The sequence below is a fragment of the Salinispora mooreana genome, from assembly GCF_000379065.1.
GTDB lineage: Bacteria > Actinomycetota > Actinomycetes > Mycobacteriales > Micromonosporaceae > Micromonospora > Micromonospora mooreana.
The window spans coordinates 2,824,492-2,879,803 of record NZ_KB900614.1; the positions used below are offsets into that span (position 1 = coordinate 2,824,492).

A 55,312-nucleotide genomic window follows, 5' to 3' on the forward strand; every position below is an offset into this window, starting at 1 on the left:
CCACTGGTCGCCCGCGCGGCACACGCCGCCACCGCCGCCTACCAGCGCGCAATGACCAGCAAGCGCGAACGCCTCTACCAGCAGGAAAACCGACGCCTCCGGCAGGAGAACGCGTGGCTCCGGAACGAAGTCCGGCACTGCTGAGACGCCATCGACGTGATGGGCCACGACCTGGAGTCGCGGCGCCGGGAGTTCGTCCTGGGTGAACTTTCCCGGACGGACGCCCGCAGGCGGACGGTGGTAGTCGATCGGCGCCTGCTGGAGGTCCACCTTCGCGAACAGCTCGCCGCCGAGGCCGAGGAAACCGTCCGGGCCACCTACGCGGAGGGCTACGCCGACGGGATCATGCGCCGCAGGACCGACGGCCGAGGTTGAGTTCCCCTATATTTCCCCTACAACGACTCAGGCCCCCTCCGTGGAGGGGGCCTGAGCTGCGGTGGAGTAGCTCCACCTTCCGGGTGACTGATGGGAATTGAACCCACGACAACCGGGACCACAACCCGGTGCTCTGCCAACTGAGCTACAGCCACCATCCGCCGCACCAGGGATCATCCTGACGGCGCGACCAATAATAGCCGCAACCCGCACCACCGCGTCCAGCGGGTTCGACCCTGCGGCTACAGCTTTGCGGCGATCGCCTTGGCGCTCTCCACGTCCGGCCCCGGCAGCGGCACGAAGAGTGTCCGTCGGTAGTACTCGAGCTCCCGGATGCTCTCGCGCACATCGGCCAACGCCCGGTGCGCCAGGCCCTTCTGCGGCTGACTGAAGTACACCCGGGGGTACCAGCGCCGGCAGAGCTCCTTGATCGAGGAGACGTCGATCATGCGGTAGTGCAGGTGATTGTCCAGCCGGGGCATGTCCCGGGCGATGAAACCCCGGTCGGTGGCGATCGAGTTGCCGCAGAGCGGGGCGGTACGGGGGTCCTTCACGTGGCTGGTGATGTAGTCGAGGACCATCTCCTCCGCCTCGGCGAGCCCGACCGTGGAGCGGCGGACCTCCTCGGTGAGCCCGGACTTGGCGTGCATCGTCGCCACGATCTCGGGCATCTTCCCCAGCGCCGCCTCGTCAGCGTGGATCACCACGTCGACGCCCTCACCGAGCACGTTGAGATCGGGGTCGGTGACGAGCGCAGCGACTTCGATCAGCTTGTCGCCGCCGAGGTCCAGGCCGGTCATTTCACAGTCGATCCAGACGAGTAGATCTGCCACCGGCACAGCCTACGCGCAGCCCAGCGACCCGCGCGCCGCGCATCTGGCGGCACCGCGACCGTTAGGGTTCTCTAGTGCCAGCCGAACCCGTCTCCCCTCCCGTCGTCGTCGAGGACGACACCAGCGGGCGGACGGCGCGTCGGATCATCACGGTTCTGGCTATCGCCGCCGTGCTGCCCGCACTCTACCTAAATGGGCGTAAGCACGACTTCTTCGACCTGAAGATCTACATGTCGGCGATGAACTGGTGGGCCACGGGCGAACCGCTCTACGACTACGTCCAGCCGGATCCGGTGCAGGGCGAGCTGTACTTCACCTACCCACCGCTCGGCGCGCTGCTGCTGTCGCCCTTCGCGCTGCTCCGGTTGGGCACCACCGTGACGATCTTCACGGTGCTGACCGTGCTGGCGGTGATGGTGACCACCCGGTGGCTGGTTGACCCGGTGATCGCCCGGCACCACCTGCCGCGCCTCTTCACCCTCACCGTGGCGGTGCTGCTCGTACTCGCTGTGGAGAGCACCCGGGAGACCATCACCTTCGGGCAGATCAACATGCTGTTGGTGGTGTTGATCCTGGCGGACCTGCTGTTCGCCGTGCCGCGGAACGGACGTTGGGCCGGGGTGGGGGTGGGGCTGGCGACGGCACTCAAGCTGTACCCGGGCATCTTCATCGTCTATCTGCTGGCCGCCCGGCAGTGGCGGGCGGCAGCGGTGGCGAGCGCGACGGCGGCGGGAGCGACGCTGCTCGCCGCGGCTGTCCTGCCGCTGGAGTCGTGGCGCTACTGGACGCACGAGCTGTGGGCAACCGACCGGGTCGGCCGCACCGACTACACCGGCAACCAGTCGCTGCTCGGTCTGATCCACCGCCTCACCGTGCCCCAGGAGCCGGACCGACTCCTGTGGCTCGCGCTGGTCGCGGTGGTCGCCGGGTACGGGCTGTGGCGGGCGGCCCGGGCGGCCCGCGCCGGCGACGCGCTGACCGGCCTCACTCTCACCGGCCTGGTTGGTGCGCTGATCAGCCCGATTACCTGGCCCCATCACATCTACTGGTTCGTGCCGGCCGTCGTGGTGCTGGTGGACGCGGCGCTCGGCGCGAGGCCGGGCAGTACGCGCCGCCGGCTGTGGCTGCTCGCCGTCGGCGTCACCATGATCATCGTGTACGGGGTGGTGACGTTCCAGAATTGGGATACCGCCCCGGTGCCCACCGACACGCTCGCCGACTTCGTGGATCGCAACGTGTATGTGCTGCTGGGGCTGGTGCTGCTGGCAACTCTACCGATCCGCAGCAGACCGATTCAATCGGACACTCTTCACGAGATACCCACAGCGCGCTAATCTGACGTCAGGGAACGTAAATGACGTTTCGGTAGCACCGATCCCCCGGTGCGGGACGGCCCTCCGTGTCGGCAGCACGGAGGGCCGTCCCTCGTGCTCCCCGCTACCGCGGCTCCGAGCCGCTACCGCGCCGAGTCCGATGGAGCAGACGGCCGCAGCCGCCGCGCCGGCAGCCGGCCGGAATCAGCCGGCGGGTCGGCCTCCGTCGCCACCGACGACGTCTTCGTGGTGCCGGCGGGCTCGTTGAGCGGCCAGGCCGGGCTGGCCTCCGCGACTCGTCGGCGCCCTGCCGAGCCGGCCTCCGCGACTCGTCGGCGTCCCACCGGGCCGACCGTGCGCTCCCCGGCGGGACGGGGCATCGGGCGGGTTCGCTCACCGAAGACGCCGACCGCCACGAGTTGCCGGGCCGACGCGTCGAGCCGGCTGCCGTCTCGTGCGCCGACCGACTGCTCCCCCGCTCGGGCGGTGGGTGCACCGAGCCCACTGAGCGAGGTCACCCCCAGCCGGCCGGCGAGGAGCGGCACCTGATCCGGCTCGACCACGAAGACCACCTCCCGGGGGCGAACCGGTCGCAGCAACAGCGCCAGGGCCCCCGACACCAGCAGCATCCCGCCGACCAGGAGGGCGACGGTGACCGGCGCGACCCAGCCCTCCCGCAGCTCGGCGCGGAGGTCCAGGGTCAGGTCAGCGCCGAGCGCGGCCCCACCGAGCAGCACCGGAATCCCGGTGACCAACAACAACACCCCGGCGATCACCCGCACGAAGCGCACCGACTTCACCCCTCTCCGTAGTCGAGCACCCGGACGACCTTACCGACCCGAAGCGCCCAAACAGGGGATATCCACGGCCATCGCCGGGAAAGGCGCTGCGGGTCAGGCCTTCGGCGCGGGCTCACGCCGGGAGCGGGTGAAGGCCAGCCCACCCAGCACCAGGCCGCCCAGGCCGGCGACCAGGCCGGCGACGCCGAGACCGACGGCCAGCCCGTCCCCCGCCGCCGCGTCATCCGCCGGCTCATCCGCCGCGGCCGGTGTGCTGTCCTGGGCTGCCGAATCGGCGTCCTCGGTGCCGGCCAGCTCCAGCACCGGGGCCGGTGCCGCCGGCTCCACGCCGTCGGTGGTCGGCTCGTCGATCCACCGCACGATCGCGCCGTCCGAGTAGGTCTGCAACGCCTTGAAGATCATCGTGTCGACCGTGGGTAGCGGCCCCACCGAGACCGGGAACTCCTGGAACGTGCCCGGCCCGATAGCGGCCTCGGGCTGCGCCGTCCAGGTGATCTTCGCTACCGCCTCGGTGATCTGGCTGCCGTGTACCTCCACCGGCTGGTCGAGCGTGCGCTTCTCCACCTCCGCCGTCCAGCCCGGGACCAGCATCGTCGAGACCGACCCGAGCGGAGCGTTCTCCGGCAGGAAGATCTCCACCTTGGTGGTGGACTCGGTGTCACTCTCGTTCGGCACCCGGAAGGCGAAGCGGCCGTACCCGCCCTGGGTTGCCTCCTTCGGGTCGACCGTGATGTGCGCCGCGGCGGGCCCGGCGGAGCCGAACACGGCAGCGGCGACCGCGCCGAGCGCGAGGAGGGCAGTGGTGAAGCTGCGCCGGTGACGGATCATCAAGTGGAACCCTTTCCTATTGGACGGCCACGGTGGTCGCCACCGTGGCCTGGTCGATCTCAGACGTGCGGACGGTCACCCGTAGCTGCCAATCCCCGGCCGCGGGCAGGTTGATCTCGCCGGTCGCGTGGTTGTCGGTCAGTGGCAGCAACGGCACCTCGATCGGTTCGATTCCCGCCGCCGGCAGCTCGATGGTGGCCCGCCATTCCGCCACCGGCTGGGGTCGGTTGTCCGGGGTGTAGGCGTAGAAGTGGACCGAGTTGTTGCCGCGCTTGGCCGGGTCCACCTCGACCTGCAACGAGTACAACGAACTGGTCAGGGTCGTCGAGAAGTAGCCGCTGCTGGACTGGGCGGTGTCGGCGACCGCGGTCCGTGCCGGCGTGGTCTGGACCAGCGCCGCCGCCAGCCCGAGCAGCACGGCGGTGATCGCCAGCTCGACCATGATCGCCCGCCGCACCGGCGCGGGCCGCTCGGCCGCCCTCCGCCGACGCACCAGGGTCCGGGAGTACGCGGCCACCGCGACCACCAGAGCGAAGAGCCCGATCTTGCCAAGCAGCAGCCGACCGTACAGGGTGTCGACGAGGGCCGCGAAGGAGGCGGCCTCGATCAGCGCCTGCACGACCCCGGCGACGAGCAACGCGGAGACGGAGAGCGCCGCCCAACGGGACCAGATCGGCAGGATGGCGGTCAGCTCCCCCTCGTCGGCCTGGCGCAGCAGGAAGCCGACGAGCATCACCAGACCGCCGAGCCAGACCGCCATGCCGCCCAGGTGCACCGCGTCAAGCGCGACCGATACCACCGGGGCCGGGGAGACCGCCGGATGCCCGGAGAGGGGCCAGGTCAACAGGGCCGCACCGCCGAGGACACCCAGGATCACCAGGTCGGTCCGGCCGACCGGGCCGGCCAGCACCGGTCGGAGCACGAACGCCGCCGCCGCGAGGAGGCCGAGTCGGACCAGATGCGCGGCGCCGAAGGCGCTACCCAGCACCGTGCTCAGGCCCGCACCCGTGACATCGAAGACGCCGCCACCGTTGGTGTAGGGGACCTGGAGCCAGCCCGTCGCCAGGGTGGCGAACGCCAGCAGGCCCAGGCCGGTCCACGCCAACCGGGCGGGGCCGCGACGGGACAGCCGGCGGGGCCAGAGCAGGGCGAGAACCAGCACCGGGCCGACCAGGAGCAGCAAGCCGACGTAGCCGAGATACTTGCCGACCTTGATTCCGGCGCTCACCACCGGGTCGGCGCGGCTGTCGCTGCCGGTATCGACCGGGGGTGTTGACGGGGCACCGACGGAGTAGGTGAACGCGCCGGAGACCGGATGACTGTCGGCCGAGATCACCCGAAAGCTGACCAGGTAGGTACCGCGACCGGAGTTCGGGTCGACCGGTATCGCGACGACGGTACCGTCGAAGCTGGGCTCGCCCCGATCAGCCCGCGACCCGTCCGGCGCGATGACCCGGGTCTTGCCCGGCACCTTGCGGACCGACTCACTGAAGGTGAGGACCACCTCGGTGGGCGCGTCCGGCACCACCGCCGACGAGGCCGGGCTGCTACTCACCAGCACCGCGTGGGCGCTGGCCGGGCCAGCCGGGGCGACCAGTAGGGCAACGAGGGCGATCAGGAGACCACCGGCCGCGGTGAGCCGGGCGGTCCAGCGGCGGAGGACGACACTCATACCCGTCATGCTCACCCAGAACGCTCCCTGATGCCCAACCGGACCTGGGTCGGCGGGTGACCCGCGACCGGGCCGTTCCACCCCGTACCGAGTGGGTAGTCGGTCCGCGCCCGGAAAAAGTTCCCGACGTGGCAAACCCCATCTGGGGACAAAGGTCCCTACCGTCACCGCTCGCTCCGCGTAGCCTGGACTGTCATGATCCTGGGCCCCGCGCGACACCGCATCCGCTGGTCCCGCCGTTGGCGTGGCGTGGATCGGTGGAGCCCGGGAACGGGCCGGGGGCGAGGAGCGACCACATGAGCGTGACCACATCGCACAGCCGCTTTCCCCGCTGGCGGGTCGTCCGCCCCTGGATCGGCCTCGCCGTCCGATTCGGCCTGGCCGCGGTCTGGCTCCTCGCCGGCGCCTCCAAGGTTGGGGACCTCGCCGCCTCCGGCCGAGCGGTACACGCGTACCAGATCTTCCCGTACGACGTGTCGGTCGTGGTCGGTGCCGTGCTGCCCTTCCTCGAACTGGCCCTCGGCGTACTCGTGCTGCTCGGGTTGGCGACCCGGCTGACTGCCGGAGTGTCCGTGGCGTTGCTGCTGGTCTTCATTGCCGGCATCGTCTCGGCCTGGACGCGCGGGTTGAGCATCGACTGCGGCTGTTTCGGCATCGGCGGCGAGCTGGCCGCGGGGGAGACCCCAAGCTACCTCCCGGAGATCCTCCGGGACCTGGGATTCCTGGCATTGGCCGGGTTCCTGTTGATCTGGCCCCGCACCCCGTTCTCGGTGGACGGCTGGTTGCTGGGCGAACGCGCAGTGGAGGACGAGGATGAGTAGTCGGAAGGGCCGCAAGGAGGCCGCCCGGGTGGTCCGGGAGCAGCTGGCCCAGGAGCGGCGGCGCAAGCGGACGCTGTGGGTGTCGGTGACCGCCGTCTTCGTGCTGGTGATCGCCGGCTTCGTCGGCTGGGCCGTCTACTCCGAGCAGCGCGCCGGCGAGTTCACCCCGCCACCGGGCGCCAACGACGCCGGCACCGGCATCGTGTACGGCTCCGGGCCGGTCACCATCGACCTGTACGAGGACTACCTCTGCCCGGCCTGCAAGCAGTTCCAGGAGATCAGCGGCGAGACCGTTGACCAGCTCGCGGACGAGGGCAAGGCGCAGGTGGTCTTCCACCCGGTGGCGATCCTGGACAGTCGCTCCACCACCCAGTACTCGACCCGCTCCTCCGCCGCCGCGGGCTGCGCCTCGGCCGGCGGGAAGTTCCGCGAGTTCAGCGAGGCGCTCTTTGCGCAGCAGCCGGCCGAGGACGGCGCCCAGCTCAACAACGACGAGCTGATCGACCTCGGCGTCGGGGTCGGCCTGGATCAGGACAGCTTCGGCTCCTGTGTCAAGGACGGCACCTATCTGTCCTGGACCAAGCACGTGACCGAGGAGTCCAGCCGGGCGAACGTCTCCGGTACGCCGACGGTCCTGGTCAACGGGGAGCCGGTAGCCGATTGGACGCCGGAGAGCATCCGGGCCGCGGTGGAGGCCGCCAGCTGATCCGTACCCGGATCAGTGGGGCGTCGGACGGGGCGTGAATCCGTAGGGCAGCTCGAGGCGGTGCCGGGCGAGCAGCGCCTCGTCTGCCAGGATCTCCCCGGTGGGGCCGTCGGCGACGAGCCGGCCGGCGTCCAGGATGACCGAGCGTTCGCAGAGCTCCAGCGCGTACGGCAGATCGTGGGTGACCATCAGCAGGGTCACCGGCAGGGCCCGCAGGATCTCGGCCAGTTCGCGCCGGGCGGCCGGGTCGAGGTTGGACGACGGCTCGTCCAGCACCAGGATCTCCGGGTGCATGGCGAGCACCGTCGCCACCGCGACCCGGCGACGCTGCCCGAACGACAGGTGGTGCGGGGCGCGGTCCCGGTGCTCGCTCATCCCGACCGCGGCAAGCGCCTCGTCCACCCGGGTCGTCAGCTCGGCGCCGCGCAGCCCCAGGTTGGCCGGGCCGAACGCCACGTCCTCGGCGACGGTGGGCAGGAAGAGCTGGTCGTCCGGGTCCTGAAAGACGATGCCCACCCGCCGGCGCACCTCGGCCAGGGTCGACCGGTCCGGGCGGACGGTCAGCCCGCCGACGGTCACACTCCCGGCGGTGGGGGTGAGAATGCCGTTGAGGTGCAGCACCAGGGTGGTCTTCCCAGCACCGTTCGGCCCGAGCAGCGCCACCCGGTCGCCGCGGGGCACGGTCAGCTCCACGCCGCGCAGCGCCGCATGCCCGTCCGGGTAGGCGTAGTGCACATCGCGCACGTCGAGGCTCGGGGGCGTCATCGGCTGCACGCCTCCGATCATGTCAGGACCAGTGCGGTGGCGGCGACGCCGGCCGCTACGGCGGGGACGGTCGAGGCGAGCAGCCACTGCCCGGCGGTCGCCGCCGCCGTGCCCTGCCACACCTGGGGCATCCGCCCGGTGTAGCCCCGGGACAGCATCGCCAGGTACACCCGCTCCCCCCGCTCGTAGGCGCGCAGGAACAGCGCCCCCACCCCGGTCGCGAACCCCCGCAGCTGCCACACGAAGCGCGGATCGTCTCCCCGGGACAGGCGGGCCACCCGCATCCGCCGAACCTCACCGACCAGCACCTCCAGGTAGCGCAGCATGAAGGCGGCGATCTGGGTGAGCAGCTGCGGGCAGCGCAGCCGGTCCAACCCGACGATCAGGTCCCGGGTGCTGGTGGTCGCGGCCAGCAGCAACGACGCCAGGACGCCCAGGGTGCCCTTGGCGAGGACGTTCCACGCCCCGTACAGCCCGTCCACGGAGACCGACAGGCCGAGGAGTTCGGTCCGCTCGCCCGCGCCGAGGAACGGCAGGGCGAACGCGAACAGTACGAACGGCAGCTCGATCAGCGACCGGCGCAGCAGCCAGCCGGGCCGAACCCGGGCCACCGCCGCGACCAGCGCCACCAGCACGGCGTAGCCGCCGAAGGCCCAGAGTGCCTCCCGGGGGGTGGCGACCACGGCGAGGGTGAAGGCCACCATCGCCGCGATCTTCACCTCGGGGGGCAGCCGGTGCACCGGTGAGTCGGAGCAGTGGTAGAGCAGCTGGGTGTGCCCGGCGCCCACGGCCCGCTCCTCAGCCCACTCCGGCGGCGGAGGACGGCTGCGCCGCCGCGTCGCCATCCCCGGTGGCCTGCTGCCCGGCCCGGCGACGGACCAGCCAGAACCCGCCCCCGGCCAGGGCGAAGGTCAGCAGCACGCCGACGACGCCGGAGAGCCCGGTGGCGAGGGCGTCGTCAGCGATGCCGGTGACGCCGTAGTCGGCCAGCGGGCCGCCGATCTCGTGCTCCTGTTCCCGCTGCGCCGGACAGTCACCGCCGGTGACCGTGCCCTCCGCGTCAACGGTGCAGCCCTCCCGCAGTGCGGACTCCAGCCCGTCCGGGTCGGCCGACGCGAAGCCACTCACCACGCCGGCCAGCAGGAGGGAGACCAGCAGTCCGCTGGCGATGAAGCCCCAAGTCCGTTTCCTCACCGGGCACCTCCAACAGCCGGGATGGGGGTCGGCGCGACCGGTCCGCGGGCGCGCAGCGCATACACAAGGTCGGGTCGGGCCTTCGCGACGGTCAGCACCGTCATCGCGGTGATCAGGCCCTCACCGATGCCGATCAGCAGGTGCGTGACGGCGATCGTGCCGGCCAGGCCGGCGATGTTGTCGCCGAGATCGACGGCGCCACCGAGTTGGTACTGGAGGACGAAGCCCAGCGCCGCAGCCACGACGCTGACCAGCGCCGAGACGAACGCCGTCACGGCGAGCCCGGCCGGCGTACGCGGCAGCACCCGCAGCAGCGCGACGATCAGCAGGTACGCGGCGGCGGTGCCAATGATCGCCAGGTTGGTGATGTTGAGACCGAGCATCGCCACGCCGCCGTCGCCGAAGACCAGCGCCTGCACGGTCAGCACGACGGCCACGCAGAGCGCGCCGACCCACGGCCCCACCAGCAACGCGGCGAGCGCACCACCGAGCAGGTGGCCGCTGATCCCGGCGGTGAAGATCGGGAAGTTGATCATCTGCACGGCGAAGATGAAGGCGGCGACCAGGCCGGCCATCGGTGCCAGCCGATCGTCCAGGTGTTGCCGGCCGCGCTGGACGCAGAGCGCCATCGCCGCCAGTGCGATCACCGCGAAGATCGCGGCGACGGGACCGTTGATGATCCCGTTGGAGATGTGCATCGCCAGGTTCTCCACGCGACCTCCCCATGTGTCCGGCGGGTCTGTCCACGCCACCGCATCAGGTTATTAGGCGAGCTCTGCTGTTGCCAATCCTTGGCAACAAGAGATGATGTCGGTCACGTCGCCGTCGCTACCAGCGACGAACGAGGTTGCCGACGGGAGACGAAGTTGCCGACCGGACGCGCTCCTCGCCGGAGAGCCGAGCGCCACGCCACCGGGGTCACCGAAGCGAACCAGGAGCTGGCGCGGCGGTAGGGTCGCAGCCATGACCGCGCCAGCCCGCCTCTCCCCCGGCGACACCGCCCCCGACTTCACCCTCCCCACCGACAGCGGCGACCAGCTCGCGCTGGCCGACCTCCGCGGCCGCAAGGTGCTGCTCTACGCCTACCCGGCCGCGATGACCCCCGGCTGCACCAAGCAGGCCTGCGACTTCCGCGACTCCCTCGCCTCGCTCCAGGCCGCCGGCTACGAGGTGGTCGGCATCTCCCCGGACAAGCCGGAGAAGCTGGCCACGTTCCGCGAACGGGACGCCATCACGTTCCCGCTCGTCTCCGACACCGACCGGGCGGTGCTCGCCGCGTACGGGGCGTACGGCGAGAAGCAGTCGTACGGCAGGACGGTCACCGGGGTCATCCGCTCGACGTTCGTCATCGACGCCGACGGGCGCATCGAGCGGGCGTTCTACAACGTCCGGGCGACCGGCCACGTCGCCAAGCTCCGTCGCGATCTCGGCCTGGACTGACCGGCCACGTCGCCAAGCTCCGTCGCGATCTCGGCCTGGACTGAACCGACGCCCGCCGGGCCGCGCGCCCGCGTCCCCGGATGGTTATCGTCGGCGCGCCGAGCTGACCACCCGGGCGGGGCGCAGGCCCGCCGCCGGAGGCTCTAGACTCTTCCCGGCAAGCGGGAGTGGCGTAATTGGCAGCCGCGCAGGTCTTAGGAGCCTGTGTCCGAGAGGACGTGGGGGTTCGAGTCCCCCCTCCCGCACCACTCAGAGGGTCTCCACCAGCCGGAACCGCTCCAGCACGGCCAGCGTGTCGTCGTCCACGGTGAAGCCCGGATCGCCGACCCACCCTCGATAGTCCGCTCCGTGCCAGTACTTCTCGTGCCCCGCTCGCCAGGCGGCGACCGAGTCGAACCCCTCGCCCTCGTCCCGGGCGTGGTCCAGGTCCACGTCGCCGAGCCGGCTGACCCGCACCTCGGTCAGCTCGATCACGGCCACCCGGCGACCAGCAGAATCGATCACCGCCGCCCGGGTGCCCGCGACCGGCAGCGCTTCCCCTTCGATCTCGTAGTCCTGGCGCAGGCCGGTCGTGGTGGTCTTGGTCCCCGCGAGCACCGCGGCGACCAGCTTGTCCCGCAACGGACCGGGGAAGGCGAACTCGAACGGTGGCAGCTCTGCGATCATGGGCGGACCCTAACCTGGTTGGCCCCGTCGGGCTCGTCACTTTTCGGGCGGTGGTCCTACCCGACCGGTCAGGATGAGCAGCGTGGCCCTCCGGTTCGTGCTCGACCCCGACCTGACGCCCGAGCTCCGCGCGGACATCGTCGCGCTCTGGGTTGACGTCACCAACGCCGGTGGCGCGGTGGGTTTCGTCGCGCCGGTCACCGCCGCCGAGGTGCGGACCATTGCCGACCCGACCCTCGCGGCGGTCGCCGACGGCCCGGACCGGCTACTCCTCGGCTACGCCGGCGACCAACTCGTCACGATGGCGATTTTCACCGACAACCGGTTTCACCTGAAGACCCACTACCGGGTCCTCACCCGGGTCATGGTCCACCCGGACTGTCAGGGCGAGGGCTACGGCCTGGATCTGATGCGCGCGGCGGAGCGCATCGGCCGCCGGTGGGGGCTCGCCGCGCTCCAGATCACCGTCCGGGACGGGTTGGGGCTGGACCGCTTCTACCGGCGCCTCGGCTACCGCGAGGTGGGGCGGTTGCCGGGCGCGCTGCGGGTGGCGGCGGGAGATGATCGGGACGAGCTCTACATGTGGCTCGATCTGAGCACCGACCGGCCCGAGTGATGAACGAAGCCCCGGGAATGAGCTGCGGGCCCGGGAATGAGCTGCGGCCTGGCCTGACCCGCTGCGGTCACTCGGCGGGCACGACCTCGTCGCCGACGGCGACCCGACCGGTCTCGACGGGCACCATCCGCAGCCCGAAGAGAAGCTTCTGCCGCACCTTGCGGTAGCGGCCAAGGGTGACCAGCGGCTCCTTCCCCCGGACCCCGGTCTCCTGGTCGGTGGTGGTGACCACACAACGATCAGCCGGGCCAGCGGCGCGGAAGGTGACACCGCCGATGCGCACCGGGCGGGCGACCCAGTCGTCCTCCGCCCAGGCCTGCGCTCCGGTGACCACGAGGTTCGGGCGGAAGCGGGTCATCGGCACCGGCGGCTCGCCGGCCTCGGCCAGCCATCCGTTGAGCGCGTCGAGCGAGGCGGTGCTGGCGAGCAAGATCGGGGCCTCGTCGGCGAAGGTGACCTGGTCACCTGGGTCATGCTCGCGGTCGGCGGCGGCGATGTGACGGGCCGGCCGGGCCAACCACACCAGGCGGGCCGGGCGGCCGAGGAACCGGCTGACCCAGGTCTCGGCGGCCGAACCGGCGGTGTGCGCCCGCACGTCCAGCTTGCGGCTGCGGAAGGTACGCACGGCGATCGGGACACCGTCCACCGGCTCCGCGACATCGAGGTCGGGGTGGCCGGCGGCACGCAGGGTGAGACCCCCGGCTCGGGCCACCGCGCGCAGCGCGACGAGGCTGCTGACCTGGCGTTGGGTGATGCCGATGCCCGCCGCGTCTACGAGCATCCAGCGCCGGTCGCCGGCCAGGCCCCAGGGCAGCACCGGGGCGGCATCGTGGTCCCGCCGCCGACACCCTTTGACGGGGTAGGTGTGAATAGCGCTCAGCCGCATCGACCCACCCTGCCACTCGTACCCCGCCCGAGGCCGGCCGCAGCAGCCCCGGTTGCCGATGAAAGTTAATATACATAAGGTCGAAACATGAATGAAAGATCCGTCGTGCCCCCGGGTGACCGGGTGCTGGACCTGTTCCGCGGGGTTCGGCTCACCCCGACCCAGCGACGGATCGCGCACTGCCTCGTCCAGCAGGGCCCGGCGGTGGCGTACCTGTCGGCGGCGGAGGTCGCCGAGTTGGCCGGGGTGAGTCAACCCTCGGTGACCCGCTTCGCGATGGCCCTCGGCCACGACGGCTACCCCACCCTGCGCCGCCGTCTCCGGGAGCTGACCGCGGCACCCCGCGACGAACGACCGAACCCGGACAACGAACTCCAGCAGGCGGTACGCGCCGAGATCGAGAACCTGGACCGGCTCGCCGACCAGTTCGCCGACCGGGACCGCGTCGCCGCCGCCGGCCGGCTCCTCGCCGCCAGCCACCCGCTGCCGGTGCTCGGCCTCCGCGCCGCCGCGCCGCTGGCCGCCTACTTCGCCTACTTCGCCGCCAAGGTGCTCCCGGACGTACGGGTCCTCGACGACGGCGGCAGCCTGCTCACCGACCGGATCGAACAGGCCGCCGAGGCCGGTGCGACCGCCCTGCTCGCCCTCGTGCTGCCCCGCTACCCCCGGGAGGCCCTCGACGCCCTGCGCGAGGCCCGGACGGCGGGCCTGACCGTCGTCGCCATCACCGACTCGCCGGTCAGCCCGGCCGGCGAGCACGCCGACGTGCTGCTTCCCGCCGCCGTCGGCGCACAGCTCGTGTTCGACCTACACACCGCACCGATGACCCTGGCCATGGTGCTACTCCAGGCGATCTGCGACGCCGCACCCGTTCAAACCCAACGACGGTTGGAGGCGTTCGAGGCCTCTGCCGCCCGTCGTCAGTTGTTCCTTGGTTAGGAGGTTCCTCATGACCCAGCCGATCCGCGCCGCCCGCGGCACCACCCGCACCGCCCGGGGTTGGCCCCAGGAAGCCGCACGGCGGATGCTGATGAACAACCTCGACCCGGAGGTGGCCGAACGCCCCGAAGACCTGGTCGTCTACGGCGGGACCGGGAAGGCCGCGCGGGACTGGCCGTCGTACCGCGCGTTGTTGACCACTCTCACCGAGCTGCGCGACGACGAGACGATGCTGGTGCAGTCCGGCCGGCCGGTCGCGGTGATGCGGACCCACGAGTGGGCGCCGCGGGTGCTGCTGGCCAACTCCAACCTGGTCGGCGACTGGGCCACCTGGCCGGAGTTCCGCCGGCTGGAACAGCTCGGCCTGACCATGTACGGGCAGATGACCGCCGGATCGTGGATCTACATCGGCACCCAGGGCATCCTCCAGGGCACCTACGAGACGTTCGCGGCCGTCGCCGCGAAGCGGTTCGGTGGGTCGCTGGCCGGCACGCTGACGCTGACCGCCGGCTGCGGTGGGATGGGTGGGGCCCAGCCACTCGCCGTGACCATGAACGGCGGTGCCTGCCTGATCGTGGACGTTGACCGCTCCCGCCTCGAACGCCGGGTACGCGAGCGCTACCTGGACGAGGTCGCCGACTCACTCGACGACGCGGTGCAGCGGGCAACCGCCGCCCGCAGCGAACGGCGGGCGCGCAGCATCGGCGTGGTCGGCAACGCGGCCACCGTATTCCCCGAGCTGCTGCGCCGAGGCGTCCCGGTGGACGTGGTCACCGACCAGACCAGCGCCCACGACCCGCTGTCGTACCTGCCGGAAGGGGTTGAGCTGGCCGACGCCCGCGACTACGCGGCGGCCAAGCCGGCCGAGTTCACCGACCGGGCCCGCGCGTCGATGGCCCGACACGTCGAGGCGATGGTCGGCTTCCTCGACGCGGGCGCCGAGGTCTTCGACTACGGCAACTCGATCCGCGGCGAGGCACGACTCGGTGGCTACACCCGCGCCTTCGACTTCCCGGGATTCGTGCCCGCCTACATCCGGCCGCTGTTCTGCGCGGGCAAGGGCCCGTTCCGGTGGGCGGCGCTCTCCGGCGACCCGGCCGACATCGCCGCCACCGACCGGGCCATCCTCGAACTCTTCCCGGAGAACGAGCAGCTGGCCCGATGGATCCGGATGGCCGGCGACCGGGTGGCGTTCCAGGGGCTGCCGGCTCGGATCTGCTGGCTCGGCTACGGCGAACGGGACCGGGCCGGGGTACGGTTCAACGAGATGGTCGCCGCCGGAGAGCTCTCCGCGCCGGTGGTCATCGGCCGGGATCACCTGGACTGCGGTAGCGTCGCCAGCCCATACCGGGAGACCGAGGCGATGGCCGACGGCTCCGACGCGATCGCCGACTGGCCGCTGCTCAACGCCCTGGTGAACACCGCCAGCGGAGCCTCCTGGGTCTCCCTCCACCACGGTGGCGGGGTCGGGATCGGCCGCTCCATCCACGCCGGCCAGGTCTGCGTCGCCGACGGCACCGCCCTCGCCGGGCAGAAGATCGAACGAGTCCTCACCAACGACCCGGCGATGGGCGTCGTACGGCACGTTGACGCCGGCTACGACGACGCCCGGCAGGTCGCCGAGCACACCGGCCTGCACATCCCGATGGCGACGGCGTAAGGAGAGCTCCGTGTTGACGCATCCGGTGGTGGAAAGCTCCCTTCCGCCCAGGTTCCGGCGGCTCTGGGACGAGATCGCGCCGATCGGCCGGGACGACCGTAGCGGCGGGTACCTGCGGTACGCGCTGACCGACCCGGAGCTGCGGCTGCGGGAGTGGTTCCGGGCCCAGGCCGACCAGCGCGACATGCCGGTGACCGACGACGGCAACGGCAACCTCTTCGCCTGGTGGGGCGCCCCGGAGGCGGGGAACGCGGTGCTCACCGGCAGCCACTTCGACTCGGTACCGCACGGCGGGGCGTACGACGGGCCGCTCGGCATCGTCAGCGCCTTCCTCGCCGTGGACGAGCTACGTGCCGCCGGCACCACCCCCACCCGGCCCATCGCGGTCGCCGCCTTCGTGGAGGAGGAGGGCGCCCGGTTCGGCGTACCGTGTCTGGGGTCTCGGCTGCTCACCGGCGCGCTGCCGGCCGAGCGGGCGGCCGAGCTGTGCGACCCGGCCGGGGTGAGCTTCGCCGAGGCGCTGGGCGGCCCGCCGGCCGGTGCCCGGCCGGAGCTGCTCGGCCGCTTCGCCGCCTTCGTCGAGCTCCACGTCGAGCAGGGCCGGGCCCTGGTCGAGCAGGCCGCGCCGGTCGCCGTCGCCAGCGCGATCTGGCCGCACGGCCGGTGGCGTTTCGACTTCACCGGCGAGGGAAACCACGCGGGTACGACCCGGATGATGGACCGCCGCGACCCGATGCTCACGTACGCGTTCACGGTGCTCGCCGCCAACAAGGAGGCCCGACGGCTCGGCGCCCACGCCACGATCGGCCGGGTACGGGTGGAGCCGAACGCCACCAACGCCATCCCGTCTGCGGTGACCGGCTGGCTGGACGCCCGCGCCGCCGAACCGGAGACCCTCGCCGGGCTGGTCGAGGCGGTCCATGACCGGGCCGCCGAGCGAGCCCGACGCGACGGCACCGAGTTGCGGCTGACCGAGGAGTCGGCCACGCCCCTCGTCGCGTTCGACGGCGGGCTGGCCAACCGGCTCGCCCGGTTGCTCGACGCGCCGGTGCTGCCGACCGGGGCCGGGCACGACGCCGGCGTGCTGGCCGGGCACCTGCCCACCGCGATGCTCTTCGTCCGCAACCCCACCGGGGTGTCGCACTCCCCCGCGGAGTCGGCGAACGACGACGACTGCGCGGCCGGGGTGCAAGCCCTCGCCGCCGTGCTGGAGGAGCTGACATGACCCGCTGGCTGGCCGAGTACGCGTGGCTACCCGAGCAGCCCGAGCCGACTCCGGACGTGCTGATCGAGACCGCTGCCGGCCGGATCACCGGGGTCACCCCGCTGGCCGCCGGGGGCCGGCCCACCGCCGGGGTCGAGGTCCTCGCCGACGCGGTCCGCCTGCCCGGGCTGACCCTGCCGGGGCTGGCCAACGCGCACTCGCACGCCTTCCACCGCGCGTTACGCGGCCGCACCCACGGCGGTCTCGGCGACTTCTGGACCTGGCGGGACCGGATGTACGAGGTGTCCGCCCGGCTGGACCCGGAGAGCTACCTCGCGCTCGCCCGCGCCACGTACGCGGAGATGGCGCTGGCCGGGATCACCTGCGTCGGCGAGTTCCACTACCTGCACCACGGCCCGGACGGCACCCCGTACGCCGACCCGAACGCGATGGGGGCCGCCCTGGTCGAGGCGGCGGCGCACGCCGGGATCCGGCTGACCCTGCTGGACGCCTGCTACCTGACCGCCACCGTGGCCGGCGAGCCGCTGGCCGGGCCGCAGCGACGCTTCGGCGATGGCGACGCCCTGCGCTGGGCGGAGCGGGCAGCGGCGTTGCACCCCACCGACGCGCACGTACGGGTGGGCGCGGCGATCCACTCGGTGCGTGCCGTGCCCGCCGACCAGCTGGCGACGGTGGCCGGTTCGGCGCGCGAGCGGGGCGTCCCGCTGCACCTGCACCTATCCGAGCAGCCGGCCGAGAACGATGCCTGCCGGGCCGAGCACGGCTGCAGCCCCACCCGGCTGCTGGCCGACCGGGGAGTCCTCGACCAGCACACCACCGCCGTGCACGCCACCCACCCCACCACCTCGGACGTGGTCCTGCTCGGGGAGAGCCGCGCCGGGGTCTGCCTCTGCCCCACCACCGAGCGGGACCTCGCCGACGGGATCGGACCGGCCCGCCGGCTGGCCAACGCCGGCAGCCCACTGAGTCTCGGCAGCGACAGCCACGCGGTGGTGGACATCTTCGAGGAGGCGCGCGCGGTGGAGCTGGACGAGCGGCTGCGTACCCGGCAGCGCGGCCACTTCACCGTCGGCGAGCTGGTCACCGCGGCCACCTCCGCCGGGCACGCCGCCCTCGGCTGGGGCGACGCCGGCCGGCTGGCCGCGGGCGACCGGGCCGACCTGGTCACCCTCCGGCTGGACAGCCCGCGGACCGCGGGGGTACCGGCGGCTGGTGCGTTCTTCGCCGCCACCGCGGGGGATGTCCACCAGGTGGTGGTGGATGGCCAGGTGGTGGTGCAGGACGGACGGCACCGCACCGTTGACGTCCCCGCCGAGCTGGCCACGTCGATCGCGGAGGTGACCGGAGCGCCATGAGTAGCCTGCTGCTGGACAACATCGGAGAACTGGTCACCAACACCACCGCCGGGGAGGGGCCGCTGGGCATCCGCCGCGACGCCGCCGTGCTCATCGAGGACGGCGTGGTGGCCTGGGTCGGGCCGAGCAGGGGTGCGCCCGCCGCCGACCAACGCATCGACGCCGAGTCAGCGGCCGTGCTACCCGGCTTCGTGGACAGCCACGCCCACCTGGTCTTCGCCGGGGATCGAGCGGTCGAGTTCGCCGCCCGGATGGCCGGCGAGCCGTACACCGGCGGCGGTATCCGCACCACGGTCGGCGCGACCCGGGCCGCCACCGACGACGAGCTACGCGCCACGGCCCGCCGGCTACACGCGGAGGCGCTGCGGCAGGGCACCACCACCATCGAGATCAAGAGCGGGTACGGCCTCACCGTCGTTGACGAGGCCCGGTCGCTGCGGATCGCCACCGAGGTGAGCTCGGAGACCACCTTTCTCGGGGCGCACGTCGTCCCCGCCGAGTACGCCGACCGGCCGGACGACTACGTCGACCTGATCTGCGGCCCGATGCTCGCCGCCGCCGCGCCGCACGCCCGCTGGGTGGATGTCTTCTGTGAGCGGGGCGCCTTCGACGCCGACCACACCCGCACGATCCTGACCCGTGGGCAGGCCGCCGGGCTGGGCACCCGGCTGCACGCCAACCAGCTTGGTCCGGGCCCGGGGGTCCAGCTCGGGGTGGAGCTGGGGGTGGCCAGCGTTGACCACTGCACCCACCTCACCGACGCCGACGTTGACGCGCTCGTCGGGGCCGACGGAGCGACCGTTGCCACCCTGTTGCCGGGGGCGGAGTTCTCCACCCGCTCGCCCTACCCGGACGCCCGGCGGCTGCTCGACGCGGGCGTGACCGTGGCGCTGGCCACCGACTGCAACCCCGGGTCGTCGTACACCTCGTCGGTGCCGTTCTGCATCGCGCTGGCCGTCCGGGAGATGCGGATGAGCCCCTCCGAGGCGGTCTGGGCGGCGACCGCCGGCGGCGCCGCGGCGCTGCGCCGCACCGACGTGGGTCGGCTGACGCCCGGTGCCCGGGCCGACCTGATGATCCTCGACGCCCCGTCTCACCTGCACCTGGCCTACCGGCCGGGGATTCCACTGATCCGCCAGGTCCTGCACAACGGAGTACCGCAATGTCGACCGTAGTCATTCAGCCAACCGGAATCACCCCCGCCGACGTGCTCGCCGTCGTCCGTGGCAACGCCAAGGTCGTCCTCGACCCGACGGCGATCGACGCGATGGCCGCCAGCCGGTCCGTCGTGGACGGGATCGAGGCGGCCGGCCAGCCGGTATACGGCGTGAGCACCGGCTTCGGGGCCCTCGCCAACACCTTCGTCGCCCCACAGCGGCGGGCGGAGCTGCAGCACGCGCTGATCCGTTCGCACGCCGCCGGGGTGGGGACCGCCATGCCCCGCGAGGTGGTGCGGGCGATGATGCTGCTGCGCGTCCGTTCCCTCGCGTTCGGCCGCTCCGGAGTCCGGCCGCTGGTCGCCACCGCACTGGTGGACCTGCTCAACCACGATGTCACCCCGTGGGTGCCCGAGCACGGGTCGCTGGGGGCCTCCGGCGACCTGGCGCCGCTGGCGCACTGCGCGCTGGCGCTCCTCGGCGAGGGTTGGGTGCTGGGCCCGGCCGGTGACCGGATCCCGGCCAGCGAGGCGCTGCGCCGGGCCGGTATCACGCCGATCGAGCTGGCCGCCAAGGAAGGGCTGGCACTGATCAACGGCACCGACGGCATGCTCGGCATGCTGTTGATGGCCAACCACGACGCCGCGCACCTGTTCACCCTGGCCGACGTGACGGCCGCCCTGGCCATCGAGGCGATGCTCGGCACGGACCGGCCGTTCCAGCCCGAGCTGCACACCATCCGGCCGCACCCCGGTCAGGCCACCTCGGCGGCGAACATCCACCGCCTGCTCCAGGACTCGGCGGTGATGGCGTCACACCGCGACGACGTGGTGCACGCGGTACAGGACGCCTACTCGATGCGGTGCGCGCCGCAGGTCGCCGGCGCGGCCCGGGACACCCTGGACTTCGCCCGGCAGGTGGCGGGCCGGGAACTGGCCTCGGTGGTGGACAACCCGGTGGTCCTGCCGGACGGCCGGGTCGAGTCGACCGGGAACTTCCACGGCGCGCCGCTCGGCTTCGCCGCGGACTTCCTCGCTGTCGCCGCCGCCGAGGTCGGCGCGATCGCCGAGCGGCGGGTGGACCGGCTGCTCGACGTGACCCGCTCCCGGGACCTGCCGGCGTTCCTCTCCCCCGACGCCGGGGTCAACTCCGGGCTGATGATCGCCCAGTACACGGCGGCCGGCATCGTCGCGGAGAACCGCCGACTCGCCGCCCCCGCCTCGGTGGACTCCCTGCCCACCAGCGGTATGCAGGAAGACCACGTCTCGATGGGCTGGGCGGCGACCAAGAAGCTGCGGACCGTCCTGGACAACCTGACCAGTCTGCTCGCGGTCGAGCTCCTCGCCGCGGTCCGCGGGCTCCAGCTCCGGGCACCGCTACCACCGTCGCCGGCCGGACGGGCCGCCATCGCCGCGTTGGCCGGGGTCGCCGGAGAGCCCGGCCCGGACATCTTCCTCGCTCCGGTGCTGGAGACCGCCCGTACGGTGATTGCCGGCCCAGAGCTTCGGGCGGCGATCGAACGTGAGGTCGGGAAGCTGGCCTGACCCTCCTGCTCGTGCCGGGCAGCGGCTGCCGACCTCGGTAGCCGCTGCCCGGGTACGGCAGGTCAGTTAGGCGGCAACACCTTGGCGATCAGCTTCGCCAGTTCGCGCAGCGCCTTGCCACGGTGGCTGATCGCATCCTTCTCCGCCGGTGTCAGCTCGGCGTTCGTCCGGTCCTGCCCATCGCCCCGAAAGATCGGGTCGTAGCCGAAGCCACCGTCGCCGTGCGGCTCCCGCAGCAGGCGACCGGGCTGGCGGCCGTCAACCAGGTGCTCCTTGCCGCCGGGCAGCGCCAGGGCCACCGTGCAGACGAAGGACGCACCGCGATGCTCGTCCGGCACGTCGGCGATCTGGTTCAGCACCAGCTGCAGGTTGGCGTGGTCATCACCGTGCTGGCCGGCCCAGCGGGCACTGAAGACACCGGGCATGCCGTTGAGCGCCTCCACCGCCAGACCGGAGTCGTCGGCGATGGTGGGCAACCCGGTGCGCCGGCACCCCTCCCGAGCCTTGATCAGTGCGTTCTCCCCGAACGTCAGGCCGGTCTCCGGCAGCTCCGGATAGGCCTCGACATCGTCGAGGCCGATCAGGGCGATCCGGTGCACGCCCAGGGCGCCGTCGAGGATGCGTTGCAGCTCGATGAGCTTCTTTCGGTTTCGGGTGGCGAGCAGGACCTTGTTCATGCTGAGTCACCTTCGTTCACGACCGCGGAAGCCGGCAGCGGAGCCGCCCTCACGAGAGCGCCTTCCGCTGGGCTTCGGCCAACTCCACACAGCCGGCGACGGCCAGGTCGAGCAGGGAGTCGAGCTGTCCACGGCTGAAGACGCCCGCCTCACCGGTACCCTGCACCTCAACGAAGTCACCAGCGCCGGTGCAGACCACGTTCAGGTCGACCTCGGCGGTCGCATCCTCGGCGTAGTTGAGGTCCAGCCGCGGCTCACCGGCGACGACGCCGACGCTCACCGCCGCCACCGAGCGGTGCATCACCGTCTCCGGCCGACCGGCGAGGGAACGGCGGGAGGCGAGCCAGGTCACCGCGTCGTGCAGCGCCACATACGCGCCGGTGATCGCGGCGGTACGGGTGCCGCCGTCGGCCTGGAGCACGTCGCAGTCGAGCACGATGGAGTTCTCGCCCAGCGCCTTCAGATCGATCGACGCGCGTAGGCTACGGCCGATCAACCGGGAAATCTCGTGGGTACGCCCGCCGACCCGCCCCTTGACACTCTCCCGGTCGGAGCGGGTGTTGGTGGCGCGGGGCAGCATGGCGTACTCGGCGGTGACCCAGCCGAGCCCGGAGCCCTTGCGCCAGCGGGGCACCCCCTCGGTGACGCTCGCGGTGCAGAGCACCCGGGTGGCACCGAACTCCACCAGCACAGAGCCCTCAGGGTGGGTGCTCCAGCCGCGGGTCAGGGTCACCGGTCGGAGGTGGTCGGGCAGCCGCCCGTCAGGTCGCGCCATGTCTGCACCCTATGTGGTGGCGAGGGCGGCCCGCCCCGGGGTGTCCCGGTCGGCTCGGCCCGCCGGAGTTCGGGCCGGACCGCGCGGTCAGACCTCGTAGCGCGCGCCCGGCCGGACCACCTCGAGCGGGCCGGCGTAGGCAGCGGCGGCGGCGGCGACGGTGTCCGCCTCGCTGCCCCAGGCCGCCACGAGGTGGGTCAGCAGCAGCCGCCCGACGCCGGCCTTGGTGGCGACTTCGCCGGCCTCCCCGCCGGTCAGGTGCAGATCCGGCGGGTTGTCCACCCCGTCGAGGTAACTCGCCTCGCAGAGAAACACGTCGGCTCCCTGGGCCAGCTGAAGCAGCGCGTCGCAGGGGGCGGTGTCGGAGGAGTAGCAGAGCACCCGACCGTTGTGTTCCAGCCGGACCCCGTACGTCTCGATCGGGTGGTTGACCCGGTCGACGGTGACGGTCAGCGGGCCGATCGGGAAGGTCCCCGGGGTCAGGGCAGCGAACTGGTACACATCCTCGACGGTGCCGTCCTGCGCTCCACCGAGGGCGGTGAGCCGCTCCGGTGTGCCCGCCGGGCCGTACACCGGCAGCGGCGGATAGGGGCCGTCCGGGGCGTACCGGCGGACCACCACGTAGAGCACGGCGTCGAGGAAGTGGTCGCCGTGCAGGTGGGTGAGGAGGACGGCGTCGGGAGCGTGGAGCCCCACGTAACGCTGGAGGGTCGACAGCGACCCGGAACCGAAGTCGACCAGGAGCCGGAAGCCCGCAGCCTCGACCAGATAGGCCGAGCAGGGGGAGTCCGGGCCGGGGAAGCTCCCGGCGCAACCCAACACCGTTAGTCGCATTGAGTCGTCTCACTGTCGCATTCTGTAGTGTCTGGGTCGGTTGCCTCTCCGCGGAGCATCGTTCCAACCGCCGTGTGCGCCACGCTGCGCAGCCTACGCTCGGTTACCCGAACGCATGAATCATCCGCGGGAAGATGTCACGAACGTGACACCGTCCCGGTTGGTGGGTCAGGCCCAGAGCTGCCCCTCCAGCGCCTCTTCAGCCTCGGCCAGAGTGCCGTCGTACGCTCCGGTCGAGAGGTACTTCCAACCGGCGTCGGCGACCACGAAGGCCACGTCGGCGCTGCGCCCCTCCCGGACCGCCTCGTGCGCCACCGCCAGCGCCGCATGCAGGATCGCACCGGTGGAGAGCCCGGCGAAGAGCCCCTCCACCTCGACCAACTGACGGGTCCGCAGCACGGCGTCCCGGCTACCGACCGAGAAGCGCCGGGTGAGCACCGAGGCGTCGTACAGCTCCGGAACGAACCCCTCGTCGATGTTACGCAACCCGTACACCAGCTCGCCGTAGCGCGGCTCGGCGGCCACGACCTGGACCCCCGCCACCTTCTCGCGCAGGTATCGGCCGGTGCCCATCAGCGTGCCCGTGGTGCCGAGCCCGGCCACGAAATGGGTGATCGTGGGTAGGTCCTGAAGCAGCTCCGGGCCGGTGGTCAGGTAGTGGGCCTTCGCGTTGGCCTCGTTGCCGTACTGGTACAGCAGGACCCAGTCAGGGTGCTCGGCAGCGATCTGCTTGGCGGTGGCGACGGCCTGGTTCGAGCCACCCGCGGCGGGCGAAAAGATGATCTCCGCACCGTACATGCGCAGCAGCTGCACCCGTTCGGTGGAGACATTCTCCGGCAGCACACACACCAGCCGGTACCCGCGCAGCTTCGCCACCATGGCCAACGCGATACCGGTGTTCCCGCTGGTGGGCTCAAAGATCGTGGCACCCGGCCGGAGCCGGCCCGCCTCCTCGGCCGCGCGGACCATGAACAGCGCGGCCCGGTCCTTGACGCTGCCGGTCGGGTTACGGTCCTCCAGCTTCGCCCAGAGCCGCACCGGCGGCGCCCCAGCGGGAACCGCCGGTGCGAGCCGGGGCAGCCCGACCAGGGGCGTTCCGCCGCAGGCGTCGAGCAGACTGTCGTAGCGCGCCACGGTGGTCGCGCCCTCAGCGGACGGGTGGCGACCCGGCGTGCCGGCCGCGGGGAGCGGCTACCACGGCGGAGCCGAGGGCCCCACCCGCGACGGCCGGCAGGATGGTCACGCTGTCGCCGTCGTTGAGCTTTGCCTCCAGCGCACCAAGGAAGCGGACATCCTCGTCGTTGACGTAGACGTTCACGAACCGGTGTAGCGCGCCGGTGTCGGTCACCAGACGGCCCCTCAGCCCGTCGTGCCGGCTGTCCAGGTCGGCGAAGAGAGCGCCCAGCGTGTCGCCGGCACCCTCGACGATCTTCGCACCGCCGGTGTGGCTGCGCAGGATGGTGGGGATGCGAACTTCGATGGCCATGATGCGATGCTCCTTGATCGGGAATGCCGAAATGGTGACGGGACGTGGTGGGGTGTTACCGCGCTGGAATCAGCGGCCAGAACACTCGTAGTCGACCGTCGCCGGGCTCTGCCCGAACATGTAGGACTGCACGGCGTGCGGGTCCACCCCGGCGTCCAGGACGCGGACCGGCTCCTCAGTCACCACGCCACCCACGATCCGGAAGGAGCGAATCTCTTCGGAGTCGGGCTCACGGGTGGAGACGAGCAGGTAGTGCGCGTCGGGCTCACCGGCGAAGGAGACGTCGGTGCGCGATGGGTACGCCTCGGTCGCGGTGTGCGAGTGGTAGATGACGACGGGTGCCTCGTCCCGGTCGTCCATCTCCCGCCACACCCGCAACTGCTCCATCGAGTCGAACTCGTAGAACGTCATGGAACGGGCGGCGTTCTCCATCGGGATGTGCCGAGTGGCAAGGTCACTACCGACGGGACCGGCGACCACGCCGCACGCCTCGTCGGGGTGGTCCCGACGGGCATGGGCGACGATCGCGTCCACGATCGCCCGGTCGATGCTCAGCACGCCGACCAGCGTAGCGTCTGCCGGTGCTGGCCGGCGAGGTGGCAGCAATCACGGATCAGTCAATCAATGCGCTGAGCAGGGACTCCTGCAAGTAGCCCAGGTACGCGTAGACCGACAGCTGGAACATCCGACTGGACCCCGGGTCCGTGGCGACCGCGTCATCGAGCTCCGCGCCGAGATCGGTGCTGTCCCGGATCTCCAACCGGACGCCCATCGCCAACCGGGCGTCGTTGAGCGCCCGCAGCCACGCCTCGGCCGCCTCGCTGTCGAGCCGGACCTCGCCACCGGCGTCGTCGGGGAGCGCCGCGAGGATCGCACCGGCCTGGTCGATCTTCGCCGTCTTCAGGTCGCCCTCGGTGTACCGACGAAACTCGGCGGTATCCGCCGCGTCGTCCGGGTAGACCTCCGGGAAGAGCCGCACGACCACCGGGTCGGCGTGGTCGAACGCGTCGGTGAGCAGACCGACCACCTCAGTGGCGACCTTCCGCAGGACCCGGACCTCGTCTATCGCGAAGGTGGCCACGTAGTGGCCACTACAGCGCTGGAACATGCTCACGCCCGATCCACCGTCGCCCACAGCCCGTACGCGTGCAGCTGCGACGCGTCGTGCTCCATCCGTTCCCGGGTGCCACTGGAGACGACCGCCTTGCCCTTGTGGTGAACGTCCAGCATCAGCTGCTCGGCCCGCCCTCGGCTGTAGCCGAACAACTTCTGGAAGACCCAGGTCACGTACGCCATCAGGTTGACCGGGTCATCCCAAACGATCGTCACCCACGGTCGGTCGGGCGCCGGCACCTCGTCGGTGTCCGGCGTCTCGAGTGGTGCAACCTGTGGAGCCGCCATGCCCCCATCGTGCCACCGGATCCGCCAAATCGAGGAACCGGAACCCCGACCGGTCGCCGACCGACGCCGTCACGGGCGCCACGGACCGCGACAAGGCGACGGTCGGCACCACGAATGTTCCTGGGCCAGGACGGCACGGATCGTGCGGGAACTCTAGGCTGATCCGGGTGAGCACCCTGGGCCCCACGCTGCTGACCGACCACTACGAGCTGACCATGGTCCGCGCCGCGCTGCGGGACGGCACCGCCGATCGCCGCTGCGTGTTCGAGGTGTTCAGCCGGCGGTTACCAACCGGTCGCCGCTACGGTGTCGTGGCGGGCACCGGTCGACTGGTGGAGCTGATCCGAAATTTCCGCTTCGACGAAGATGAGGTGGATTTCCTCCGGCGAACCGGGGTGGTGGACGACGCCACCGCGCAGTGGCTCACCGCCTACCGCTTCACCGGCGACATCGACGGCTACGCCGAGGGGGAGCTCTTCTTCCCCGGATCACCGATCCTCACCGTCTCGGGCACGTTCGCCGAGTGCGTCGTGCTGGAGACGCTGGTGCTGTCGGTGCTCAACCATGACTGCGCCACCGCCGCGGCAGCCACCCGGATGGTCACCGCCGCCCGCGGACGCGCCCTGATCGAGATGGGTTCCCGACGCACTCACGAGGAGGCGGCGGTGGCAACGGCCCGCGCGGCCTACCTGGCCGGCTTCCGGTTCACCTCCAACCTGGCCGCCGGCGAGCGCTACGGCATTCCCACCGCGGGCACCGCCGCGCACGCGTTCACCCTGCTGCACGTGGATGAGCGGACGGCGTTCGCCTCCCAGGTGGCGACGCTGGGCAAGGACACCACCCTGCTGGTCGACACGTACGACATCAGCCAGGGCATCCGCAACGCCATCGCGGTGGCCGGGCCGGACCTGCGGGCGATCCGGATCGACTCCGGCGACCTGGCGGTCATGGCGCAACAGTCGCGGGACCTGCTCGACTCGCTCGGCGCCACCGAAACGAAGATCATCGTCTCCGGGGACCTCGACGAGTACGCCATCGCCGCACTCGCCGCCGAGCCCGTGGACATGTACGGCGCGGGCACCGCCGTCGTCACCGGCTCCGGCGCACCGACCGCGAGCCTGGTGTACAAGCTCGTCGAGGTCGAGGGGCGCCCGGTGGTCAAGCGCTCCGAGCAGAAGGCCACCATCGGCGGCCGCAAGGTGGCGGTCCGCCGGCACAAGCCGACCGGAACCGCCACCGAGGAGGTGATCGTGCCGCAGGGCGTGCCGGAGCGGCAGCCCAACGACCGGCTACTGCAACGTACCTACCTCGCGGGGGGTGCGGTGGCGACGCAGCCGACGCTGGACGAGTCGCGGGAGCACCTGCGGCAGTGCCTGATCTCGATCCCCTGGGAAGGATTGAAGCTCTCCGCCGGCGATCCGGCCATTCCGGTCACGGTCGTACCGGCCGACTGAAGGGGCAGCACATGGGTAACGCTTTGATCATTGTGGACGTACAGAATGACTTCTGCGAGGGCGGCTCGCTCGCCGTCGGTGGCGGCGGCAGCGTCGCGGCCGGGGTCAGCCAGCTCCTCGCCGCCGAGCCGGGCCGTTGGGACCACGTGGTGGCGACGAAGGACTACCACATCGATCCCGGGGCGCACTTCGGCGATCCGCCGGACTTCGTCGACTCGTGGCCGCCGCACTGCGTGGTCGGGACGCCCGGCTCGGAGTTCCACCCCGACCTGGCCACCGACCGAGTCGAGGTGATCTTCCACAAGGGCGAGCACGCCGCCGCGTACTCCGGTTTCGAGGGGCACACGGACCAGGGCGAGTGCCTGGCCGACTGGCTCCGGCGGCACGGCGTTGACCAGGTGGAGATCGTCGGGCTCGCCACCGACTTCTGTGTCCGGGCCACCGCCCTGGACGCGGCCGAGGAGGGGTTCCGGACCACCGTCCGACTGGACCTGACCGCCGCCATCGGGCCCGAAACGGCCGACGAGGCACTACGGGCCTTCGCCGACGCCGGGATCAGCACCCAGGGAACGCCTGTGATCAGGGCCGCATGAGCCGAAGCACGTTGGTGAACACCGGGCCCACGGACCAGGATGTCCCCCGGAGGTACGGACCGACGTGAACCTGAAGCCCTACCGGACGGCGCTCGCCCTGCCCGGTCTCCGGGCCCTACTGATCGTGGCGGTGCTCGCGAGGATCCCGCTCACCACGATCGGTCTGACCCTGACGTTCTACGTCGTCCAGGACCTCGACCGGGGATACGCTGCCGCCGGGCTGGTCGGCGCCGCGATCACCGTCGGCGCAGCCCTCGGCGGCCCACTGCTGGGTCGCCTGATCGACCGGCGCGGCCTGCGGCCGGTGCTGGTGCTGACCGCCGTCGCCGAAGCGGTCTTCTGGTCCACCGCGCCGCTGCTGCCGTACGCGTTGCTGCTGCCCGCCGCCTTCCTCGCCGGTTCGCTGGCGCTGCCGATCTTCGCGGTGGTCCGCCAGTCCATCGCGGCCATCGTGCCGGCCGAGAAGCGCCGGCCCGCGTACGCGCTGGACTCGGTGTCGGTGGAGTTGGCCTTCATGATCGGGCCGGTCCTGGCCACCCTCGCGGTCACCACCATCTCCGCCCGGACCACGCTGTACCTGGTGGGCGCCGCCATCGTCGCCGCCGGCGTCGGGCTCTTCCTGCTCAACCCGCCGGTCCGGGGCGCCGGCGAGGCGGCCGGTCCGCGACGTAGGGTGCCACGGCGGGAGTGGCTCACCGCCCGGATGGTCGCCGTGCTGGCGGTCAGCGCCGCCGCCACCGTGGTGCTGGGCGGCACCGACGTGGCCGTGATCGCGATCCTGCGCGACAACGGCGACGTGGGCTTCACCGGCGTCGTGCTGGGCATCTGGGCGCTCGCCTCGCTGATCGGCGGCTTCACCTACGGGGCGATCACCCGGTCCCCGTCTCCGCTGGTGCTGCTGGCGGCGCTGGGCATCGCCACGATCCCGGTCGGGCTGGCCGGAGCGAACTGGTGGCTACTGAGCCTGGTGCTGATCCCCGCCGGCCTACTCTGCGCCCCCACCATCGCCTCCACCTCGGACGCGGCGAGTCGCCTCGCACCCGCGGACGCCCGCGGTGAGGTGATGGGGCTGCACGGCTCCGCCATCACCGTCGGCGTCGCGGTCGGCGCCCCGCTGGCCGGAGCCGTCATCGACGCGTCGGCGCCGGCCTGGGGCTTCGCCGTAACCGGCGCGGTCGGCGCCCTGGTCGCTCTGGCGGTGCTGCCGGTGCGGCTACGCCACCGCCGGGAAGACGCGGCACCGGCCCCCGTTGCTCCACCCGAGCTGACCCGCGCTGTCTGAGTGAAGTCAGAGTTCACGTGGCAGTGGCTCGTGTGCCGGTTCTAGCCGGTGTAGGCGTGAGTGGCGAAGCCGTTGCGGCGGTGCCAGATGCGGCCGTTGAAGTCGCCTTGACGCCCTGGAGGAGCTGCGTTCCAACGGCGGCCAGTCACTCAAGGATCAGATCGACCGGATCGCCGAGGCCACCTGCCGACAACCCCCAGGTGCGCTGACCATGTGGGAGTTGCGGAGAGCCCGTCCCTACCTGCATGCGGTGGAACGGGCCCCTCGTGGATCCGACGTACTCGGTTCGCTATCCGGCGCAGCCGGGTACATCGCCGGAGCAGTTGTCCGGTCGATTCTTGACCACAGTGGTTCCAGTGGCGGTGTTCAACTCGACCGTTCCGTTGGGCTCGTTGAAGATGCCACCACCTTGTACGCCGGCGATATTCTTGACCACCTTCGTAGCAAAGAGGGCGGCTGTTGAGGTGGATTCGTTGTTTATGCCACCACCCTCGTCACCTGCCTGGTTGCCGATTATCTTTGTGCGTCGCAGAACCAGACTTCCGGCGCTGTAGATACCGCCACCGTCGGCGGTGGCGGCGGGGGCGGTGTTATTCTTAACGAGGCTGTCCTCGATGACAACGGAGGCGTCTGGATTTGACCGCAGTCCGCCACCATCGTTTTCGGTGGAGGTGTTCCCGGCAAGGGTGCTGCGCCGGAGTGTGAATTGCCCACTTCCTACGAAAATTCCGCCAGAGCCCGTGGTGGTGTTGTCCATGATTCGGGCATCTGTGACGATTCCGACGCCACTTTCCATGATAAGGCCACCGGCAAGGCTTTGAGCGTGATTGGCGGCAATAGCGCTGTACTCGATCCGGGCTGCTCCTTCCGTGCTTACTCCGCCCCCCAGATCCGCGGTATTGGCGGATATGTGAGATTTACTGACTTCGAGCACGGCGGTGCTGACGACACCTCCGCCGGAGGAACCAGCGGTGTTGCGGTCGACTGTGGAGTGCTTGATTCGAGTGATGCCGAAATTGGAGATGCCGCCACCTGCGGCGCCGGCGATGTTGCGGGTGATAGTGCTGCGGTTGGCGGTAAGTGCTCCACCGGCATTGACGAGAACTGCGCCGCCGTTGCTGGTGGTGTGGCCGCCGGTGATTGTCAGGTGGTTGATGGTGAGGTCGCCGCCCGTGTCGACGGTGAGGATTCTGAACTGGTCGGTGGCGGCGGGGCGTTTGATGGTGGTGTGTGTGCCGCCGTTGAGGATGATCGGGGTGGTGATGGCGGGCAGGCCGGCGCCGTCGATATTGGCGGTGAGTAGGTACGTGCAGTCCCTGGCGAGGTCGAGGGCCGCACCACCGCGGGCGTTGGCCAGAGTGATCGCCGCGACCAGCGCATCGGCGCTACACGGGACCGGTGTGCCCTTGTGTCTGTCCTGCTTTCCCTTGCCCTTGTGGCCCTTGTTGTCGGTGGAGGCGTGGTCGGGGTTTCCCGGCCGGTCGTCGGCGGCGGCGAGAGTGCCATCGACGGTGCCGATAGCCGGCGCTCCGCCAATGCCGAGGCTGGTGGTGAGGGCCAGGCCGGTCACACCGGCCAGTCCGACGGCCCACCATCGTGACCTCGCCCGGCGCGCACCTGGTCGGTCCGGTTCGTGTACGTGGCACTGATAGTTCATCGCGGTATTGGTGTCCTTCCCCGTTACGGACGAGAACCACCACCCCAGAGGACGGGACCCCGGTGGTGTCCCTCGGCTACCAGGCAGGCGGCAGCAACCACACCGAGCTAAACCGACACCAACCCCACCAAGACATGAACACGAAAAACATGCCTGAACGAGACATGAAACCGCCGTGGCATCAGGCACACCACGACGGGGGTGCCGGGCGGGACATCCGGGGCTTCCCGCCGGGCCCCGGGAGGGTGGGGGACGCCGCTACCGCACCGGTGGCTACCGGGGCGTTCGTCAGTGGCTACTGGGAGCGGTACGAGACCGACGACGGGCGCCGGCCCGGATATTCCCGGAGCGGCGCCCGTCGTCGGTGTGTACGGCGAGGCGTCAGTGGCGGTCTCGGTCGCTCGCCACGTCCTCCTGGTAGCTGGCGCCACCGTCGGCCTCGCTGGTCAGTGGCTTGGCCCCACCCTCCGGCGGGCCAGTCAGCGACTGACCGGCGGCCAGCTCGGGGAACTTGTAGTCGAACGCGGGCCGCTCAGAGCGGATCCGTGGCATCCGGTCGAAGTTCCGCAACGGCGGCGGCGAGCTGGTCGCCCACTCCAACGAGTTGCCGTGCCCCCACGGGTCCTCGACCTCGACCACCGGACCCGTCCTGTACGACTTCCAGCAGTTGTAGATGAACGGCAACGTCGAGATACCGGTGATGAACGCACCGACCGTGGAGATCATATTCAGCGTCGTGAAGCCGTCGATGGCCTGGTAGTCGGCGTACCGCCGGGGCATTCCCTCGTTACCGAGCCAGTGCTGCACCAGGAAGGTGGTGTGGAAACCGACCATGGTCAGCCAGAAGTGCACCCGGGCCAGCCGCTCGTCGAGCATCCGGCCGAACATCTTCGGGAACCAGAAGTAGATGCCGGCGAAGACGGCGAAGACGATCGTGCCGAAGAGCACGTAGTGGAAGTGGGCCACCACGAAGTACGAGTCGGAGACGTGGAAGTCCAGCGGCGGGCTGGCCAGCAGCACCCCGGTGAGGCCACCGAAGAGGAAGGTGACCAGGAAGCCGACCGCGAAGAGCATCGGTGACTCGAAGCTGATCTGCCCCCGCCACATGGTGCCGATCCAGTTGAAGAACTTCATCCCGGTGGGGACGGCGATGAGGAAGCTCAGGAAGCTGAAGAAGGGCAGCAGCACCTGGCCGGTGGCGAACATGTGGTGCGCCCAGACGCTCATCGACAGGGCTGCGATGGCGACGGTCGCGGCGACCAGACCCTTGTAGCCGAAGATCGGCTTGCGGGAGAAGACCGGAATGATCTCGGAGACGATGCCGAAGAACGGCAGCGCGATGATGTACACCTCGGGGTGCCCGAAGAACCAGAAGAGGTGCTGCCAGAGCAGCGGCCCACCGGTCGCCGGGTCGTACACGTGGGCACCGAGGATGCGGTCGGCGGCGAGCGCGAAGAGCGCGGCGGCCAGCAGCGGGAAGATCAGCAGCGCCAGCAGGCTGGTGACCAGCATGTTCCAGGTGAAGATCGGCATCCGGAACATGGTCATGCCGGGCGCGCGGAGGGTCAGGATCGTGGTGATCATGTTGACCGAGCCGAGGATCGTGCCCAGACCGGAGATCGCCAGACCCACAACCCACATGTTGGCGCCCACACCCGGAGAGTGCTCCACGCTACTCAACGGGGTGTAGGCGAACCAGCCGAAGTCAGCGGCGCCACCCGGCGTGATGAAGCCAGCGGTGGTCAGGGTGCCGCCGAAGAGGAAGAGCCAGAAGGCGAAGCTGTTCAGCCGCGGGAAGGAGACATCCGGGGCACCGATCTGAATCGGCACGAGATAGTTGCCGAAGGCGAAGACGACCGGCGTCGCGAAGAACAACAGCATGATCGTGCCATGCATCGTGAACAGCTGGTTGAACTGCTCGGGCGACAGGAACTGCAGCCCGGGCCGCGCCAGCTCGGCCCGCATGATCAGGGCCATCAGCCCACCGATCATGAAGAACGCGAACGCGGTGACCATGTACATGATCCCGATCTGCTTCGCGTCCGTGGTGCGCAGCAGCCGCGCGAGGGCCGACCCCTGAACCGGCTCTCGGACCGGCCAGGGCCGGGTCACGACCGGCTTGGGTGCGACGGTGGTCACGAGTGGCCTCCGGTTCTGGGTTGTCCCGCTCGGCGCGCTGTGCGGTAAGCGGCCGTCATCCGCAAGGATGGTAGTCCCCGACAGGCGGCCCGGCTGCGTGGGGTGGCCGGGTACTCTGCCCGGACCCGAATCGTGTCTCCGTTACCCGCCTCGGGGAGAGCACCCGAGTGGACTCACAGTGGTCCCAGCAGCAGTCGGTAGTGCTCGCCGAAGATGCGCCCACCCCGTCCGCGCAGCAACGGGTCCCGCAACGCCGGCGCGACGTCCCGGGTCCGGTTACGGTCCCGGGTCCGGTCCCGCACCCAGCGGGTCCGCGGGCGGCGACGGCTCTCGTACGCCGTCAGGGCCGCGTCGATGTCACCGGTCGACCTCCGCAGCGACTCGGCGAGCACGACGGCGTCCTCGAGCGCCATCGCGGCGCCCTGCGAGAGGGTCGGCGCGGTGGCGTGCGCGGCGTCCCCGACCAGCAGCACCCGACCCCGGTGCCAACGGCCCAGCTCGACCTCCTCGGTCACGGTGGCATGCACCTGTTCCAGACAGTCCAGCACCTCGGGGATCGGTCCACCGTAGTCGCCGAACAACTCACCGAGCCGGGCCATCGGATCTGCCGGCGCGACGGCACCGGTCTCGTCGGCGTAGCAGTACAGCCGACCGGGGCCAACCGGAACGACCAGGAAGCCGGCCCGGTGACCGAGCAACGCGGTCCACTCCGCTACCGGTGGGCCGTCGCGGACCACGGCACGGTAGACCACCTGACCGGTGCGGCGGGGCGGCCCGCCCAGCGCGGCGAGGGTGCGGACCTCGGATCGCGGACCGTCGGCGCCGATCACCAGGTCGTACTCGGCGGTGAGACCGTCGGCAAAGGTGATGCCGACGCTCGTCGGGAAGGGGTCAACGGCGTCGAGCCCCACTCCGTACCGCACGGCTCCGCCGGCGCCGGTGAGCAGGACGCGGTGCAGTTCGCTCCAGAGCAACGCCCGGCACTGGCCGACTCCGGACCAGAGCGCCTCGAGGTCGACCTCACAGAGCGGCGCGCTTGTGGCGTCGCGGAAATACTGCCGGCGGATCACCTGGCCAAGCGGGCGGACCGGGCCGTCCAGGTCGAGCTGGCGCAGCGCCCGGTCAGCGTTGCCCGGCAGGTAGAGACCGCTGTCTACCAGGTCACCGGGGAAGAGTCTGTCAATCAGATCCGGTCGAAAGCCCGCCAGCTGCAGCGCCCGGGCCACGGCAAGACCGGCGAGACCCGCACCGACGACGAGGATACGCAGGGGGAAGCCACCCATGGTGGTGTACGCCTCCGGGAGGGGTCGGGGGGCACGCGTTGGAGGCAAGACAATACTTGGAGCAATCGACCCACACCAGTGTCCGACTGTCGCCCCGGCACCCGCCGAGGCCCGGCAACTCGCCAGTGCGCACCTAGTCGGTGGTCGGATCGGTCAGCCGCCAGGCGGCGTTGATCAAACCGATGTGGGACAGGGCCTGCGGGGTGTTGCCGAGCTGCGCGCCGGTGTGCGGGTCGATCTGCTCACTGAGCAGCCCGACATCGTTGGCGTACCCGGCCGCCCGCTCGAACAGCGCCCCGGCACGCTCCCGCTCCCCCGCCAGCACCAGGCACTCGACCAGCAGGAAGGTGCAGAGCAGGAAGCCGGCCGGGTCGGTTTCCCACCGCCGGATCAGCCCACCCCCGGCACCCAGGACCCGCTCCACCGCGTCGATCGTGGCCCGCATCCGCGGATCGGTGGCCGGAAGGAAACCCACCACCGGCAGGAACAACACGGAGGCGTCCAGCTCGTCGGAGCCGAACGCCCCGGTGTACGCGCCGGCCCGCTCACTCCAGCCCGACCGCAGCACGGTGTCCCGGATCTCGTCACGGATCGTCGCCCAACGGTGGGGGTCCGCGCGCTCACCGAGCCGGGGCGCCAACGCCACCGCCCGGTCCAACGCCACCCAGCAGAGCACCTTCGACGACAGGTAGTGCCGGTCAACGTCCCGGGTCTCCCACATGCCCCGGTCCGGCAACCGCCAGGTCTCGGCGACCTGCTCGGTCAACCCGCACACCATCTCGCGCACCTCATAGTCGAGGGGGTCGCCGAGCAGGTGGTGCAGGCGCCACACCGCCGCTACCACCTCACCCGGTACGTCCAGCTGCCGCTGCCGCCAGGCGTCGTTGCCGAACCGCACGGGGCGGCTGTCCGCGTACCCGCGCAGGTGCTCCGCGACGTGCTCGGAGATGTCCCGCTCCCCCGCCAGCCCGAAGAGCACCGGCACCGGCTCGGCACCGACCCGGCCGATCGAGTGCGCCGCCCAGGTGAACAACCGGGACGCCTCCGCCGGGCAGGCCGCCACCCAGAGGGCGCGCAGCGTCATCGAGAAGTCGCGCAGCCAGGCGTACCGGTAGTCGTAGTTGCGGTCTCCACCGAGCTGCTCCGGCAGGGAGGTGGTGAGCGCTGCGGCGACCGCGCCGCTGCGGGCATAGGTGAGCCCGGTGAGCACGACCGCGCTGTGCCGCACCAGCTCCGGGTAACACCCCTGGTACCGGTGGGTCTCCCGGAAGGCCTCCCACGCCTGCACCGTCTCGGCCAGCATGGCCGGCGGATCCAGCCGGACCGACGGCGCACCGTACGCCGCCCGGAAGCCGGCGGCGAAGCCGACGGTCTCGCCGGCGGCGACCTCGAACTCGGTGTGCACCCGGTCCGTCCCGGCGCACAGGGTCAGCGAATCCGAGCAGAGCTCCACCACCGTCGCGCCGGCCACGGCCAGCACCGTCCCGCCCGGCTGGTCGTGCAGGTACGGCGTGAGCAGTCCGTGGTCCGGACGGGGCACGAAGTCCGACGCCAGCCGTACCCGCCCGGAGAGCCCCTCGACGCACCGCAGCAACACCGCGGGCGAGTTCAGGCCAAGCTGGTGCCCTCGCGCCCCGCGTTCGGCGGCGAGCGCGTCGGTGACCGCGACACTCCCCTGCGGCGTGTGGTGGACGGTCCGCAGCACCAGCGTCTCCGGCCGGTACGCGCGCTCCACCCGCCACCCGGGACGGTCCGCGCCGACTGGAGCCAGCCGCCAGTGGCCCGCCTCGGGATCGAGGATCCGCCCGAAGACCGCGGGAGAGTCGAACCGATCCGGGCACCACCAGTCGATGGAGCCGTTCCGGCCGACCAGCGCGCCGGAGCGACAGTCGGACAGGAACCCGTAGTCGGAGATCATCGGCTGGTCCACCCACCGCGGTTACCCCGAACCCGCACGGTCAGGCCGGTTCGACGCTGCCCGCAATTCGCCGCTGTCCCGCCGTTTGCGCCCGCGCTGGGCGGGAAGAGTCTGCCGACCGGCCCTTCGGCCTCCAGCCCGGCCGCATTGATCCGGTCTCGCCAAGTCCCCGCTGGTGTACCGCCGTACGGCTGCGCTGGCGGGAGACGGCCAAAGCGCGGCCACGTACCGACGCGGGTCGGACGGCACCGTGCGCCCGTTGCCTCACCGCCGCCTGCGCAGCGGTGGGGCGCCCGGGTGTGGGGCCCGTCACCGGCCTGCGCCGCTCCGGTCAGGTGCCCCACACGCGGAGAGAGGCTCGGGTCACGGCTGCTCGGTGAAGCCGAACTGCACGATGCCCTCCTCGTCAACGGTCACGTCCACAGCGGCGTCCCCGAGCAGCTGGGCCGCGTCCGAGTCGAGGAAGATCCGGGCGCCCTGGTTGTCCACCACCTGGTCGCCGGCGACGGGGCCCTCGACCAGTTGCACGGTGAGCGAGCCCTCATCCGGGTCGGCGGCGATCCGGACCCCGCCGTCATTCGCGACGTCCTGCTGATTGGCGAGGTCCCGGATCACCAGCACGGCGTTGTCGGTCATGGTCAGCATGGCGGAGCTCCTCATGGTCCTGGGATTCACCACCGGCCGCAGATGGGGCCGGGGAACCGGCGGCGATCGCCGCCGTGGCCCGGGACCGCGATGGCCCCGCACGCCAACGGTGCCCCCTGGCGGGGCCCGCGTCATCCCGGGCCGCCAGCCCGTACCTGATCGGGTGAAAACCAGTGCTCCAGCCCACCGACCGCGGCGACCGTGCTACCGCGAGGACGGACGGTCAGCTCCGCTCGAGGACCACCACCGGGATCTCCCGGTCGGTCCGGGCCTGGTAGTCGTCATAGTCCGGCCAGATCGCCGCCATCGTGGCCCACATTCGCGGCTTCTCCGCCGGGCTCGCCACCCGTGCCCGGACGGTGAACCGCTCCGCACCGACCTGCACCTCGCCCCGCGGTTCGTCGCGCAGGTTGAGGTACCAAGAGGGATGCTTCGGCGCGCCCCCCTGAGAGGCGACCAGCAGGTACGCGTCGCCGTCGCGGCCGTAGATGAGCGCGGTACGCCGAAGCGAACCGCTCCGTCGCCCCCGGGTGGTCAGCAGCAGCGTGAACACCCCGGGTCGCCACTCGTGCCCGTCCGCTCCATCGGTTCGTTCGTACCGCGCGATGTGGTCGGCCACCCAGTCCGTGGGACTGTCCTGCACCTGCTCGGCCATCAGCAACTCCCATCACCTGTGATCGATTGCCGCTCTGACGCTACCCGCTTCCGCGGCCCCCGCCGCCTCACGGGTCAGCGCGGAGCGTGCGGCCGCCGGGAGCCCCGTCAGCGCAGCATGGCCACCCGGGACGCCCGGCTCAGCCGATCTGAAAGCCGAGCGCCTGGGCCAGCACCACCGCCTGCTCGGCGCTGACGATCGCCCCGGCCCGCTCGACCTCGATCGGGTCAAGGTCGGTGAGGTCGCTGCCGCGCAGGTCGGCGCGGGACAACTTCGCGTGCTGCAATTGCGCCCCGGACAGGTCGACCCCGGTGACCGTCGCACCGCTGAGATCCGCTCGGGTCAGGTCGGCCTCACGCATCCGGACGTCATTGATCCGCGCACCACGCAGATCGGCGCCCGGAAGCGCGACAAATGACCAGTCGCCACCGACGATCGTCAACGGCCGCAGGTCGCACTGGTCGAAGGTGCTGCCGACCAGCTTGCAGCCGGTGAACTCGGCGGCGAAGAAGTTGCAGCGGCGAAAGACGCAGCGCGTGAAGGCCGTGTTGACGTGTCGGGAGGCGTTGAAGCTGACGTTGCCGAACGTGCACCCGGTGAAGTGCGCGCCCCGGGTGGTCGCCTCGGTGAGGTCGACCCGCTCGAAATGGCAGCCGACGTAGTGCCGGTCGGCGACCTCCTCGCCATACCAGTCCTCGTCGCGTAGGGCTTCCCCATCATGCTGATCCGGCATCGCGCCAGGCTACTCATCGACACCGACAACAACGGCCGGCCGATGCCGGCACAGCGCCAGCCGGTCGAGATCAGCGTTCCCCGGGCGGTGGCCGGGCGGCGTCCCTAGCCTGAGGGCGTGGGCAACATCGTCGTCTTCGGGGCGGGCGGAACCGCAGGATCCCTGATCACCCAGGAGGCGTTCCACCGCGGGCACCGGGTCACCGCTGCGGTACGCCGACCAGAGGCCACCTCGTACCTACCGGCCGGCGTGCAGGTGGTAACCGGGGACGCGACCAGCGAGCGGAGCGTACGGGAGTTGGCCCCGGAGGCGGACGCGCTGGTGGTGGCGATCGGTGGCGGGGAACGCAGCCTCTGGCTCGACGCGGCACGGACGCTGGTCAGCGCGGTACGCGAGACACCGAACCGGCCCCGGATCATCCACCTGGGTGGCGGGGCCACGCTCTGCACCCCGGGCGGCGGCCGGTTCCTGGACGAGCCCGACTTTCCCCGGGAGTACCGGGACGCGGCGCTGGGCCAGGCCGACGCCCTGGCGTACTACCGGTCCGCGGCCGACGGGGTGTGCTGGACATACGTGTCACCACCGCCGCTGGAGTTCCACCCCGGCGCCCGGACCGGGCACTACCGCACCGGCGGGGACCACCCGGTGACCGATCACGAGGGCCGGTCGGTCCTCAGCTACCAGGACATGGCCGTGGCGATCGTTCACGAGATCGAGAACCCACGGCACGAGAACACCCGCTTCACCGTCGCCTACTGATCCGATACCGCCGGCCTGCTGGTCGGCGGACGCGGCGGGCGGGCAGGCTGAACGGGCACCCGGGGCCGGACCGGCGGGCGCCAGGCACGGCCGTTGGCGTAGATCACCCGGAAGCCGAGGTACGAGGCGAGCGGCGCCCAGTGCGCCGAGCCCATTCGCAGTTCGGCCGCGTTGTGCCGCTGCCCGTTGGCGAGCACGTCGAGCAGGACGGTCTCGAAGGCGGCGGACTCCACCCAGTCGACCTCCCGGGTGAAGCCACAGACCAGGGCCGCACCGGTAGCGTCCAGGAACGCTCGCAGCACGGCGTCGTTGGCGCGCAGCACCGAGCAGCTGCCGAAGTAGAGGCGCCGCCCCTCGCAGCGACCAGCCATCAGCTCGGCCACGTCGGTGAGGGCCACCGACTCCCAGTCGGTCAGACGCAGCCGGCTGGGCTCCCCATGGGTGGCGAAGAAACCCACCCGGTAGTCGGCGTACTGCTTGAGCAGCCAACGGTCAACGAAGTAGAACAGTTCGTCCCGGGTCGCCGCGTCCTTGTGGATGAACCGGATCCGGCTCAGTCGCTCCAGCAGCTCCAGGGTGGGTAGGACGGAACCGCGCTCATTGAGGTCACGGTGCCACTGGCCCTCGACGCAGAAGACACCACCGCGCGCCACCTGGCACCTCCCCTCGTCGGCGGCGCCGCCGACGTTACCGGCTGGGCGACGGCGGGCCGGGGTATCACCGCTGGTGTGGCGCGACGGGCCGTGGCCCGCGAGGCAGACGTGGTGATCATTCCTGGTGACCGGGTGGCGCTCCGGTGTCGGGGTCGCCGCGGCGACCCCGACACCGGAGTTCAGTGGACAACCACCGGCGTGCTCGGCTCGCCCGGCTGGTCGTCGCGCGACCGCGACCGTTCCCGCCGTCGGGGCAGGAACGCGGCCGGGACGAAGGTGAGCAGCACCAGCGCGAAGGCCACCCAGAACGTGGTGGCGAAGGAGTCGGCGGCGAAGGCGAGCCCACGCTCGATGAGCGTCGGGTCGGGGACCTGCTGGGCCAGCTCTGGCTGCCGCTGGGCGGCGATCGCCAAGCCCGCCTCGGTGACCGGCTCACCGTTCGGACCGGTCAGGCCGGGGACCGGCCGGGATCCGTTCAACTCGTTGGTGAGGATCACCGACATCACCGCCGCGCCGACCGAGCCACCGATCTGCTGGATGATGTTCAGCAGGGTGGAGCCGCGGGCGACCTCCGGCCCGGTCAGCGCCCGCAGCGCCGAGGTCATGATCGGCATCATCGTGCCGCCCATGCCCAGGCCCATGACGAACAACGAGCCGCAGATCAACAGGTACGAGGTCTCTGGGCCGACCTGCGTGAAGGTGAAGAACCCGGCGGCGATCAGCACCAACGCGAACGGCACCGTTCGCCCGACCGGCACCCGGTCGGCGAGCGTCCCGGCGATCGGCATCGTCACCATCGCACCGATGCCCTGGGGCGCGATGAGGAGGCCGGCGTGCAGGGTCGACTCCCCGCGTACCTGCAGGAAGTAGCTCGGGAAGAGCAGACCGGCGCCCATGAACGCGACGATGAACACGAACATCGTCACCGACGCGGTGGTCAGCCTGCGGTTCCGGAACAGCCGCAGGTCGAGAAGCGGGTGCCGGGGCTTGAAGGAGTAGAAGACGAAGGAGACCACGAGCGCGGCACCGAGCAGCATCGGCACCCACACCTCGGGATCGGCGAAGGTGCCTGCGTCGGGCAGCGTGGAGACGCCGTAGAGGAAGAGCGCCAGCCCCGGGGAGAGCATCAGCATGCCGAGGAAGTCGAACGACTCGGACGGCTCCGAAGCGTCCTTCGGAAGGGCCAGCTGCGCGTAGACCAGGGCGAGCAGCCCGATCGGCAGGTTGATCAGGAAGATCCAGTGCCAGCTCGCCACGTCGATCAGCCAGCCGCCGAGGATCGGCCCACCGATCGGACCGAGCAGCATCGGGATGCCCAGGACGGCCATCAACCGACCGATCCGGTGCGGCCCCGCCGCCCGGGTCATGATCGTCATACCGATCGGCATCAGCATGCCGCCGCCGAGGCCCTGCAACACCCGGTACGCGATCAGCTCGCTGATCGTGTCGGCGGTGGCGCAGAGACCGGATCCGATGGTGAACAGGGCCAGGGCGATCATGTAGAGGCGTTTGGTGCCGAACCGGTTGGCCGCCCACCCGCTCAGCGGGATCACCGTGGCCAATGCGAGGGTGTAACCGGTCATCGTCCACGCTACCCGGGCGTAGGACGCGTCGAAGTCACTCTGGAAGGTCGGTAGCGCGACGCTGACCACCGTCACGTCGAGGATCGACATGATCGCGCCGAGCACGACCACGCCCGCCACCTTGAGCACCGCGGCGTCAAGCTTGTCCGATGTCGCGCCCGGCTGGGGGGAGGCGACCGATTGTTGTGTCACGGAATCTCCTGATGTCGGTTCGACCGAAGGGAGGTCGCTGAGGGCACGCCACGGCACCCACCACGGGCGGCGGGTGTCCAGGAAAGAGCGGGACCGGCAGGAAGACTAGCCCTCCCCACCGACAGTCCGCCGTTGATTTAGACACTTGCGGAATCCCGTCGGCAGGTGTTCCTCGTCACGTTGTGGCCGTCCACGCGGCGATGTCGAAAACCCCGCTCCCGCTCCGTCCCACCCACACACCAGGACGACCGAGCGGAGGGAGGGGCCCAGCTGCGCCCGCCCCTCCCGGCAGCCGCGAAAACGCGCACCTGAAGGGAGCGACATGCGAACACTCATCGTGGTCAGTGCTATGTCGATGGAGGGCTTCTACGACGGCCCCGGAAGCGGCGGGACAGCGCCGCTGGAAAACTGTTTCGGCACCTACAGCCCCGAGCGGATCCAGGCCGCCGACACCATACTGCTTCGTGCGAACTCCTACGCGATCTTCTCCAGCTACTGAGCCGGCGTCGCCGAGGACAGCTCCGCCTTCGAGGCCGACCGTGAGTTATCAGAGATCTACAACGTGGTCGACACGGTGGTCGTCTCCGACCACGCCTCCCCGCCACCGGCCGACCACTCCTGGGTGGACCACACCCGCATCATCAGGCGGGCCGACGCCCCCACCGAAATCGCCAAGCTCAAGGAGCAGGACGGCAGGGAGATCGTCACCTGGGCCAGCCGGGCCACCTGGAACGGGCTACTCCAGCACGGCCTGATCGACGATCCACGTGCCTTTCGGCCCAGCCACCCTCGCCCCTGTTCGAACACCCGGTCTCCCTCCGACACCCTGGGCGTACGCATCTTCGACAACTTCGACACCGTCCTGCTCACGTACGGCGTACAGCAACCAGCCGCGCAGCGGTGACCGACCCGGCGACCCGCACCCACGTTTCTCCGGAACCGCAAGACCCGGCCGTGAGTTCCACGACCCTCCGCCGCCACCCAGTCCGCGAACAGCCCAGCGGCTGAGGCGTATCCGGGTGGCGAGCGGGTATCACGGGGCCGGGCCGCGGGTGCCCTGGAAGGTGGTACGGGCGTGGCGAAATATCTCTTCCAAGCGACCTATACCGCGCAGGGATTGGCGGGGCTGGGTGAACAGGGTGGAACGGCACGGGCAGAGGTGGTCCGGGCGCTGATCGAGAACGCCGGCGGGCAGGTGGAGGCGTTGTACTTCGCGATCGGCAAACACGACCTCTTCGTCTCCTGCGAGGTGCCAGACAACATGACCACCGCCGCGCTCGGCCTCGTCGCCCTGGCGACAGGGGGAGTGAGAGCCGAGGTCATCCCGCTGATCACGCCAGAGGAGATCGACGAAGCAGCGCAGACGCCGGTCACCTATCAACCGCCGGGTCAGGCGTGAGTCACCCGGTCAGTCGGTAGGCCGAGCATGCCGCGCACCCGGTGACGGAGTAGTAGCACGTACTGCTGGACGCCGCGCCGTAGCGGCCCGGCGGCAGTGAGGTCAACAGCATGCTGGGACACTGGCACCGGACTACGACACATTCGTCGCACGGTCCGGGCGTCCGCCGCCCCGGCCTCCCGTCGCGCCCCACCCGGCGCGGTCGCGGTCGGACTCCCACCGGCTGGACCGACTGTGCTGACCGGCCGAAGGCGACCGGTCGTTCCAGCGGTGCGGACCGCAGTGCCGCCCGCATTTGGCGTCCCGCCCGTCCCCGGAGCGGTGTGACGGCTCGGAGCGGTGCGACGGCTCGGAGCGGTGCGACGGCTCGGCACGATGCGACGGCTCGGCACGATGCGACGGCTCGGACCGGTGCGGTGCCGGTGGATCATCGGGGGTTGGCGCGGGGCGCACCGCCACGGCGGATGGCGGTACCACGGTGGGTAGCGACTGCGGCGACGCGGGGAGCACCGGGCGGCTGCTCGGTGCGGGGCTGGCTGGGCCAGCCGGGCCGGCGGCGTCGCTGGGTTCGGACCGGTCACGCCCCGCCATCGGCGCGGCCGGTGGCAGCGCCACCGAGGCGGTGACAACGACAGCAGCCACCACCGAGGCGGCGACGGCCGCGACGGCGCTGACGCACCGGCGGTTACTCAGCCGGGCCCGGATCGGGGCCTGCTCCGGCCGAGCGACTGGGGGCGCCGTCGGCCGGGTGCGCTGGTGCTTGGCGACCAGTTCATCCAGGCAGGCGGCGACCGCGTCTCGGTTGCCGAGGCCGTCGGCGAAGGCGAGCGTGAGGTGGAACCGGAAGGTCAGGGTCACCGGACGCGACACCAATATCCCGGTCACCGAGGACCCGTTGACGGTGGGGAGCAGGGTCAGCGGCGAACTGTGATGGTGGGCCGGCGCGACCAACTCCTCGAACCACCAGTCCCGTTGTCGGTTCCGGCCGAGGAAGATCACACGCCGGTCGGTCACCACTCCGCTGCCGGCCTCCACCGCCCGGATCTCCGGCGGCAGTGGACGCGGCGGCTTGTCGGTACCGGCCAGGTCCACCGCCAGCCCGGGCACGGGTAGTCGGCCGATGTTCCCGGTAACCGCCTCGACCAGCTCCACGGCCGGGAAGACGCGATGGACCACCTCACCGGGGCAGAGTCGCACCGGCACGCTCCCCGGCGAGCCAGATCCACGCAGGCCAACCTCGACCCGGAGCCGGGTCAGCTCGTCGGCACGGCGGCGCCACGCATCTTCCTCGGCCACGTGAACACGCCGTCGCCGGTCGTTCTCCCGGTCAGCCCACCGGGACCGCCAGGGTGGTCGGGGGCCACGTACGAGGCGGGGTGAGGTCGCCGTCACGTACGGAACAACGTTTCACATCCGGGATTGGATACGGTCCTCCTACTGGCGAGTACGGCCTCGGCAGATAGGCGGGACAGCCCCCTGAAAGGGGGCTCATCCTGACTGTGGGCTCAGTACCCGGACAGTGCGCCGGACGCCGCCGTGTTGGCCGCAGGCGCGCGGACTGCCGCCAGCGAGACTGACCGAGCTGTTCCCACACTGCACCAGATACCCACGGCCGGCCCAGAATCCGGGCACGCAGTCGAACCAGTCACACACCTCGGCGGCGGGCTTCCGGATCGGGTCACCGGCGCAGAAGCCGTACCCCAGCGGGTTGGTCGAGGCGCCGCACAGGTCTGGTGTCGCGTTCGGCGTCGGTGCTGGCGGCCCAGCCATGGTGGCAGCCGCACTGGCGGCCGTGGCAGCGGCAGCAGAGGTGGAAGCTCTCGCCGAGGTGCTTGCGGTAGCCGAGGCGGCTGCGGCTGGTGGTTCCGGCGCCTTCCCGGCCGTCGCCGCCGCCACCTCCGTCCGGATCGCCTCGGACGGGGCGGACGGGGCGGAGGCGATCAACGCCGCCGGGACCAACAGGGCGACCCCGGCGGCGACCGCCATCGTCCGCGCACCACCGAGGACGAACCCGGTCAGCCGCGCCTGCGCGGGCGTGAGGATCGCGGGGCGACGCGGCTTGCCCTGAGCGTGCTCGGCGAGGGCCTCGTCGAGTTGGGCGAGCACCGCCTCCCGCTGCTCGATGGCGTCCGCGAAGGCCACACTCAGCTTGAACCGGAAGTCGGCCGCCGCGTCCGACGGCAGCAGCAGGCCGGAGGCGCGCCGCCGGTCAAGCACCTGGATCAGCGTCACCGGCGCGCGGGGGTCGTGGGCCAGACCGGTCATCTTCCCGTACGCCCAGTCTCGCCGGCCGCGCCCACCGAGCAGGACCAGCCGACGGTTGGTGATCACGGCGATGCCGGTGTCGGCGATCCGCACGCTGTCCGGGCACCGCTTGCGCAGCGGACCGGGTTGCAGGGCGACCGTCAGCTCGGGTGCGGGGAGCACCACCGCCCGCCGCACCTCGACCAGCTGGGCGGCGGGCAGCACCCAGCAGACCGTCTCTCCCGGGCCGAGTTCGATCGGAAGCCCGGCACCCGCGGCGGCCGAGCCACCGAACTCCTCGGCGAGGGTCCGCAGGCGTCGCAGCTCCTCGTCCCGCCGCCGCCACGCCCCGTCGGCCTCGCGGAACACCCGCTGCCGCCGTTCGTTCTGCCGGTACGCCCACTGGTACCGCCACGTCGAACCCGTCGAGTCAGTCATCGCCACGCCGACCCCTCCGCCGCGTAGGCCACCATTCGGGGTGTCACCAGGCATAACTCCGGTGCAACCCCGCGAGGGACGGCTACCGGCGAGCAAAGTGTCCGATCGACGGAGTGATTCAGACGATAGGCGGACCTGCCAGATCAGGGTGTCTCGACGGCAGAGATCTCGTATCGAAAGATCTTCGCGTCCCGAATCGCCACCTGCTGCTCCTCGGTCGGGCCGGCACCGCGAAAGGTCAGCAGCTGCTCCTCGGTCTCCCAACGTTCGTAGACGTTGATCCGGCCGGGCTCGACCAGGTCCCCGCTGATCGTGAAGTCGAGACAGCCGGACGCGCCCCGCGCAGCCGTCACGACCTCAAGGCACCCGGCGAGGTAGTTTTCTCGATCCTCCGGGTCGACATACATGCTTCCGGCGACGATGAGCACCTGCCGGGCCTCCCACACTCGTGATCCACTGGCGAGATCCCACCCACGCGTCTTCGGCGGTCGTAGGCGGGCGGAAATCTCACCAGACAGCCTACGACCGTCGAAGCCCGCGCTCCGCCCCCTCGCTCAAGCCGAGCCGATCGCGTGGGCGTTGATCGCGGCGGACCAGCACCGCGACGGTCAGCGCGGCGAGCGCCGCCGCACCAGCCATCGCCCAGAGCACGGTCCGCAGCCCGCTGGTGAAGCCGGGATCGGCGAGCCGACCCGCGGTGGTGCTCGCCAGCACCGCCCCGACGACCGCGATGGCGACGGTCTCACTCGCCAACCGCGCCGTGTTGATCATCCCGGCGCCGGTGCCAGCCCGATGCGGCGGGACGCTAGCGATGGCGAGCGCGTCGAGCAGCCCGACGGACAACCCGACGCCGGTACCGATAACAAGCAGCGGGCCGGCCAGGTCAGCCGGGCCGCTGGTCGGGGCGATCACCGTCGCCCACGCCGCCCCCGAGGCGACCGCCAGGACGGCGACGACGATCACCGTCGACGCCGACACCCACCGGGTCAGCGCCCCGGCGAGCAGCGGCAACGCCACCGTCGGTGCGGTCAGCAGAACCAGGGTCAGGCCGGCGGAGCTGGGCGTCAGCCCCACCACCGTGGTGAGGTACGACGGCAGGTACACCAGCAGCGGCACCAGGACCGAGACGACGGTGGCCGCCGCCAGACAGATGCCGACGAAACGCGGGGTGGCTAAGAGGTTCAGGTCGAACATCGGCTCGGGGTGGGATCGCTCCACCCGGACGAAGACCACGAGCAGAGCCACCGTCGCCGCGAAAGCGGCAACGATCCTCGGGTCGTCCCAGCCGTACGCCGGCCCCTGCACGAAGCCAAAGATCAACAGCAGTAGTGCGGCGGTGAAGGAGACGATCCCGCCCCAGTCGAGCCGGCCCGCGTGCGGTTGACGCGACTCCGGCAGCCACGGAACCGACAGCAGCACCGCCACCGCCACCAACGCGGGCACGGCGAACACCGCCCGCCACCCCAGAGAGTCGATCAGCAGCCCCGCGGTCGTCGGGCCGAAAGCCAGGCCAGCGCCGATGGCCATACCAAAGGCACTGAACGCGCGCATCCGAGCCCGCCCCTGAAAGGTGTTGGCCAGCAACGCCCCCGCGCTGGTCGCGGCGGCAGCCGCACCGACACCGGCGAGTGCGCGCAGCACATTCAGCAGGAGGACGTCGGCGGCGGTGCTCGCGAGCAACCCCGCCCCGGCGGAGATCGCAAGCCCGATGGCGTAGACCCGCCGCCGACCGAAAAGGTCGGCCAGGGCACCCGTGGCGAGCATGAAGCTGGCGAAGGTGGCGTTGTAGCCGTTGACCACCCACTGCGCCCCGGCCAGGTCCGTGTCGAGATCACGCCCGATCTCGGGCAACGCCACCGAGGCCCCGGTCAGCGAGAGCGGCAACGCGAAGGTCGACACCAGGACGGCGACCAACACGACGACGCGTCGGTTCTGCACAGCTCCCCCATTCCGTTCGAGCCGCTCCAGGCTAGTGGCCGCGGTCCGGGCAGCCACAGGCCCGGGGGGCCCGAGCGGGTACGGGGAAGGTGCCGGCGGTCGCCCTACGACGACCGCCGCCAGCACCGGAGTCAGGGCAGCCAGTCCGGCCGCAGCGGGTAACTCGTCACCCCCTCAGCGCTGGTCCGCGTCGCCAGCACCTGGTGTAGCTGGATGGCGTTACGCTCGAACGACATCCGGGATCCGGCCATGTACAAACCCCAGACCCGGGCGGTTCCCGCGCCCACCTCGCCGATGCAGAAGTCCCAGTTCGCCACGAGGTTGCGGCACCAGGCCGCGAGCGTCAACGCGTAGTGGCGGCGCAGGTTCTCCTCGTGCTGCACCTCCAAACCCACGTCGTGGATCTCGGAGAGCACCCGCCCCGGCCCGGCCAACTCGCCATCCGGAAAGACATACCGGTCGATGAACGCGCCGGAGCGGTGCGGCGCGCGGTTGTCGGCGCGGGTGATGCAGTGGTTGAGCAACCGGCCGTCGGGCCGCAGCCGATCCCGGAGCGAGCCGAAGTACTCCGGATAGTTGCGCACCCCGATATGTTCGGTCAATCCGATCGAGGACACCACGTCGAACTGCTCCCGCGGCGTGTCCCGGTAGTCGAGGTACCGCACCTCGGCCAGCCCGGTCAGCCCCTCCCGCTCGATCGCGGCCTGCGCCCACTCGGCCTGCGCTCTGGACAGGGTCACCCCGAGCGCCTGGACGCCGTACTCGCGGGCCACGTGCCGGACCATGCCGCCCCACCCGCAGCCCACATCCAGCAGCCGCATCCCGGACCTGACCGCGAGCTTCTGCGCCACCAGGTCGTACTTGGCCGCCTGCGCCGTCTCCAGCGAGTCCTGCGGCGAGCGGAACAGCGCGCAGGTGTACGTCATCGACTCCCCGAGCACCTTCTCGTAGAAGGCGTTCGACACGTCGTAGTGGTGCGAGATCGCGCTGCTGTCCCGGATCCGGGAGTGGCGCAGCCCGCCCAACACCCGCTTCCACCGGGGCACCGCCTCCTGGGGCGGAGGTGGCGGCGGCAGCAGCCGCTCCCAACCCAGGCCCCGGACCAGGGCCAGGGCCTCGGGCACCGGCGGGATCCGCAACCGCACCTCGTCCTTGAGGACCCGCAGCGCCTCGTACGGATCACCCGGATGCACCCCGGACAGGCCAAGGTCGCCGCTGACATACGCCCGGGCCATCCCCAGGTCACCCGGGGCAGTCAGCAGGTAGGACAGGCCGCGCGGGGAGCGGATGGCGAGGGTGATGCCGGCGTCGGCCGGGCCGACGGAGCTACCGTCGTACCCGGTGATCCGTACCGGTAGGGGCTCGGTGGTCAGCGCCCGGATGACATCGGCCAGGGTTCGGGCCTGACCGCGGCCCACCCGTGGCGGGGTCGCGGGGACGCTCGCCGCCTGCTGCTGTCGATCGATCAGACTCATGCTCGTGCTACCGCCTTCTCGTACAGTCCGGTTAGCCGGTGAGCCGGGTCGTAGCGGTCCTTGACCGCCCGCCAGGTGTCGCCGCCGTAGAGCCGGTCGAACACCTCCCGGTCGTAGTACGCGTCGGAGTAGAGCGACTTGTGCCCGCCAAGCTCCGACACCCTGCGTTCGATCGCCCGGTTCATGTCGCCGTCGGCGGCACCCCCGGCGATCGGCACGCTTCCCCAGAACCCAATATTCACGTAGTTCTGCCCCGGCCGCAGCGGATACAGCGGCCACGACCGGGCCGATCCCGGCCCGGTTGGTTCCCGCAGCCGCAACGGGCAGAGCCAGACCGGGGTCATCCGCACGGCGGTGGCGAACCAGCGCAGGAACTCGGCGGCGCGCTCCAGGGGGATCTCCACGTCCTGCACCACCCGTTCGCGCGCCGGCTGACCGCGCCAGCGGTCGATCCGGGCGGCCACCTGATGCCGGTGCTCCAACCGGACCAGCCGGTGGTAGACATCGCTGCGCCGCCAGCGCGCCGGCCAGATCCGGCGCAGCACCGGGTGCTGCGCCCCGAACGCCGCGGAGCACCAGAACCAGTCGGTGTCCCAGCGCCACAGGTAGTCGTGCCCGGTCAGCGCATCCTGGGTGTGTTGCTGCAACGACCGGTAGTAGATCTCCTGACCGGTGTAGTCGCTGACCGGCCCGGCGTCGTCGGTGAAGGTGGCGAGCACCAGGTACGCCTCATCCGGGCTGAACATCACCCCGTCCATCGCGTCCACCGCCACGCCGGCCCAGGAGCGGGTGGCGATGACCTCGGCGATCGCGTCGGCAAGCTCCTCCAGCCGGTTGAACCGCACATTGTGCAGCGCGACCTGCCGGCCGATCGGTTGTAACTCGATCCGCAGCCGGGTCGCGTAGCCGAGGCTGCCCAACGAGTTGGGGAAGGTGGCGAACAGGTCGGCGTGTTCCCCCTCCGGCCGAGCGGTGATGATCTCCCCGGCCCCGGTGAGCACGTCCAGCTCGGTCACCGACTCGTGCGGCAGCCCGTTGCGGAACGACGTGGACTCGATCCCCAGGCCGGTGACCGCCCCGCCGAGGGTGATGGTGCGTAACTGCGGCACCACCAGCGGCATCAGCCCGTGCGGCAGGGTCGCGTCAACCAGGTCCTCGTACGTGCACATGCCCTGTACGTCAGCGGTGCGGGCCACCGGGTCAACGTGGAGGACACCGTCGAGGCCACTGACATCAAGGCCCGGCGCGCGGAGTGCCGCGCGCGGGCGAAACAGGTTGGAGGTGTGTTTGGCGAGCCGAACCGGCTGTCCCGGCCGCACCGCCGCGTACGAGCGCCGGAGCTGGACCACCGCCTGATCATGATCACGCACGGCATTCATGAGATCACTTTACGCCCAGGCGGGGTCCAGACAATGGATGTCCACGGTGGCCGATCCGGACGTGTCAACCCGGGCCGGATGGGCCCGATCGGCGCAGCGACGCGGCGACGACCCCCGGCAGCGGTGGCAGTTCGGCTGACCGGCTACCCGGCTACCCGGCTACCCGGCTACCCGAAGCATTCTGAGCTGGGCCTGGTGTTTGGGGAGGTGGACCCGGGCGTGCAGGTCCAACACCCGCCCCCAGGGCAGCGGGCCGTCCACGTCGAGGTCGTAGCCCTCCCGCAGGTGAGTGTCGACCGGTGTGCCGGCCGCCGGGCCGAGCCGGTCAACCAGGGCCACCAGCCGCCCACTGGTGGTGCGCAACCGGGCATCCAGCCCGTCGAGACCACCGAGCTCGGCGACCAGTGCATCGACCTGGGGCCGGTGCACCGTCTCGAGGTCGTAGTAGGCGAACGGCGAGCCGGCGAGGACCGCCTCGGTCGCCTCGATCATCAGCTCGTCGTTCGCGACGAGATGGGCGACGATCTGCGCAGCGTCGAGCTGCCCCTGCGGCGCCGGGCCGAAACCGCCCGCGGCCACCTCCGCGAGCAACTCGTCGTAGGCCCGCCCCAGCCCTGCGCTGTCCACGCCTGCCAGTCAAACCCGCGACGCGCCGGTCCGCGTCACGTTCCAGCTCGGTGTTCACCCGGACGGGTGGTCGACGGCAGTTGGGCCGAGCCGGGCGAGCGCGGCGTCGAGGGCGACGCGCTGCGCCGCCGCGGAGTAGGTGGCCGGGTCGATGGCGGTCAGCGTGTTCAGCCCCTCGGCCAGGGCGACCAGCCCGGTGGCGGCGGACGCGCAGTCCGCCGCGGGCCAGTCGGGCCGGACCGCGGCGACCAATCCCCGAACCCGATCAACGAACCGGCGGTTGTAGCCGCGGTGCAGCTCGGCCAGGACCGGGTCGGCCAAAGCGGCGGCCAGGAACCCCACCCACACCCGCGCCTCCTCCTGGCGCTCCGTGGTCGGGGCGGCGGCGTGGAGCAGCACGGCGCGCAGCGCCGCGCTGGGCGTGTCGGCGGCGGCCTGTACGGCGTCGGCCCGCTGTCCGGTGCGCTGGTGAAGCAGCTCGCGCGCGTGCACCAGCAGGGCCTGCTTGTCGGCGAAGGTGTGCAGCACCATCCCGGTGGTGCAGCCGGCCCGCTCTGCGACGGCACGCAGGGTGAGACCGGGCAGGCCGCGTTCGGCGAGCACTGACCAGGTGGCCGCCGACAGGCGTTGCCGCTGGTCAACCCGGTCACGTCGGCTGGCCATCCACCCTCCCCGGTACGCTCCATCCGGCAGGCCCCGCGTCCTCTGCGCCGGCCCCCACTCTCGTAGCGTACGTTACGGTAACGCATGTTACGAACCAGGAGGGCACGTGATCTCCGTCCACCCCGAACCGTGGGAGTCCACCGACAGCACCCGGCTGCGCGCCGCGCAGCGCGCCGAGTTGGACGCGCGCTACCGCAGCGACGACCACGAGCCCGGCGCCCCACCCACCGCCGACAGCGTCCCCGTCTTCCTCGTCGCCCGCGACCACGACGGCACCGCGCTCGGCTGCGGTGGCCTCCGCTTCCTCTCCACCGAATCCGCCGAGATCAAACGGATGTACGTCGAGCCGAGCGCCCGCGGCACCGGCGTCGCGACCGCCATCCTGCAAGCCCTGGAGGACGCCGCCCGCACCGCCGGCGTACGGACCCTGCTGCTGGAGACCGGCCCCGCCCAACCCGACGCGATCCGCTTCTACGAACGCGAGGGCTACCACCGCATCGCGAACTTCGGCCCGTACCAGGACGAGTCACTCTCCGTCTGCTACGCCCGCGAACTGGCCTGACCCGGTCGGCAGCTACTCTCATGATCGTGACGTACCAGGCCGCCGACACCCGCTACGACCAGATGACCTACCGGCGCAGCGGGGCCAGCGGGCTCCGCCTGCCGGCGATCTCGCTCGGCCTGTGGCACAACTTCGGGCCCGATCGTCCCTTCGATCGGCAGCGGGACATCGTTCGCCGGGCCTTCGACCTCGGGGTCACCCACTTCGACCTCGCCAACAACTACGGCCCACCGCCGGGGGCGGCCGAGGAGAACTTCGGCCGGATGCTCGCCACGGACCTGAAGCCCTACCGCGATGAGTTGGTGATCTCCAGCAAAGCCGGCTACCTGATGTGGCCCGGCCCGTACGGCGAGTGGGGATCCCGCAAGTACCTCGTCGCCTCGCTGGACCAGTCGCTCCGCCGCCTGGGGCTGGACTACGTCGACATCTTCTACAGCCACCGGTACGACCCGGACACCCCGCTGGAGGAGACGATGGGCGCCCTCGCCGCCGTCGTCCGGGCCGGCAAGGCGCTCTACGTCGGCGTCTCCAACTACACCTCCGAACAGACCCGGCGGGCCGCGGCCATCCTGCGCGACCTGGGCACCCCGCTGCTGATCAACCAGCCGTCATACTCGATGCTGAACCGCTGGACCGAGGAGGACGGCCTGCTCGACACGCTCGCGGATGTCGGCGCCGGCTGCATCTCCTTCAGCCCACTGGCGCAGGGCCTGCTCACCGACCGCTACCTCGACGGAATCCCAGCCGGCTCCCGGGTCCGCACCAGCATCCACCTGTCCGAACAGGACGTGAGCCCGGAACGGCTGGTCACCATCCGCCGACTCGCCGCCATCGCCCACCGTCGCGACCAGTCCCTCGCACAGCTCGCACTCGCCTGGGCTCTACGCGACCCCCGGATGACCAGCCTGATCATCGGCGCCAGCAGCGTCTCCCAACTCGAGGCCAACCTCGCCACGCTGGACAACCTCGAGCTGACCACCGAGGAACTGGCCGAAGTCGACCGCCAACTCGACTGACACCGGCCCGTGGTCTCCAACACGTTTCCCCCTCTCCACGATCGCGGAAGCTAACCTGCCGCATTGCCTGAGACCGTCAGTGTCATGCACGAGAACAACGCACTCACCCCGTTCCGCATCGACATCTCACCGGCCGACCTCGACGACCTGCGTAACCGGCTGGCCCACACCCGCTGGCCCAACCCGGTGCCCGGCCGTGACGACCGCACCGACTTCAGCCGCGGCATCCCGCTGGCATACCTGAAGGAACTCGCCGAGTACTGGCACGACGGGTTCGACTGGCGCGCGCAGGAGGCGAAACTCAACGAGCACGAACAGGTCACCACGGTCGTCAACGGTCAGACGTTCCACATCGTCCACGTTCGATCGACGAACCCGCACGCCACCCCGCTGGTCCTGAACCACGGCTGGCCCGGCTCGTTCGTCGAGTACCAGCAGCTCATTCCGCTGCTGACCGACGAGTTCCACGTGGTCATCCCGTCGCTGCCCGGCTTCGGCTTCTCCACCCCGCTGTCCGGGACCGGCTGGGAGTTGGCGCAGACCGCGAAGGCCTATGCCGAGATCATGACCCGCCTGGGCTACGAGAGGTTCGCCGCCCACGGCACCGACATCGGTTCGGGCACCACCGGCCGCCTCGCCGCCGACTACCCGGAGCGGGTCATCGGCACGCACCTCGGCTTCGACCCCCTCCTGCTCGGGTTGGTCGGCGACAAGTTCCCCTACCCCGAGGGCCTCGCCGAAGACGAAATCGCCCAGATCGAGGCGGCACGCACCGAGGGCTCAGCCGATCGCGGGTACCTCCTGATGCACAACCACCGCCCCGACACCATCGGCGCGGCCCTCACCGACTCGCCGGTCGGTCAGCTCGCGTGGATCGCCGAAAAGTTCAAGACCAGAACCAACGGCAGCTACCAGACCCCGGACGAGTCGGTCGACCGCGACCAACTCCTCACCAACATCAGCCTCTACTGGTTCACCCGCAGCGGCGAATCAAGCGCACAGTTCTACTACGAGGCCGAACACTCCGACCTCGACCTGGTCATGGCCACCCACGTACCGACCGGATGGGCCGTGTTCAACACCCACCCACTCCTACGCCGCGCGATGGACCCGGGGAAGGCAATCAGCCACTGGAGCGAATTCCCCGAAGGCGGCCACTTCCCCGCAATGGATGCCACCGAGCTACTCGCCAACGACATCCACACCTTCTTTCGCAGCATCTCCTAACCCCGCGGGTCAACGGCAACCCCACGTCACGGCCCGCAGGCCAAATAGCCCACCCAACGCCCAACCCAGTCCGGTACGTGCTCGTCCGAGCAAAGCCGGATGCCGCGAGGATGGCCCGGCGCCAGCCGGGCCATCCCGCTACCCTGACGAGGCTGCTTGGGGTCACGTTCGGCGACGAGATCGTGGCCCCACCCATGCCCCACGGGTACCGGCGCTCGATCGACGACTGGTCCAGCCGGCTCGAGCCAGATAGCGGAAGCGAAAGGGGCTTGTGCTAGGGTCGCGCCCGTGGTAAGCCTCGATGTCATCACCGAACGGTCGGATCCGGCCGTGCAGCGGATCAGCGACGTCGTCAAACATTCGCGATCTGTCGTCCGCACCGTTCTCATCGAGGATGCCGAGCCGCTCGTGGAGTGCATGCGGGCGGGGTTGGACTTCGTCGAGGTCTACGGAGTCGAGAGCAGTCCCTTCCCCGACGAGGTGCTCGCCGCGTGCCGGCAGCGGAACATCCCCGTTCGCCTGGTGGCGGGCCCGATCATGAACAGCCTGTTCAAGGCCGACAAGAAGCCCAAGGTGTTCGGTGTGGCACGCACGCCGCGGCCGTGGAGCTTCAACGACCTGTCCCGGACAACCGGTGACATCATCGTCCTGGACGGCGTGAAGATCGTCGGCAACATCGGCGCTATCGTGCGCACCTCCTTCGCGCTCGGTGCCGCCGGCATCGTGCTCGTGGACAGCGACCTGGCCACCGTCGCGGACCGACGCCTCGTCCGGGCCAGCCGCGGCTACGTCTTCTCCCTGCCGATCGTGCTCGCGTCCCGGGCCGAGGC

56 protein-coding genes, 2 tRNA genes and 3 pseudogenes (1 of these 61 cut by a window edge) are annotated in these 55,312 nt (G+C 70.8%); 23 read left to right on the forward strand and 38 right to left on the reverse strand.

Annotated features, from left to right (window positions below; translation table 11 throughout):
* Nucleotides 1–375: pseudogene (locus SALPAC6_RS30990) on the forward strand (hypothetical protein); the annotation flags it as partial.
* An 82-nt stretch (nt 376–457) separates the two neighbouring features.
* On the opposite strand, the gene SALPAC6_RS0113370 reads toward SALPAC6_RS30990, so the two are convergent.
* Nucleotides 458–530: transfer RNA gene (locus SALPAC6_RS0113370), tRNA-His, on the reverse strand.
* A gap of 87 nt (nt 531–617) precedes the next feature.
* Complete coding sequence (gene orn, locus SALPAC6_RS0113375; RefSeq protein WP_026189642.1) at nt 618–1,214, reverse strand: oligoribonuclease; 597 nt, start codon at nt 1,212–1,214, stop codon at nt 618–620.
* A 68-nt stretch (nt 1,215–1,282) separates the two neighbouring features.
* Here orn and SALPAC6_RS0113380 point away from each other — a divergent pair, with 68 nt between their 5' ends.
* Entirely contained in the window at nt 1,283–2,542 is a 1,260-nt protein-coding gene (locus tag SALPAC6_RS0113380; protein WP_018253911.1) for a glycosyltransferase 87 family protein, read from the forward strand.
* Between the two features lie 122 nt (nt 2,543–2,664).
* Here SALPAC6_RS0113380 and SALPAC6_RS0113385 read toward each other — a convergent pair whose 3' ends face one another.
* The 3 genes from SALPAC6_RS0113385 to SALPAC6_RS0113395 form a co-directional block, all read right to left on the reverse strand.
* Nucleotides 2,665–3,312 carry a hypothetical protein gene (locus SALPAC6_RS0113385; RefSeq protein WP_026189643.1) on the reverse strand — a complete coding sequence of 216 codons (648 nt, stop codon included), beginning with the start codon at nt 3,310–3,312 and terminating at the stop codon, nt 2,665–2,667.
* 102 nt (nt 3,313–3,414) lie between these two features.
* Entirely contained in the window at nt 3,415–4,149 is a 735-nt protein-coding gene (locus tag SALPAC6_RS0113390; protein ID WP_018253913.1) for a YcnI family copper-binding membrane protein, read from the reverse strand.
* Between the two features lie 16 nt (nt 4,150–4,165).
* On the reverse strand, nt 4,166–5,830 hold the full coding sequence (locus SALPAC6_RS0113395; protein ID WP_026189644.1) for a copper resistance CopC/CopD family protein: 1,665 nt from the start codon (nt 5,828–5,830) through the stop codon (nt 4,166–4,168).
* A gap of 287 nt (nt 5,831–6,117) precedes the next feature.
* Between SALPAC6_RS0113395 and SALPAC6_RS0113400 the strand changes: the two genes are divergently transcribed.
* The gene (locus tag SALPAC6_RS0113400; RefSeq protein ID WP_018253915.1) at nt 6,118–6,642 is read left to right on the forward strand and encodes a MauE/DoxX family redox-associated membrane protein; all 525 of its coding nucleotides are present in this window, start codon (nt 6,118–6,120) and stop codon (nt 6,640–6,642) included.
* A complete protein-coding gene (locus tag SALPAC6_RS0113405; RefSeq protein ID WP_018253916.1) occupies nt 6,635–7,348 on the forward strand; it encodes a DsbA family protein in 714 nt (237 codons plus the stop codon). Before SALPAC6_RS0113400 ends, SALPAC6_RS0113405 begins: the two co-directional genes overlap by 8 nt.
* A 12-nt stretch (nt 7,349–7,360) precedes the next feature.
* Here SALPAC6_RS0113405 and SALPAC6_RS0113410 read toward each other — a convergent pair whose 3' ends face one another.
* The 4 genes from SALPAC6_RS0113410 to SALPAC6_RS0113425 are packed head-to-tail and all read right to left on the reverse strand — an operon-like array spanning nt 7,361 to nt 10,020.
* Nucleotides 7,361–8,134: an energy-coupling factor ABC transporter ATP-binding protein gene (locus SALPAC6_RS0113410; RefSeq protein ID WP_026189645.1), complete on the reverse strand. Its 774-nt coding sequence runs from the start codon at nt 8,132–8,134 to the stop codon at nt 7,361–7,363.
* Nucleotides 8,131–8,901: a cobalt ECF transporter T component CbiQ gene (gene cbiQ / locus SALPAC6_RS0113415; protein ID WP_018253918.1), complete on the reverse strand. Its 771-nt coding sequence runs from the start codon at nt 8,899–8,901 to the stop codon at nt 8,131–8,133. The genes SALPAC6_RS0113410 and cbiQ overlap by 4 nt, the downstream gene beginning before the upstream one ends.
* Nucleotides 8,902–8,911: 10 nt before the next feature.
* Entirely contained in the window at nt 8,912–9,307 is a 396-nt protein-coding gene (locus SALPAC6_RS0113420; RefSeq protein WP_018253919.1) for a PDGLE domain-containing protein, read from the reverse strand.
* Nucleotides 9,304–10,020 carry an energy-coupling factor ABC transporter permease gene (locus SALPAC6_RS0113425; protein WP_018253920.1) on the reverse strand — a complete coding sequence of 239 codons (717 nt, stop codon included), beginning with the start codon at nt 10,018–10,020 and terminating at the stop codon, nt 9,304–9,306. Before SALPAC6_RS0113425 ends, SALPAC6_RS0113420 begins: the two co-directional genes overlap by 4 nt.
* A gap of 250 nt (nt 10,021–10,270) precedes the next feature.
* Between SALPAC6_RS0113425 and bcp the strand changes: the two genes are divergently transcribed.
* A complete protein-coding gene (gene bcp, locus SALPAC6_RS0113430) occupies nt 10,271–10,747 on the forward strand; it encodes a thioredoxin-dependent thiol peroxidase (RefSeq protein WP_018253921.1) in 477 nt (158 codons plus the stop codon).
* A gap of 161 nt (nt 10,748–10,908) precedes the next feature.
* Nucleotides 10,909–10,995 (forward strand) — tRNA-Leu (locus SALPAC6_RS0113435).
* A 1-nt stretch (nt 10,996) separates the two neighbouring features.
* Here the strand turns inward: SALPAC6_RS0113435 and SALPAC6_RS0113440 are convergent.
* On the reverse strand, nt 10,997–11,413 hold the full coding sequence (locus SALPAC6_RS0113440; protein ID WP_018253922.1) for an ASCH domain-containing protein: 417 nt from the start codon (nt 11,411–11,413) through the stop codon (nt 10,997–10,999).
* Between the two features lie 73 nt (nt 11,414–11,486).
* On the opposite strand from SALPAC6_RS0113440, the gene SALPAC6_RS0113445 reads away from it, so the two are divergent.
* Nucleotides 11,487–12,029, forward strand: coding sequence for a GNAT family N-acetyltransferase (locus SALPAC6_RS0113445; protein WP_033666675.1), 543 nt, complete (start codon nt 11,487–11,489; stop codon nt 12,027–12,029).
* Nucleotides 12,030–12,096: 67 nt separating this feature from the next.
* Here SALPAC6_RS0113445 and SALPAC6_RS0113450 read toward each other — a convergent pair whose 3' ends face one another.
* Nucleotides 12,097–12,915 carry an MOSC domain-containing protein gene (locus SALPAC6_RS0113450; RefSeq protein WP_018253924.1) on the reverse strand — a complete coding sequence of 273 codons (819 nt, stop codon included), beginning with the start codon at nt 12,913–12,915 and terminating at the stop codon, nt 12,097–12,099.
* An 87-nt stretch (nt 12,916–13,002) separates the two neighbouring features.
* On the opposite strand from SALPAC6_RS0113450, the gene SALPAC6_RS0113455 reads away from it, so the two are divergent.
* Genes SALPAC6_RS0113455 through hutH form a run of 6 tightly spaced genes read left to right on the forward strand, consistent with a single transcriptional unit; the run spans nt 13,003 to nt 20,795 of the window.
* Nucleotides 13,003–13,854 carry a MurR/RpiR family transcriptional regulator gene (locus SALPAC6_RS0113455; RefSeq protein WP_026189646.1) on the forward strand — a complete coding sequence of 284 codons (852 nt, stop codon included), beginning with the start codon at nt 13,003–13,005 and terminating at the stop codon, nt 13,852–13,854.
* Nucleotides 13,855–13,864: 10 nt separating this feature from the next.
* Complete coding sequence (gene hutU, locus SALPAC6_RS0113460; protein WP_018253926.1) at nt 13,865–15,514, forward strand: urocanate hydratase; 1,650 nt, start codon at nt 13,865–13,867, stop codon at nt 15,512–15,514.
* A gap of 10 nt (nt 15,515–15,524) precedes the next feature.
* Nucleotides 15,525–16,739: an allantoate amidohydrolase gene (locus tag SALPAC6_RS0113465; RefSeq protein ID WP_018253927.1), complete on the forward strand. Its 1,215-nt coding sequence runs from the start codon at nt 15,525–15,527 to the stop codon at nt 16,737–16,739.
* Nucleotides 16,736–18,094 (forward strand): formimidoylglutamate deiminase, encoded by a 1,359-nt coding sequence (locus SALPAC6_RS0113470; protein WP_018253928.1) that lies wholly within the window; start codon nt 16,736–16,738, stop codon nt 18,092–18,094. Before SALPAC6_RS0113465 ends, SALPAC6_RS0113470 begins: the two co-directional genes overlap by 4 nt.
* Nucleotides 18,091–19,269 carry an imidazolonepropionase gene (gene hutI, locus SALPAC6_RS0113475; RefSeq protein ID WP_018253929.1) on the forward strand — a complete coding sequence of 393 codons (1,179 nt, stop codon included), beginning with the start codon at nt 18,091–18,093 and terminating at the stop codon, nt 19,267–19,269. Before SALPAC6_RS0113470 ends, hutI begins: the two co-directional genes overlap by 4 nt.
* Nucleotides 19,257–20,795, forward strand: coding sequence for a histidine ammonia-lyase (hutH, locus tag SALPAC6_RS0113480; RefSeq protein ID WP_018253930.1), 1,539 nt, complete (start codon nt 19,257–19,259; stop codon nt 20,793–20,795). The genes hutI and hutH overlap by 13 nt, the downstream gene beginning before the upstream one ends.
* 62 nt (nt 20,796–20,857) lie before the next feature.
* On the opposite strand, the gene rdgB is transcribed toward hutH, so the two are convergent.
* From rdgB to clpS, 8 genes are all read right to left on the reverse strand, one after another.
* Nucleotides 20,858–21,472, reverse strand: coding sequence for an RdgB/HAM1 family non-canonical purine NTP pyrophosphatase (gene rdgB, locus SALPAC6_RS0113485; RefSeq protein WP_018253931.1), 615 nt, complete (start codon nt 21,470–21,472; stop codon nt 20,858–20,860).
* Between the two features lie 49 nt (nt 21,473–21,521).
* The gene (gene rph, locus SALPAC6_RS0113490; RefSeq protein ID WP_018253932.1) at nt 21,522–22,247 is read right to left on the reverse strand and encodes a ribonuclease PH; all 726 of its coding nucleotides are present in this window, start codon (nt 22,245–22,247) and stop codon (nt 21,522–21,524) included.
* An 87-nt stretch (nt 22,248–22,334) separates the two neighbouring features.
* Entirely contained in the window at nt 22,335–23,081 is a 747-nt protein-coding gene (locus SALPAC6_RS0113495; RefSeq protein ID WP_026189647.1) for an MBL fold metallo-hydrolase, read from the reverse strand.
* 168 nt (nt 23,082–23,249) lie between these two features.
* The gene (locus tag SALPAC6_RS0113500) at nt 23,250–24,215 is read right to left on the reverse strand and encodes a PLP-dependent cysteine synthase family protein (RefSeq protein ID WP_018253934.1); all 966 of its coding nucleotides are present in this window, start codon (nt 24,213–24,215) and stop codon (nt 23,250–23,252) included.
* Between the two features lie 13 nt (nt 24,216–24,228).
* Nucleotides 24,229–24,567, reverse strand: a complete 339-nt coding sequence (locus SALPAC6_RS0113505) for a MoaD/ThiS family protein (RefSeq protein ID WP_018253935.1) — start codon at nt 24,565–24,567, stop codon at nt 24,229–24,231.
* Between the two features lie 69 nt (nt 24,568–24,636).
* The gene (locus SALPAC6_RS0113510; RefSeq protein ID WP_018253936.1) at nt 24,637–25,125 is read right to left on the reverse strand and encodes a Mov34/MPN/PAD-1 family protein; all 489 of its coding nucleotides are present in this window, start codon (nt 25,123–25,125) and stop codon (nt 24,637–24,639) included.
* Nucleotides 25,126–25,180: 55 nt separating this feature from the next.
* Nucleotides 25,181–25,675 (reverse strand): DUF2017 domain-containing protein, encoded by a 495-nt coding sequence (locus SALPAC6_RS0113515; protein ID WP_188115257.1) that lies wholly within the window; start codon nt 25,673–25,675, stop codon nt 25,181–25,183.
* A 2-nt stretch (nt 25,676–25,677) separates the two neighbouring features.
* Entirely contained in the window at nt 25,678–25,968 is a 291-nt protein-coding gene (gene clpS, locus SALPAC6_RS0113520) for an ATP-dependent Clp protease adapter ClpS (protein WP_018253938.1), read from the reverse strand.
* Between the two features lie 167 nt (nt 25,969–26,135).
* Here clpS and SALPAC6_RS0113525 point away from each other — a divergent pair, with 167 nt between their 5' ends.
* The 3 genes from SALPAC6_RS0113525 (at nt 26,136) to SALPAC6_RS0113535 (ending at nt 29,297) form a co-directional block, all read left to right on the forward strand.
* Nucleotides 26,136–27,422, forward strand: coding sequence for a nicotinate phosphoribosyltransferase (locus SALPAC6_RS0113525; protein WP_018253939.1), 1,287 nt, complete (start codon nt 26,136–26,138; stop codon nt 27,420–27,422).
* An 11-nt stretch (nt 27,423–27,433) separates the two neighbouring features.
* Nucleotides 27,434–28,015, forward strand: a complete 582-nt coding sequence (locus SALPAC6_RS0113530; protein ID WP_018253940.1) for an isochorismatase family protein — start codon at nt 27,434–27,436, stop codon at nt 28,013–28,015.
* Between the two features lie 64 nt (nt 28,016–28,079).
* Entirely contained in the window at nt 28,080–29,297 is a 1,218-nt protein-coding gene (locus tag SALPAC6_RS0113535) for an MFS transporter (RefSeq protein WP_018253941.1), read from the forward strand.
* Here the strand turns inward: SALPAC6_RS0113535 and SALPAC6_RS31245 are convergent.
* From SALPAC6_RS31245 to SALPAC6_RS0113570, 8 genes and pseudogenes are all read right to left on the reverse strand, one after another.
* Nucleotides 29,273–29,398 (reverse strand): annotated as a pseudogene (locus SALPAC6_RS31245) (peptidoglycan-binding protein); the annotation flags it as partial. The gene SALPAC6_RS0113535 and the pseudogene SALPAC6_RS31245 overlap by 25 nt on opposite strands.
* A 188-nt stretch (nt 29,399–29,586) precedes the next feature.
* Nucleotides 29,587–30,954 (reverse strand): autotransporter outer membrane beta-barrel domain-containing protein, encoded by a 1,368-nt coding sequence (locus SALPAC6_RS0113540; protein ID WP_026189649.1) that lies wholly within the window; start codon nt 30,952–30,954, stop codon nt 29,587–29,589.
* A 381-nt stretch (nt 30,955–31,335) separates the two neighbouring features.
* Nucleotides 31,336–33,093, reverse strand: coding sequence for an aa3-type cytochrome oxidase subunit I (ctaD, locus tag SALPAC6_RS0113545; RefSeq protein WP_018253943.1), 1,758 nt, complete (start codon nt 33,091–33,093; stop codon nt 31,336–31,338).
* 173 nt (nt 33,094–33,266) lie between these two features.
* Nucleotides 33,267–34,376 carry an FAD-dependent monooxygenase gene (locus SALPAC6_RS0113550; protein WP_018253944.1) on the reverse strand — a complete coding sequence of 370 codons (1,110 nt, stop codon included), beginning with the start codon at nt 34,374–34,376 and terminating at the stop codon, nt 33,267–33,269.
* 133 nt (nt 34,377–34,509) lie between these two features.
* Nucleotides 34,510–36,306 carry a glycoside hydrolase family 15 protein gene (locus SALPAC6_RS0113555; RefSeq protein ID WP_018253945.1) on the reverse strand — a complete coding sequence of 599 codons (1,797 nt, stop codon included), beginning with the start codon at nt 36,304–36,306 and terminating at the stop codon, nt 34,510–34,512.
* Nucleotides 36,307–36,657: 351 nt separating this feature from the next.
* Nucleotides 36,658–36,939: an adhesin gene (locus SALPAC6_RS0113560; RefSeq protein WP_018253946.1), complete on the reverse strand. Its 282-nt coding sequence runs from the start codon at nt 36,937–36,939 to the stop codon at nt 36,658–36,660.
* Nucleotides 36,940–37,162: 223 nt separating this feature from the next.
* Nucleotides 37,163–37,594, reverse strand: a complete 432-nt coding sequence (locus tag SALPAC6_RS0113565; RefSeq protein WP_018253947.1) for a nitroreductase family deazaflavin-dependent oxidoreductase — start codon at nt 37,592–37,594, stop codon at nt 37,163–37,165.
* 139 nt (nt 37,595–37,733) lie between these two features.
* Nucleotides 37,734–38,327: a pentapeptide repeat-containing protein gene (locus tag SALPAC6_RS0113570; RefSeq protein ID WP_018253948.1), complete on the reverse strand. Its 594-nt coding sequence runs from the start codon at nt 38,325–38,327 to the stop codon at nt 37,734–37,736.
* 117 nt (nt 38,328–38,444) lie between these two features.
* On the opposite strand from SALPAC6_RS0113570, the gene SALPAC6_RS0113580 reads away from it, so the two are divergent.
* On the forward strand, nt 38,445–39,086 hold the full coding sequence (locus SALPAC6_RS0113580; protein ID WP_018253950.1) for an NAD(P)-dependent oxidoreductase: 642 nt from the start codon (nt 38,445–38,447) through the stop codon (nt 39,084–39,086).
* On the opposite strand, the gene SALPAC6_RS0113585 is transcribed toward SALPAC6_RS0113580, so the two are convergent.
* Both SALPAC6_RS0113585 and SALPAC6_RS0113590 read right to left on the reverse strand, forming a co-directional pair.
* Nucleotides 39,080–39,739 carry a DUF6642 family protein gene (locus SALPAC6_RS0113585; RefSeq protein ID WP_018253951.1) on the reverse strand — a complete coding sequence of 220 codons (660 nt, stop codon included), beginning with the start codon at nt 39,737–39,739 and terminating at the stop codon, nt 39,080–39,082. The two genes, SALPAC6_RS0113580 and SALPAC6_RS0113585, sit on opposite strands and share 7 nt — an antisense overlap.
* A 179-nt stretch (nt 39,740–39,918) precedes the next feature.
* The gene (locus SALPAC6_RS0113590; protein ID WP_018253952.1) at nt 39,919–41,514 is read right to left on the reverse strand and encodes a DHA2 family efflux MFS transporter permease subunit; all 1,596 of its coding nucleotides are present in this window, start codon (nt 41,512–41,514) and stop codon (nt 39,919–39,921) included.
* Nucleotides 41,515–41,836: 322 nt separating this feature from the next.
* Here SALPAC6_RS0113590 and SALPAC6_RS29040 point away from each other — a divergent pair.
* Nucleotides 41,837–42,418, forward strand: a pseudogene (locus SALPAC6_RS29040) (dihydrofolate reductase family protein).
* Between the two features lie 171 nt (nt 42,419–42,589).
* Nucleotides 42,590–42,913 (forward strand): GYD domain-containing protein, encoded by a 324-nt coding sequence (locus tag SALPAC6_RS0113600; protein WP_018253955.1) that lies wholly within the window; start codon nt 42,590–42,592, stop codon nt 42,911–42,913.
* Here the strand turns inward: SALPAC6_RS0113600 and SALPAC6_RS30770 are convergent.
* From SALPAC6_RS30770 to SALPAC6_RS0113640, 9 genes are all read right to left on the reverse strand, one after another.
* Nucleotides 42,904–43,035, reverse strand: coding sequence for a hypothetical protein (locus SALPAC6_RS30770; protein WP_263404714.1), 132 nt, complete (start codon nt 43,033–43,035; stop codon nt 42,904–42,906). The genes SALPAC6_RS0113600 and SALPAC6_RS30770 overlap by 10 nt on opposite strands.
* A gap of 10 nt (nt 43,036–43,045) precedes the next feature.
* Nucleotides 43,046–44,305, reverse strand: a complete 1,260-nt coding sequence (locus SALPAC6_RS0113605) for a hypothetical protein (RefSeq protein WP_026189650.1) — start codon at nt 44,303–44,305, stop codon at nt 43,046–43,048.
* A 96-nt stretch (nt 44,306–44,401) separates the two neighbouring features.
* Entirely contained in the window at nt 44,402–45,601 is a 1,200-nt protein-coding gene (locus SALPAC6_RS0113610; RefSeq protein ID WP_018253957.1) for a hypothetical protein, read from the reverse strand.
* Between the two features lie 137 nt (nt 45,602–45,738).
* Complete coding sequence (locus tag SALPAC6_RS0113615; protein WP_018253958.1) at nt 45,739–46,041, reverse strand: putative quinol monooxygenase; 303 nt, start codon at nt 46,039–46,041, stop codon at nt 45,739–45,741.
* Between the two features lie 73 nt (nt 46,042–46,114).
* Nucleotides 46,115–47,533, reverse strand: coding sequence for an MFS transporter (locus SALPAC6_RS0113620; RefSeq protein WP_018253959.1), 1,419 nt, complete (start codon nt 47,531–47,533; stop codon nt 46,115–46,117).
* A gap of 131 nt (nt 47,534–47,664) precedes the next feature.
* On the reverse strand, nt 47,665–49,008 hold the full coding sequence (locus tag SALPAC6_RS0113625) for an SAM-dependent methyltransferase (protein WP_018253960.1): 1,344 nt from the start codon (nt 49,006–49,008) through the stop codon (nt 47,665–47,667).
* Nucleotides 49,005–50,387, reverse strand: a complete 1,383-nt coding sequence (locus tag SALPAC6_RS0113630) for an FAD-binding oxidoreductase (protein WP_018253961.1) — start codon at nt 50,385–50,387, stop codon at nt 49,005–49,007. The genes SALPAC6_RS0113625 and SALPAC6_RS0113630 overlap by 4 nt, the downstream gene beginning before the upstream one ends.
* Before the next feature lie 159 nt (nt 50,388–50,546).
* Nucleotides 50,547–51,014, reverse strand: a complete 468-nt coding sequence (locus tag SALPAC6_RS0113635; protein WP_018253962.1) for a hypothetical protein — start codon at nt 51,012–51,014, stop codon at nt 50,547–50,549.
* Between the two features lie 54 nt (nt 51,015–51,068).
* Complete coding sequence (locus tag SALPAC6_RS0113640) at nt 51,069–51,677, reverse strand: TetR/AcrR family transcriptional regulator (protein WP_018253963.1); 609 nt, start codon at nt 51,675–51,677, stop codon at nt 51,069–51,071.
* A 106-nt stretch (nt 51,678–51,783) separates the two neighbouring features.
* On the opposite strand from SALPAC6_RS0113640, the gene SALPAC6_RS0113645 reads away from it, so the two are divergent.
* The 4 genes from SALPAC6_RS0113645 to nshR form a co-directional block, all read left to right on the forward strand.
* A complete protein-coding gene (locus tag SALPAC6_RS0113645) occupies nt 51,784–52,239 on the forward strand; it encodes a GNAT family N-acetyltransferase (protein ID WP_018253964.1) in 456 nt (151 codons plus the stop codon).
* Nucleotides 52,240–52,259: 20 nt separating this feature from the next.
* The gene (gene mgrA / locus SALPAC6_RS0113650) at nt 52,260–53,255 is read left to right on the forward strand and encodes an L-glyceraldehyde 3-phosphate reductase (protein ID WP_018253965.1); all 996 of its coding nucleotides are present in this window, start codon (nt 52,260–52,262) and stop codon (nt 53,253–53,255) included.
* A gap of 84 nt (nt 53,256–53,339) precedes the next feature.
* A complete protein-coding gene (locus SALPAC6_RS0113655; RefSeq protein WP_018253966.1) occupies nt 53,340–54,482 on the forward strand; it encodes an epoxide hydrolase family protein in 1,143 nt (380 codons plus the stop codon).
* A 288-nt stretch (nt 54,483–54,770) separates the two neighbouring features.
* Nucleotides 54,771–55,312, forward strand: partial view of an NshR/TsnR family 23S rRNA methyltransferase gene (nshR, locus tag SALPAC6_RS0113665; protein ID WP_018253968.1) — the 5' portion only. Its footprint extends 361 nt past the window's final position; 542 of the gene's 903 nt are visible here — the first part of the coding sequence; it begins with the start codon at nt 54,771–54,773; its stop codon lies off the right edge, out of view.

Excerpts from the sequence above, each read along its gene's own strand:
- SALPAC6_RS0113390 (WP_018253913.1), bottom strand. The coding sequence starts at position 4,149 with ATGATCCGTCACCGGCGCAGCTTCACCACTGCCCTCCTCGCGCTCGGC.
- SALPAC6_RS0113395 (WP_026189644.1), bottom strand. The coding sequence starts at position 5,830 with ATGACGGGTATGAGTGTCGTCCTCCGCCGCTGGACCGCCCGGCTCACC.
- SALPAC6_RS0113400 (WP_018253915.1), top strand. The coding sequence starts at position 6,118 with ATGAGCGTGACCACATCGCACAGCCGCTTTCCCCGCTGGCGGGTCGTC.
- SALPAC6_RS0113405 (WP_018253916.1), top strand. The coding sequence starts at position 6,635 with ATGAGTAGTCGGAAGGGCCGCAAGGAGGCCGCCCGGGTGGTCCGGGAG.
- SALPAC6_RS0113410 (WP_026189645.1), bottom strand. The coding sequence starts at position 8,134 with ATGATCGGAGGCGTGCAGCCGATGACGCCCCCGAGCCTCGACGTGCGC.
- bcp (WP_018253921.1), top strand. The coding sequence starts at position 10,271 with ATGACCGCGCCAGCCCGCCTCTCCCCCGGCGACACCGCCCCCGACTTC.
- SALPAC6_RS0113440 (WP_018253922.1), bottom strand. The coding sequence starts at position 11,413 with ATGATCGCAGAGCTGCCACCGTTCGAGTTCGCCTTCCCCGGTCCGTTG.
- SALPAC6_RS0113445 (WP_033666675.1), top strand. The coding sequence starts at position 11,487 with ATGAGCAGCGTGGCCCTCCGGTTCGTGCTCGACCCCGACCTGACGCCC.
- SALPAC6_RS0113450 (WP_018253924.1), bottom strand. The coding sequence starts at position 12,915 with ATGCGGCTGAGCGCTATTCACACCTACCCCGTCAAAGGGTGTCGGCGG.
- SALPAC6_RS0113455 (WP_026189646.1), top strand. The coding sequence starts at position 13,003 with ATGAATGAAAGATCCGTCGTGCCCCCGGGTGACCGGGTGCTGGACCTG.
- hutU (WP_018253926.1), top strand. The coding sequence starts at position 13,865 with ATGACCCAGCCGATCCGCGCCGCCCGCGGCACCACCCGCACCGCCCGG.
- SALPAC6_RS0113470 (WP_018253928.1), top strand. The coding sequence starts at position 16,736 with ATGACCCGCTGGCTGGCCGAGTACGCGTGGCTACCCGAGCAGCCCGAG.
- hutI (WP_018253929.1), top strand. The coding sequence starts at position 18,091 with ATGAGTAGCCTGCTGCTGGACAACATCGGAGAACTGGTCACCAACACC.
- hutH (WP_018253930.1), top strand. The coding sequence starts at position 19,257 with ATGTCGACCGTAGTCATTCAGCCAACCGGAATCACCCCCGCCGACGTG.
- rdgB (WP_018253931.1), bottom strand. The coding sequence starts at position 21,472 with ATGAACAAGGTCCTGCTCGCCACCCGAAACCGAAAGAAGCTCATCGAG.
- rph (WP_018253932.1), bottom strand. The coding sequence starts at position 22,247 with ATGGCGCGACCTGACGGGCGGCTGCCCGACCACCTCCGACCGGTGACC.
- SALPAC6_RS0113495 (WP_026189647.1), bottom strand. The coding sequence starts at position 23,081 with ATGCGACTAACGGTGTTGGGTTGCGCCGGGAGCTTCCCCGGCCCGGAC.
- SALPAC6_RS0113505 (WP_018253935.1), bottom strand. The coding sequence starts at position 24,567 with ATGGCCATCGAAGTTCGCATCCCCACCATCCTGCGCAGCCACACCGGC.
- SALPAC6_RS0113515 (WP_188115257.1), bottom strand. The coding sequence starts at position 25,675 with ATGTTCCAGCGCTGTAGTGGCCACTACGTGGCCACCTTCGCGATAGAC.
- clpS (WP_018253938.1), bottom strand. The coding sequence starts at position 25,968 with ATGGCGGCTCCACAGGTTGCACCACTCGAGACGCCGGACACCGACGAG.
- SALPAC6_RS0113530 (WP_018253940.1), top strand. The coding sequence starts at position 27,434 with ATGGGTAACGCTTTGATCATTGTGGACGTACAGAATGACTTCTGCGAG.
- SALPAC6_RS0113540 (WP_026189649.1), bottom strand. The coding sequence starts at position 30,954 with ATGAACTATCAGTGCCACGTACACGAACCGGACCGACCAGGTGCGCGC.
- SALPAC6_RS0113550 (WP_018253944.1), bottom strand. The coding sequence starts at position 34,376 with ATGGGTGGCTTCCCCCTGCGTATCCTCGTCGTCGGTGCGGGTCTCGCC.
- SALPAC6_RS0113560 (WP_018253946.1), bottom strand. The coding sequence starts at position 36,939 with ATGCTGACCATGACCGACAACGCCGTGCTGGTGATCCGGGACCTCGCC.
- SALPAC6_RS0113565 (WP_018253947.1), bottom strand. The coding sequence starts at position 37,594 with ATGGCCGAGCAGGTGCAGGACAGTCCCACGGACTGGGTGGCCGACCAC.
- SALPAC6_RS0113570 (WP_018253948.1), bottom strand. The coding sequence starts at position 38,327 with ATGCCGGATCAGCATGATGGGGAAGCCCTACGCGACGAGGACTGGTAT.
- SALPAC6_RS0113625 (WP_018253960.1), bottom strand. The coding sequence starts at position 49,008 with ATGAGTCTGATCGATCGACAGCAGCAGGCGGCGAGCGTCCCCGCGACC.
- SALPAC6_RS0113630 (WP_018253961.1), bottom strand. The coding sequence starts at position 50,387 with ATGAATGCCGTGCGTGATCATGATCAGGCGGTGGTCCAGCTCCGGCGC.
- SALPAC6_RS0113640 (WP_018253963.1), bottom strand. The coding sequence starts at position 51,677 with ATGGCCAGCCGACGTGACCGGGTTGACCAGCGGCAACGCCTGTCGGCG.
- mgrA (WP_018253965.1), top strand. The coding sequence starts at position 52,260 with ATGATCGTGACGTACCAGGCCGCCGACACCCGCTACGACCAGATGACC.
- SALPAC6_RS0113655 (WP_018253966.1), top strand. The coding sequence starts at position 53,340 with ATGCACGAGAACAACGCACTCACCCCGTTCCGCATCGACATCTCACCG.